At 70.7% G+C, this 54866-nt stretch carries 60 protein-coding genes and 1 pseudogene (2 of these 61 cut by a window edge); 22 read left to right on the forward strand and 39 right to left on the reverse strand.

What is annotated here, in order from left to right; genetic code table 11:
* The 21 genes and pseudogenes from RBJ65_RS18560 to RBJ65_RS42120 all read right to left on the reverse strand — a co-directional run.
* On the reverse strand, positions 1 to 957 hold the 5' portion of the coding sequence (locus tag RBJ65_RS18560; RefSeq protein ID WP_306317297.1) for a DNA cytosine methyltransferase. 849 nt of this gene lie to the left of the window's left edge; the window shows 957 of its 1806 coding nt (coding positions 1–957); its start codon is at positions 955 to 957; its stop codon lies beyond the left edge, outside the window.
* Positions 957 to 1760: a hypothetical protein gene (locus RBJ65_RS18565; RefSeq protein ID WP_306317298.1), complete on the reverse strand. Its 804-nt coding sequence runs from the start codon at positions 1758 to 1760 to the stop codon at positions 957 to 959. The genes RBJ65_RS18560 and RBJ65_RS18565 overlap by 1 nt, the downstream gene beginning before the upstream one ends.
* Positions 1757 to 2026, reverse strand: coding sequence for a hypothetical protein (locus RBJ65_RS18570; protein WP_306317299.1), 270 nt, complete (start codon positions 2024 to 2026; stop codon positions 1757 to 1759). Before RBJ65_RS18570 ends, RBJ65_RS18565 begins: the two co-directional genes overlap by 4 nt.
* Complete coding sequence (locus tag RBJ65_RS18575) at positions 2023 to 2370, reverse strand: hypothetical protein (RefSeq protein WP_306317300.1); 348 nt, start codon at positions 2368 to 2370, stop codon at positions 2023 to 2025. Before RBJ65_RS18575 ends, RBJ65_RS18570 begins: the two co-directional genes overlap by 4 nt.
* The gene (locus RBJ65_RS18580; protein WP_306317301.1) at positions 2367 to 3056 is read right to left on the reverse strand and encodes a Bro-N domain-containing protein; all 690 of its coding nucleotides are present in this window, start codon (positions 3054 to 3056) and stop codon (positions 2367 to 2369) included. Before RBJ65_RS18580 ends, RBJ65_RS18575 begins: the two co-directional genes overlap by 4 nt.
* Before the next feature lie 134 nt (positions 3057 to 3190).
* Positions 3191 to 3955 carry a hypothetical protein gene (locus RBJ65_RS18585; RefSeq protein ID WP_306317302.1) on the reverse strand — a complete coding sequence of 255 codons (765 nt, stop codon included), beginning with the start codon at positions 3953 to 3955 and terminating at the stop codon, positions 3191 to 3193.
* Complete coding sequence (locus RBJ65_RS18590) at positions 3948 to 4817, reverse strand: PD-(D/E)XK nuclease-like domain-containing protein (RefSeq protein ID WP_306317303.1); 870 nt, start codon at positions 4815 to 4817, stop codon at positions 3948 to 3950. Before RBJ65_RS18590 ends, RBJ65_RS18585 begins: the two co-directional genes overlap by 8 nt.
* Positions 4814 to 5227, reverse strand: coding sequence for a hypothetical protein (locus RBJ65_RS18595; protein ID WP_306317304.1), 414 nt, complete (start codon positions 5225 to 5227; stop codon positions 4814 to 4816). Before RBJ65_RS18595 ends, RBJ65_RS18590 begins: the two co-directional genes overlap by 4 nt.
* A gap of 198 nt (positions 5228 to 5425) precedes the next feature.
* Entirely contained in the window at positions 5426 to 6109 is a 684-nt protein-coding gene (locus RBJ65_RS18600) for a hypothetical protein (RefSeq protein WP_306317305.1), read from the reverse strand.
* Entirely contained in the window at positions 6106 to 6603 is a 498-nt protein-coding gene (locus tag RBJ65_RS18605; protein WP_306317306.1) for a hypothetical protein, read from the reverse strand. The genes RBJ65_RS18600 and RBJ65_RS18605 overlap by 4 nt, the downstream gene beginning before the upstream one ends.
* On the reverse strand, positions 6600 to 7175 hold the full coding sequence (locus RBJ65_RS18610; RefSeq protein WP_306317307.1) for a hypothetical protein: 576 nt from the start codon (positions 7173 to 7175) through the stop codon (positions 6600 to 6602). The genes RBJ65_RS18605 and RBJ65_RS18610 overlap by 4 nt, the downstream gene beginning before the upstream one ends.
* A complete protein-coding gene (locus RBJ65_RS18615) occupies positions 7176 to 7388 on the reverse strand; it encodes a hypothetical protein (protein ID WP_306317308.1) in 213 nt (70 codons plus the stop codon).
* Positions 7385 to 7921, reverse strand: coding sequence for a hypothetical protein (locus tag RBJ65_RS18620; RefSeq protein WP_306317309.1), 537 nt, complete (start codon positions 7919 to 7921; stop codon positions 7385 to 7387). The genes RBJ65_RS18615 and RBJ65_RS18620 overlap by 4 nt, the downstream gene beginning before the upstream one ends.
* The gene (locus RBJ65_RS18625; protein ID WP_306317310.1) at positions 7918 to 8256 is read right to left on the reverse strand and encodes a hypothetical protein; all 339 of its coding nucleotides are present in this window, start codon (positions 8254 to 8256) and stop codon (positions 7918 to 7920) included. Before RBJ65_RS18625 ends, RBJ65_RS18620 begins: the two co-directional genes overlap by 4 nt.
* Positions 8253 to 8453, reverse strand: coding sequence for a hypothetical protein (locus RBJ65_RS18630; RefSeq protein ID WP_306317311.1), 201 nt, complete (start codon positions 8451 to 8453; stop codon positions 8253 to 8255). Before RBJ65_RS18630 ends, RBJ65_RS18625 begins: the two co-directional genes overlap by 4 nt.
* Entirely contained in the window at positions 8450 to 9052 is a 603-nt protein-coding gene (locus RBJ65_RS18635) for a hypothetical protein (RefSeq protein WP_306317312.1), read from the reverse strand. The genes RBJ65_RS18630 and RBJ65_RS18635 overlap by 4 nt, the downstream gene beginning before the upstream one ends.
* Positions 9049 to 9240 (reverse strand): hypothetical protein, encoded by a 192-nt coding sequence (locus RBJ65_RS18640; RefSeq protein ID WP_306317313.1) that lies wholly within the window; start codon positions 9238 to 9240, stop codon positions 9049 to 9051. Before RBJ65_RS18640 ends, RBJ65_RS18635 begins: the two co-directional genes overlap by 4 nt.
* Complete coding sequence (locus RBJ65_RS18645) at positions 9237 to 9479, reverse strand: hypothetical protein (protein WP_306317314.1); 243 nt, start codon at positions 9477 to 9479, stop codon at positions 9237 to 9239. Before RBJ65_RS18645 ends, RBJ65_RS18640 begins: the two co-directional genes overlap by 4 nt.
* Positions 9476 to 10297: a BRO family protein gene (locus RBJ65_RS18650; RefSeq protein ID WP_306317315.1), complete on the reverse strand. Its 822-nt coding sequence runs from the start codon at positions 10295 to 10297 to the stop codon at positions 9476 to 9478. The genes RBJ65_RS18645 and RBJ65_RS18650 overlap by 4 nt, the downstream gene beginning before the upstream one ends.
* A gap of 90 nt (positions 10298 to 10387) precedes the next feature.
* Positions 10388 to 10720: a hypothetical protein gene (locus RBJ65_RS18655; protein WP_306317316.1), complete on the reverse strand. Its 333-nt coding sequence runs from the start codon at positions 10718 to 10720 to the stop codon at positions 10388 to 10390.
* Positions 10721 to 10757: 37 nt separating this feature from the next.
* Positions 10758 to 10904 (reverse strand): annotated as a pseudogene (locus tag RBJ65_RS42120) (helix-turn-helix domain-containing protein); the annotation flags it as partial.
* Between the two features lie 292 nt (positions 10905 to 11196).
* On the opposite strand from RBJ65_RS42120, the gene RBJ65_RS18660 reads away from it, so the two are divergent.
* The 4 genes from RBJ65_RS18660 (at position 11197) to RBJ65_RS18675 (ending at position 14364) form a co-directional block, all read left to right on the forward strand.
* Positions 11197 to 11748: a helix-turn-helix transcriptional regulator gene (locus RBJ65_RS18660; protein WP_306317317.1), complete on the forward strand. Its 552-nt coding sequence runs from the start codon at positions 11197 to 11199 to the stop codon at positions 11746 to 11748.
* A gap of 135 nt (positions 11749 to 11883) precedes the next feature.
* Entirely contained in the window at positions 11884 to 12072 is a 189-nt protein-coding gene (locus tag RBJ65_RS18665) for a hypothetical protein (protein ID WP_306317318.1), read from the forward strand.
* A 3-nt stretch (positions 12073 to 12075) separates the two neighbouring features.
* Positions 12076 to 13392 (forward strand): hypothetical protein, encoded by a 1317-nt coding sequence (locus RBJ65_RS18670; RefSeq protein WP_306317319.1) that lies wholly within the window; start codon positions 12076 to 12078, stop codon positions 13390 to 13392.
* A 246-nt stretch (positions 13393 to 13638) separates the two neighbouring features.
* Positions 13639 to 14364: a TetR/AcrR family transcriptional regulator gene (locus RBJ65_RS18675; protein WP_306317320.1), complete on the forward strand. Its 726-nt coding sequence runs from the start codon at positions 13639 to 13641 to the stop codon at positions 14362 to 14364.
* Here the strand turns inward: RBJ65_RS18675 and RBJ65_RS18680 are convergent.
* Positions 14352 to 15851 (reverse strand): LVIVD repeat-containing protein, encoded by a 1500-nt coding sequence (locus RBJ65_RS18680; RefSeq protein ID WP_306317321.1) that lies wholly within the window; start codon positions 15849 to 15851, stop codon positions 14352 to 14354. The genes RBJ65_RS18675 and RBJ65_RS18680 overlap by 13 nt on opposite strands.
* 117 nt (positions 15852 to 15968) lie before the next feature.
* Between RBJ65_RS18680 and RBJ65_RS18685 the strand changes: the two genes are divergently transcribed.
* The 3 genes from RBJ65_RS18685 to RBJ65_RS18695 all read left to right on the forward strand — a co-directional run bounded on the left by RBJ65_RS18685 (position 15969) and on the right by RBJ65_RS18695 (position 19506).
* Positions 15969 to 16595: a DUF305 domain-containing protein gene (locus RBJ65_RS18685; RefSeq protein ID WP_306317322.1), complete on the forward strand. Its 627-nt coding sequence runs from the start codon at positions 15969 to 15971 to the stop codon at positions 16593 to 16595.
* 102 nt (positions 16596 to 16697) lie between these two features.
* The gene (locus RBJ65_RS18690) at positions 16698 to 18041 is read left to right on the forward strand and encodes an NADP oxidoreductase (protein ID WP_306317323.1); all 1344 of its coding nucleotides are present in this window, start codon (positions 16698 to 16700) and stop codon (positions 18039 to 18041) included.
* Between the two features lie 88 nt (positions 18042 to 18129).
* Complete coding sequence (locus RBJ65_RS18695; RefSeq protein WP_306317324.1) at positions 18130 to 19506, forward strand: nucleobase:cation symporter-2 family protein; 1377 nt, start codon at positions 18130 to 18132, stop codon at positions 19504 to 19506.
* Here the strand turns inward: RBJ65_RS18695 and RBJ65_RS18700 are convergent.
* The gene (locus tag RBJ65_RS18700) at positions 19426 to 19800 is read right to left on the reverse strand and encodes a helix-turn-helix transcriptional regulator (protein WP_306317325.1); all 375 of its coding nucleotides are present in this window, start codon (positions 19798 to 19800) and stop codon (positions 19426 to 19428) included. The two genes, RBJ65_RS18695 and RBJ65_RS18700, sit on opposite strands and share 81 nt — an antisense overlap.
* A 196-nt stretch (positions 19801 to 19996) precedes the next feature.
* Here RBJ65_RS18700 and RBJ65_RS18705 point away from each other — a divergent pair, with 196 nt between their 5' ends.
* A complete protein-coding gene (locus tag RBJ65_RS18705; RefSeq protein ID WP_306317326.1) occupies positions 19997 to 21079 on the forward strand; it encodes an NADH:flavin oxidoreductase/NADH oxidase in 1083 nt (360 codons plus the stop codon).
* A gap of 148 nt (positions 21080 to 21227) precedes the next feature.
* Here the strand turns inward: RBJ65_RS18705 and RBJ65_RS18710 are convergent, their stop codons facing one another.
* Positions 21228 to 23114 carry a hypothetical protein gene (locus tag RBJ65_RS18710; RefSeq protein ID WP_306317327.1) on the reverse strand — a complete coding sequence of 629 codons (1887 nt, stop codon included), beginning with the start codon at positions 23112 to 23114 and terminating at the stop codon, positions 21228 to 21230.
* 191 nt (positions 23115 to 23305) lie between these two features.
* Here RBJ65_RS18710 and RBJ65_RS18715 point away from each other — a divergent pair, with 191 nt between their 5' ends.
* Complete coding sequence (locus tag RBJ65_RS18715) at positions 23306 to 24358, forward strand: Lrp/AsnC family transcriptional regulator (RefSeq protein ID WP_306317328.1); 1053 nt, start codon at positions 23306 to 23308, stop codon at positions 24356 to 24358.
* A gap of 4 nt (positions 24359 to 24362) precedes the next feature.
* On the opposite strand, the gene RBJ65_RS18720 is transcribed toward RBJ65_RS18715, so the two are convergent.
* From RBJ65_RS18720 to RBJ65_RS18730, 3 genes are all read right to left on the reverse strand, one after another.
* Complete coding sequence (locus RBJ65_RS18720; RefSeq protein WP_306317329.1) at positions 24363 to 25223, reverse strand: amino acid ABC transporter ATP-binding protein; 861 nt, start codon at positions 25221 to 25223, stop codon at positions 24363 to 24365.
* A gap of 7 nt (positions 25224 to 25230) precedes the next feature.
* Entirely contained in the window at positions 25231 to 26019 is a 789-nt protein-coding gene (locus RBJ65_RS18725; protein ID WP_306317624.1) for an amino acid ABC transporter permease, read from the reverse strand.
* Between the two features lie 65 nt (positions 26020 to 26084).
* On the reverse strand, positions 26085 to 26921 hold the full coding sequence (locus tag RBJ65_RS18730; RefSeq protein WP_372341200.1) for a transporter substrate-binding domain-containing protein: 837 nt from the start codon (positions 26919 to 26921) through the stop codon (positions 26085 to 26087).
* 184 nt (positions 26922 to 27105) lie between these two features.
* Between RBJ65_RS18730 and RBJ65_RS18735 the strand changes: the two genes are divergently transcribed.
* A complete protein-coding gene (locus RBJ65_RS18735; RefSeq protein WP_306317330.1) occupies positions 27106 to 27549 on the forward strand; it encodes an Rrf2 family transcriptional regulator in 444 nt (147 codons plus the stop codon).
* Positions 27550 to 27672: 123 nt separating this feature from the next.
* Positions 27673 to 28869, forward strand: coding sequence for a globin domain-containing protein (locus RBJ65_RS18740; RefSeq protein WP_306317331.1), 1197 nt, complete (start codon positions 27673 to 27675; stop codon positions 28867 to 28869).
* Here the strand turns inward: RBJ65_RS18740 and RBJ65_RS18745 are convergent.
* The gene (locus RBJ65_RS18745; protein WP_306317332.1) at positions 28866 to 29495 is read right to left on the reverse strand and encodes a nucleotidyltransferase domain-containing protein; all 630 of its coding nucleotides are present in this window, start codon (positions 29493 to 29495) and stop codon (positions 28866 to 28868) included. The two genes, RBJ65_RS18740 and RBJ65_RS18745, sit on opposite strands and share 4 nt — an antisense overlap.
* Before the next feature lie 119 nt (positions 29496 to 29614).
* Between RBJ65_RS18745 and RBJ65_RS18750 the strand changes: the two genes are divergently transcribed.
* On the forward strand, positions 29615 to 30445 hold the full coding sequence (locus tag RBJ65_RS18750; RefSeq protein ID WP_306317333.1) for a transporter substrate-binding domain-containing protein: 831 nt from the start codon (positions 29615 to 29617) through the stop codon (positions 30443 to 30445).
* Between the two features lie 16 nt (positions 30446 to 30461).
* On the opposite strand, the gene RBJ65_RS18755 is transcribed toward RBJ65_RS18750, so the two are convergent.
* Positions 30462 to 32078: a M81 family metallopeptidase gene (locus tag RBJ65_RS18755; RefSeq protein WP_306317334.1), complete on the reverse strand. Its 1617-nt coding sequence runs from the start codon at positions 32076 to 32078 to the stop codon at positions 30462 to 30464.
* Positions 32075 to 33361 carry an ROK family transcriptional regulator gene (locus tag RBJ65_RS18760; protein ID WP_306317335.1) on the reverse strand — a complete coding sequence of 429 codons (1287 nt, stop codon included), beginning with the start codon at positions 33359 to 33361 and terminating at the stop codon, positions 32075 to 32077. The genes RBJ65_RS18755 and RBJ65_RS18760 overlap by 4 nt, the downstream gene beginning before the upstream one ends.
* Positions 33362 to 33589: 228 nt before the next feature.
* Here RBJ65_RS18760 and RBJ65_RS18765 point away from each other — a divergent pair, with 228 nt between their 5' ends.
* The 9 genes from RBJ65_RS18765 to RBJ65_RS18805 all read left to right on the forward strand — a co-directional run bounded on the left by RBJ65_RS18765 (position 33590) and on the right by RBJ65_RS18805 (position 44286).
* Positions 33590 to 35434 carry a peptide ABC transporter substrate-binding protein gene (locus RBJ65_RS18765; RefSeq protein WP_306317336.1) on the forward strand — a complete coding sequence of 615 codons (1845 nt, stop codon included), beginning with the start codon at positions 33590 to 33592 and terminating at the stop codon, positions 35432 to 35434.
* Positions 35431 to 36381: an ABC transporter permease gene (locus RBJ65_RS18770; protein WP_306317337.1), complete on the forward strand. Its 951-nt coding sequence runs from the start codon at positions 35431 to 35433 to the stop codon at positions 36379 to 36381. Before RBJ65_RS18765 ends, RBJ65_RS18770 begins: the two co-directional genes overlap by 4 nt.
* A complete protein-coding gene (locus RBJ65_RS18775) occupies positions 36378 to 37283 on the forward strand; it encodes an ABC transporter permease (RefSeq protein ID WP_306317338.1) in 906 nt (301 codons plus the stop codon). The genes RBJ65_RS18770 and RBJ65_RS18775 overlap by 4 nt, the downstream gene beginning before the upstream one ends.
* A gap of 47 nt (positions 37284 to 37330) precedes the next feature.
* Positions 37331 to 39367 carry a dipeptide ABC transporter ATP-binding protein gene (locus RBJ65_RS18780; protein ID WP_372341208.1) on the forward strand — a complete coding sequence of 679 codons (2037 nt, stop codon included), beginning with the start codon at positions 37331 to 37333 and terminating at the stop codon, positions 39365 to 39367.
* A 92-nt stretch (positions 39368 to 39459) separates the two neighbouring features.
* On the forward strand, positions 39460 to 40560 hold the full coding sequence (locus RBJ65_RS18785) for an exo-alpha-sialidase (protein WP_306317340.1): 1101 nt from the start codon (positions 39460 to 39462) through the stop codon (positions 40558 to 40560).
* Between the two features lie 118 nt (positions 40561 to 40678).
* On the forward strand, positions 40679 to 41356 hold the full coding sequence (locus RBJ65_RS18790; RefSeq protein ID WP_306317341.1) for a uracil-DNA glycosylase: 678 nt from the start codon (positions 40679 to 40681) through the stop codon (positions 41354 to 41356).
* Positions 41353 to 42336 carry an N-acetylglucosamine kinase gene (locus RBJ65_RS18795; RefSeq protein ID WP_306317342.1) on the forward strand — a complete coding sequence of 328 codons (984 nt, stop codon included), beginning with the start codon at positions 41353 to 41355 and terminating at the stop codon, positions 42334 to 42336. The genes RBJ65_RS18790 and RBJ65_RS18795 overlap by 4 nt, the downstream gene beginning before the upstream one ends.
* Before the next feature lie 140 nt (positions 42337 to 42476).
* A complete protein-coding gene (locus RBJ65_RS18800) occupies positions 42477 to 43412 on the forward strand; it encodes a sirohydrochlorin chelatase (RefSeq protein WP_306317343.1) in 936 nt (311 codons plus the stop codon).
* 217 nt (positions 43413 to 43629) lie between these two features.
* Positions 43630 to 44286, forward strand: coding sequence for a trans-aconitate 2-methyltransferase (locus RBJ65_RS18805; protein WP_306317344.1), 657 nt, complete (start codon positions 43630 to 43632; stop codon positions 44284 to 44286).
* A 12-nt stretch (positions 44287 to 44298) separates the two neighbouring features.
* Here the strand turns inward: RBJ65_RS18805 and RBJ65_RS18810 are convergent, their stop codons facing one another.
* From RBJ65_RS18810 to RBJ65_RS18820, 3 genes are all read right to left on the reverse strand, one after another.
* Entirely contained in the window at positions 44299 to 45357 is a 1059-nt protein-coding gene (locus tag RBJ65_RS18810; protein WP_306317345.1) for a lactonase family protein, read from the reverse strand.
* Positions 45358 to 45427: 70 nt separating this feature from the next.
* Positions 45428 to 46669 (reverse strand): nitric oxide synthase oxygenase, encoded by a 1242-nt coding sequence (locus RBJ65_RS18815; protein ID WP_306317346.1) that lies wholly within the window; start codon positions 46667 to 46669, stop codon positions 45428 to 45430.
* 589 nt (positions 46670 to 47258) lie between these two features.
* Positions 47259 to 48749, reverse strand: coding sequence for an FUSC family protein (locus RBJ65_RS18820; RefSeq protein ID WP_306317347.1), 1491 nt, complete (start codon positions 48747 to 48749; stop codon positions 47259 to 47261).
* Positions 48750 to 49246: 497 nt separating this feature from the next.
* Here RBJ65_RS18820 and RBJ65_RS18825 point away from each other — a divergent pair, with 497 nt between their 5' ends.
* Positions 49247 to 49594 carry a hypothetical protein gene (locus tag RBJ65_RS18825; RefSeq protein WP_372341201.1) on the forward strand — a complete coding sequence of 116 codons (348 nt, stop codon included), beginning with the start codon at positions 49247 to 49249 and terminating at the stop codon, positions 49592 to 49594.
* Between the two features lie 24 nt (positions 49595 to 49618).
* Here the strand turns inward: RBJ65_RS18825 and RBJ65_RS18830 are convergent, their stop codons facing one another.
* The 6 genes from RBJ65_RS18830 to RBJ65_RS18855 all read right to left on the reverse strand — a co-directional run.
* Positions 49619 to 49840, reverse strand: coding sequence for a hypothetical protein (locus RBJ65_RS18830; protein ID WP_306317627.1), 222 nt, complete (start codon positions 49838 to 49840; stop codon positions 49619 to 49621).
* Positions 49841 to 49890: 50 nt separating this feature from the next.
* Positions 49891 to 50634, reverse strand: a complete 744-nt coding sequence (locus tag RBJ65_RS18835; protein WP_306317348.1) for an HNH endonuclease family protein — start codon at positions 50632 to 50634, stop codon at positions 49891 to 49893.
* Positions 50635 to 50734: 100 nt separating this feature from the next.
* Positions 50735 to 51331: a hydrolase gene (locus RBJ65_RS18840; RefSeq protein WP_306317349.1), complete on the reverse strand. Its 597-nt coding sequence runs from the start codon at positions 51329 to 51331 to the stop codon at positions 50735 to 50737.
* A 91-nt stretch (positions 51332 to 51422) separates the two neighbouring features.
* Positions 51423 to 52823, reverse strand: coding sequence for an MFS transporter (locus RBJ65_RS18845; RefSeq protein WP_306317350.1), 1401 nt, complete (start codon positions 52821 to 52823; stop codon positions 51423 to 51425).
* Positions 52820 to 53275: a MarR family winged helix-turn-helix transcriptional regulator gene (locus RBJ65_RS18850; protein WP_306317351.1), complete on the reverse strand. Its 456-nt coding sequence runs from the start codon at positions 53273 to 53275 to the stop codon at positions 52820 to 52822. The genes RBJ65_RS18845 and RBJ65_RS18850 overlap by 4 nt, the downstream gene beginning before the upstream one ends.
* 66 nt (positions 53276 to 53341) lie before the next feature.
* Positions 53342 to 54866: the 3' portion of a carbohydrate binding domain-containing protein gene (locus tag RBJ65_RS18855; RefSeq protein ID WP_306317628.1), read on the reverse strand. The gene runs 1406 nt beyond the window's last position; only the last 1525 of its 2931 coding nucleotides appear in the window; the start codon falls outside the window, past its right edge; its stop codon occupies positions 53342 to 53344.

A 54866-nucleotide genomic window follows, 5' to 3' on the forward strand; every position in this document is an offset into this window, starting at 1 on the left:
GCGCACGCCGGGGCGGCGCTCGAAGGTGTTGCCCGCGGCCTCCAGGGTGATGGGGCGGGCGAACTTGTCGAGGCCGGCCTGGATGCGGGCCAACGTCTTGTCGGCGAGGGGCTTGGCCCGGTCGCCGATGCGCTGGCCGGGGATCGTCCAGTCGATGGCGACGGCGGCGGGCAGGGTTTCGGGCTCGACGATCTGGCTGCGGCAGGTCGCGTTGGGGCAGCGGTAGACGTACTGCTGGCGGTAGCGGCCCATGTCGCGGCCGGGCTGCTTGAACCGCTGTACGGCCTGCACCCACTGGTCGCAGCCCGAGCACCAGGCGCGCGGGCGCAGCCACTTGTCCCAGTCGGGGGTGCGACCGAGGCTCTCGTGCCAGTAGGCGACGTACAGGCGGTCCCTGCTCTGCGGCGCCTTGTGGACTGTGCTCGGGTCGGCGTGCATCGAGTTGAGGGCGATGACGCGGGTCTTGTAGCCGAGCTTGCGGATCTCGCCGATCCAGCGGTCCCACTGGTCCCATGCTCGGACGTCGACGACGTTCTCGACGACCCCGGCCTTGACCAGGCCGCCTCGCTCCTGGACGCCGCGCAGGTACATGGGGACTTCCTCCATGAGCGCGCGGGACCGCTCGACTTCCTCTGACGGACCGAACCCGTCGAAGAGGTCGCCCTGCAAGGAGGCATCGAAGTCGCGCTTCTTGCCGCGGGCGTTGGACCACTGCGGGCACTCGGGGCTTGCCCAGAAGATGTCGGTCACCGGCCACTTGTCGACCGGGGCCTCGCGGATGTCGCCGCGGTAGTGGTCGACGGTCGGGAAGTTCGCGGCGTGCGACTCGATCGCCCGCTCCCAGTGGTTCGCAGCGCGTTCCATGCGGACACCGGGGATGGAGTGCATGCCCTGCGAGGAGCCGCCGGCGCCACAGAACCAGTCCATGACCGTGAGCGCGTCGTTGTCGTGGTTCATCAGGCGGCTTCCTTCAGGGTGTCGGGGTGGATGCGTCCGCGGGCGCGGGTGACGGTGCGTTCGTGGCAGCCGAGTTGGAGGGCGATCTCCTTGGCGGACTTGCCGAGGGTGGTGAGTTCGGCGACGCGCTCGGGGTCGACGGAGGCCTTCCTGCCGGGTCCGGGCTTGTGCCTGTTGCGGCTCTTCTCGGGCTGGGCTGTGGGGTCGTCGATGGCGTCCCAGGCGAGGGGGCCGTGCCAGCCTTTGTTCCGGGCATGCGCGCGGGTCCTGGCGCTGCGTCCTGGGGTCGCGATGAGGGTCCGGTAGGCGCGGGCGATGGTGCGTGCGTCCTGCTCGCTTACGCGGGGGAACCAGCCGGCGGCGATCCTCTGGAGTTTGTCGTCGCCGATCCGGGTGTGCGTCGAGATTGTTTGGGTGGTGTGGCCGAGGACCATGAGGGCTCGGATGCGGCGGACGGTGCCGGTGGAGTCGATGCCGAAGACTTCGACGGGTGGCGGGCCGATGCGGATCGCGAGTATGGCGATGGCGGTGGTGGCACGGACTTGGGCCTGGCCTCGGGCGACGTCGCGGACGGCGCTGCGGGAGACGTGTGCGGCTTCGGCGATCTGCCGGTCGATCCACTTGTTCGCGAGGAGTCGTTCGATGTGGGTGCGCGTCTGGGAGGCGTCGATGGTGCGGCGGCGTCCGTGCATGTGGTCGAGGCGGAGCTGGTTCTCGTAACGCCTGTTGAGTCGGGCGCAGTTGTCGTTGGAGCAGCCCCGTTGGAAGCAAGCGCGGCTGGCGATGTGGACGGCGGTGGTCACTGCGTCTCCTTCCGGGTGTCGTCGGCGTATTGCTGCCAGCAGTCGGTGAGGTGGGCGTCGAGTTCTTGGTGGGCGATGAGGTCGTCCCGGGCGGCGTCGACGATGTGGTTGGCGCGGCGGATGGCGGCGATGGCTCGGCGGGCGGTGGCGATGAGCAGCCAGGCGGCGAATCCGGTGAGGAACAGGACGGCGCCGATCCAGATCCAGGTGGCGACGTCGAGGACGGTCGCGACCGTCGCGTTGAGGTCGAGGAGCGCGTCCTTCATGCGGCGGCCCTCCTTGCGGCGGCGGTGCCCTTCCACGTGCGGACTCCGCTGTGGTGGGCGGTCGGCCGGTTGGTGCAGGCCCATCCGGCGGTGCGGATGTATCCCTCGTCCTTAAGGAGCGTCATCAGCCGGCCCCAATGGGCCTGCGGGTTCGGCGGGTTGGGGAGGTTGTGTGCGTCGGCGATCTCGTAGGTGGTGAAGGTCCGGCCGGTCGCGGCGGCGGCTATGAACTTGGGCCAGACCTCTTCGAGCCAGGTCTCGTAGTCCTCGGCCTGCCGCTGGGTGCGGGTCTTGGCCGGGGCGGGGACGCTGCCGTCGAGGGCGGGCTGCACGGTCGCGGTCATCGGGCGCCTCCCTCGGGGAGTGCGCGGCCGATGCCGTCCAACTCGATGAGGGTCTGCACGTTGCGTGCCTGCTCCTGCAGGCGCCGCGCGGTCACCAGCGCGGCGCCGACGAGGTACTGCAGAGCGTGGGCATGGATTTCCCAGCGCGTGTCTGTGGGCCAGAACAGATCCTCGTAGGCCGCCCGTGGGTCCTTGTTCGCCTTCAGGATTCCGCCGGCGACGAGCATGCGGCGGAAGTCGCGGACGTTCATGCCGAGACCGTGGTGGGCGCGTCCGATCGCCGCAGCTCGCTCCCAAGTGAGCGTGGTGGGCAACGAGTCGTGAACCTGGGAGACGCCGAGCTCGTACCGGCCGTGCTTGCGGAGCGCAGGCAGAACGTCGTGGAAGATCCACCGCTGGAAGCGCTCGACCTGTGCCCGGATGTCTGGGTTCTTCACGCGCCCGCCTTGCCGCTGGCCGATGCAGCGGTACAGGCCGGGCTCGGTCACGAAGCGAACCTGCTGGTCGCCGCCAGGGGTACTGACTAGACAGGTCCCTGTTTCGTCCTCGGGCATGGACGCGAGCATGTTGAAGGCGTCGCGATGGCCCAGCCCGCGGGCTAGTCCAGGGGCGGCAACTCGGAAGCTGTCACCTGCCGGGATGAGTTCGATGCCGAACTCTCCGTTGCTGAAGCGTTCAAGGTTCATGACGATTCCTGGTCTCTGGGACGGTGAAGAGGTCGTTCGAGGGCCGATCCCGTTCTTGCCGAGCTGGGCGGCCAGGTGGTGTGCTGGGTTCCGAGCCGCCCGCATTGCCCGCGGGCGGCTCAGGCGTGTGCGGGCTACTGCGGGGGCTGGGCGGTCTCGGGCCAGTCGGTGGATTCGTCGGCGGCCTCGGTGTCCCAGTCGCCGCCGCCGAGCTCGACGCTGTAGCCGTCGGCCGCTGCGGGCTCGGGCTGGGCGGGGGCCGCGGTGAGCGCGGCGACGGACAGCGGCGCCTTCGCGGGAACGACCTGGGCGTGTACGACTCCGCCGAGCTCTTCGGCGACGTAGGGCATGCCGTGTAGGGCGTCGGAGGCGATGAGGCGGCAGAGCTCGCCGGTCGCGCGGGCGACGAGCATGGTCTGCGGCTGCTTCTTCCACTCGGCCTTGCCGAGGAGACCGAGCTGGCTGGCGCGGGCTGTGGTCCACTCGACGGTCTGCCAGTTGTCGGAGTCCTTGCGTCGGCCTCGCATGACGCAGCGCTCGGGCGTCGACTCGACGAGCTCGATCTGGTGGCCCTGCTTCTGGACGACGGCTCGCATGGCGTGCGCCCGGAGTGCGGGAGTGCCCTGGATGACGTCGATGGACTTGAGCGTCGCCATCGGCTTCAGTCCGAGTTCGGCGCCGGCGAGGATCGCGGCGGTGATGTCGCCGGGCTTGCCGCGCAGTGTGGCGGGCACGAAGGACGTGTTGGCGAGCTTCTGCGCCATCTGGTAGGCGAGGTCGGCTTCTTGGGCCCACGCCATGAGGGCGGTGGTGTTCTCGGTCGGCGCCGGAAGCTGGTTGATCTGCGGCTGGGTGGCGACGGCGTTCTGCTCGTCGCGGGTGGCGATTTCGTTACTCACCGAGGTATTCCTCTGCTTGGCGGATGGTGTCCCAGGTCGGCATTCCGATCTGGGGGATTTCGGTGATGGGTCCGGTCCAGTCGGGCCAGTGGTCGTTGGCGACGCAGTCGGCGTAGATGCGCAGGGCTTTCTCGTTGCGTGCGCGGCCGATGTCGCGGTCCTGGTCGTGGAGTTCGCGGACCGTGATCAGGTAGGGGGCCTGCTTGGAGACGAAGACGAAGATGAAGCGGACCGTCTCCGGCTTGAGCGCGGCGTAGATCCCGTCGATGTAGAAGGGGTCTTGCTGGTGGTAGTTGTGATCGCGGATCGCGCGGGAGATCGTGTCCGGCGCGGCGTCCCGGATGGTCTTGAGGTCGACGCAGAGCGTGAGTTCGGGCAGCTGCTTCAGCCAGTCCGGGCGGACCCGGCAGCGGACTCCGGTCGCGGGATCGGTCCAGTAGATCGACCGCTCCGCGACACCCGTGCCGGGGGCGAACAACGGGCCGGCGACCGGGTGGCTGCGGATGGCCTCGGCCATCGCGTCGACCTGGGCCTTTTCCTTCGGCAGGAGCGGCACCTTGCCCGCGGCGTAGGCCTCGTCGCGCAGGGCGCGGGCGTCGGCCTTCTTGTAGTCGGAGAACTCGGTGATCTCGACGATGTCGTGGCCCTCCCCCAGCACTTCTGCGTGGACGGCGTTGCCGAGGTCGAACTCCCGCTTCGGGGCGACCGGGTGCTCGCGGTCGTACTTGAACTGGGCGGGGCAGCCCGGCTTGAGGAGCGCGCGCAGACCGGATGAGGAGATCGACGTGCGGTCCGCGTGGTACTCGTCGGCCGGTAGCCCGTCGACGATGGCGGGCGCTTCGACCTCGACGGCGGCGGTCACGCGGCACCTCGGCAGGTGCAGTTGGGGCCGATGCCCGCGGCGTAGGCGCACGGGTTCTTGTGGCCGCCGCGGGCCGGGAACTCTCCGCCGAGCGGCAGCGGCCTGTCGCAGGCTTCGCACAGCCCAGACGGGGTGTTGGGCCCGTCGTCCTTCTTGCAGCGGGTGCATCGTCCGGCGGCCAGGTCTTGGAGTCTTTCGGTGCCGTCGGGGTCGTACTGGATGGCGGTGACGGCGGCGACGTAGTCGGGGAAGCCGAGGGCGAGCCGGTCCAGGTTGGCCGGGTCTGCGGCGGCGATCGCGGTGAGCAGGAACGTGGTGAACGAGCCGGCCTGGTAGCCGCCGTCTTGCCCGTAGTGGAAGAGGACGTGGGCGGCGGTATCAGCCGGAATGGTGGGGCTTGTGGTGCTCATGAGGTCTCCAAAAGGGTGTGCGAGGTGAGGGCGCCCGCCCCGGAACGGGGGGGAGGCGGGACGGGCGCCCTACGGGCCGCGGAGCCCTGGGGGTGGGGTTCGCGGCGTATTCGGTTGGTCTTGTCGCCGCCCACGCCGGCCGGTGACATCCGGCGGGGCGGCTGGTCTATGCGGCGCCGACTATCGGAGGGCGGACGGTCATGCTGTCCTCACCCCCTCCGGCACCGGGTTCGCCGCGATGGCCTCCCGGATCTTCTTCACCGACGGGGTGTCGTGCGGGACGGGGCGGTCCGGAGTGCGGGACATACCGGACCGGTCCCGCCGGGCGACGCCGGGGGCGACGAACCAGTCCAGGTCGTACTGCCAGCTCAGCTCGTCGTCGGCCGGGCGGGACACCCGGAGCTTCAGGGTGAAACCGTCCTCGCCCGGAATCCACGCCTGCTGGGTGGCCCAGCCGTTGTCCTCGGCGAGGGCGAACAGGGACGCGACGATCTTCGGCAGGGCCCAGCCCTCGGGGGCGGTAAACACAACGCCCTGCTCCAGGCGGGCCCGCGTGACGTCACGCTGACGCTTCTCAGCCGGGGTCAATGCCTCGTCGCGGGCGAGCGCGGCTGCCAGGGTGACGGTCCGCCCGGAGTAGCGGCAGACGGTCGCGAAGCCCATCTTGCGGAACGCGTCCGTGATGACCGGGACGCGCTGCATATTCACGTTCCACGTGGACAGCGGGTCGTGGTCCCCCAAAGCACCGTCGCGGACCCCGGCCGTGCCGCCGCACGGGCACAGCGCCTCGATGCGGTGGAAGAAGTCGCTCCACACGTTCGGGACGAGGAGCGCCGGATCGTGCTTCGGCTCGGCGGCCAGACGCTCCAGGGTGGTCGTCATGACGCCTCCTTCAGGGTGCGGAGCGGCCGGGTGTCCGTGTCGTGGGCCCAACTCGGCACGTGCGCCGGGCTGGTGGCGAGCGCCTCCCACAGCGGCTTCACGTCGATGCCCGCGGGTGCGGTGGCCTGGTCCTCGACGGCGGTGGTGTCGCGTTCCATCGGGGGGACGGTGACGGCGTCGCGGTTGGCCTGCGCGGCGCGGTGCGGGGCGAGCTCGGCCTTCAGTGAGGCGATCTCCCGGTCGCGGGTGTGGACGTCTTCGAGGGCGCCGGAGTATTCGATGGCGGCCCGGTCGAAGTCCTCCTGCAGCTGGTTGCGCTCCCGCTTCAGGCCGTCGATCTCGGTGGCGAGCTGGACGAGCTGGCAGGCGAGGCCGTCGGCTTCCCGGTCCTTCGCGGCGAGCTCCCGTTCCAGTCGGCCGATCTTCTTGACCAGTTCCCACGGGCTCATGCCACGGTGCTTGGCGCGGGTGCGGAGATCCTGGGCGATGCTCACGGCTGGCCTCCGGTGCGCTTGCTGTAGTCGGCGAGGGTTTCGACGTATCCGGCGTCGGCGGTCTCCCGGAATGCGCGGGAGGCTTGCGGGCCCCACACGGTGAGGCGGCCTGTGTCCGCGTGCCAGGTCTGCGTCTCCCGCCAGTCGGCGGCCGGGAAGGCCCCCTGCAGGAGTGCGGCGAGGCGGCGGGAGCCGCCCTGCGGGAGCCGGATCATCTGGCCGTCTGCGGTGGTGGCGCGGACGACGAACGTCTGCGTCATCTCCCCCGACGTATCCGTCCACACCGGGGTCGCCAGGACGGTGACGGCGCCGGGTGCGATCTCCCGGATCCGGAACGGCAGTTGCTTGCAGTGGCGGCGCCGTCGGCCCGCCGAGGAGCGGCGGGGGTGCAGCGGGACTTCCTCGCTGCATTTCGTCCGCTGGGTGGTGCACTGCGAGAAGTACTCGCCGCGCACCCCACGCGACCAGGTCATCAAGTCCGGGCCGTACAGGGCCGTGTAGTCGGCGTCGAGGGCGATGAGGGACTCCTCGACACCGTTCGCGTCCAGCAGGGCGTTGATCGCGGTAGCCATCTACGCCACCGCCTTGAGTTGGCGGGTGCGGTTTTCGGCGGCTGCTGCGGCGGTGGCGACGGCGAGTTTGTCGAGGACGTCCTGCGGGGCCCCGTCGAGGCACAGGCTCAACGTCGAGCCGAAGCTGATCAGGTTCGCGCCGTTGCGGGTGTCGTGGACGATGTCCTCGACGTCGCCGTCGACGATCACGATGGACTGGGATACACGGGTCACGACTCGCCTCCGAAGATGTCGGGGTGGCTGGTTTTCCAGGTGGCCCAGTGCGGCATCGGCTGGTCGACGATGGTGTGGGTGCGGTCCATGACCTGCTCCAGCGTCAGCGGGCCGAGCTTTCGGGCCCGGTGGGTGGGCGGGTCGGGCACGAAGGTCGAGCCGCTGGTCCACATGCAGTTGCGGTAACCCCAGTCGTCGAGCCCGTATTTGATGAAGACGGTGGTGTCCGAGGCCGCGTCGATGTCGAGGGGACGCTGGTCCATGCGGCGCCCGACTCCGTAGCCGACCCAGTGGTTGCGGTGCTCCTGGATGTAGGAGGCGAGCATCTTGGCTTCGGTGTCGGTGGGCCGTTCGGCGCTTGCGAACGGCCACGGCGGGTCGAAGGTGTTGCCGGTGTCCGCGCTGGTGCCGAGGTAGGCGGCGATATACCGCCAGCGGGGGTTGAAGGTGGTGACGACCGGGATCCGCAGCTTGGTGAGCGGATCGGTTTCGATGGCGTCCGTACCGAACGGCCAGGTGGTGTACGTGGTCACGACGCTTCACCTGCCTCGCGGGGCTGGATCGTCATGTCGTTCTTGTCCGCCCAGGTCCGTGCCTGCTGCTCGCTGTGTTCGGCGATGTGGCGGTCCCAGTCGGCGTAGCCGTAGGCGTGGTACTCGATCGGGCCGAAGGACACGACAGCTTTGGCGTTTCCCTCGGTGCTGTAGCGGACCTCCAGCCCATGGGAAGCCGCGTACTCCTCGACCGCCTGGTTGGTGGTGAGCGGCAGCAGGATGTCGGCGACGTAGGGCGTGGGTGCGCCCTCGTTGCTCTCCAGCCAGTCGGCGAGCTGTCGGAGGCCGTCGATGTACTCGTTGCGGTCGGTCATCGCACGCCTCCAGGCGTCCAATTCGGGTAGTCGGCTTCGGTGGAGATGGGGGCATCGGGGTGGGTGACGAGCCAGCCGTCGAGCCGGTACGCGATCCGGTCGGACGGGGAGTTGGTGCGGGCGGCGGCCTCAAGGAGGATCGCGGCCGTCTCCACCCGTGCGAGCGGCACGTCCAGGGCGGCGATGCCGGCGGTCATGACTGCGCCTCCTCGTCGCGCGGGGTGCACCAGGGGGCGCCGGGGCACTGTCCGAAGCCGTTGTGCTTCGAGCAGAGGAGGCTCGACGGGTAGTACCCGCCGCCCTTGAGGGGGTCGATGTGGTCGGCCGCGAACTTCATGCCGTTCAGGTAGAGCTCGCTGGCCAGAGGTGTGTGGGACTCCATGCGGATGTCCTTCGCGGCCTCCTCGACCGCACGGTTGCCGATCGCCCGCTGGAAGTTGAGGACGACTTCCTCGGTGAGGTGGCGCCGCAAGTAGTCGTCGATCTCGGCAGGTGTCGCGGAGTAGCGCGACGGACGCTTCGCCACCTCGGCCTTCAAGCGCTGGACCTCGGCGAGGAGCGCGTGCTCGGTGTAGACCGGCAGCGCGCGGGAGCAGCGTGTCCCGCGCTTCTCCGGCTTCAGGTACCGCTGATCGGCAGCCATGTGGGCGCTGATCGTGTCGGGCTTGTGCGTGAACACGTGGCCCTCGCCCTCAACCCACTCCCAGTCGTGGTGCGTGCGCTGACCGTCGGGCTCGTCGGAGTGGTCGCAGTAGAAACCGACCGGAGTGAAGGGCTGCGGGATGCGGTCACTCATGACGCCTCCCCGCGCCGGGTGCCGTACAGGAAGCCCCACAGGGCCTGCCGGAGGTCGACCCAGTCGATGCCGGTCACCTTCGGATAGCCCTGCGTCTCAAGGACGCTGGCGACATCGAGGACCAGGCCTGTCGTGAACCGGGGGTCGTCGCCCGGGAGCGGGCGGATCGGGTACTCGCGGGCGTTCACAGGTCTGCCTCCTCGCCGTCGAGGGCGTCCTGGCAGTCCGGGCACAAGCCGGTGATCCGCCACTCCAGCTGGTAGGCGGCGGCCTGCGAGGCGTCGAGGAAGACACGCGTCTCGCCCTGCGCGGACACCAGCGGCTGACCGCAGCCGATCGGCGACTTCAGGCAACGCTCCTCACGCACCGCATCCGCAGGCAAGTCACCGCCCGAAATCGCGGCGAGGAAAGCGGGGATCGAGTTCATCGCGCACCGCCCTGCGTCGGCAGGCTGGGGAGTTGAAGCTGTGCGGAACCACCGAGCCGCTTGTGCAGCTCGTTCAGCCCCTTCACCGTGACCCGCAACTGCGGGGCATCCAGAACCAGTTCACCGGTCCGCGGGTGGTAGTGGGACTGGGGCAGCTCGGACAGCCAGCGCCGCTCGATCGCGTACTGGTTGGCGCGGTAGCGGTGGTCCGCGTTCTGCACGAACGCCCAGCCGAGCTCGTGGAGGATCCCGAAGAGCCTGTTGCGGCCCGTCTGGATACTCGGGTCCCGGGACAGGATCTTCGCCGCGTCGCCGTCGCCGACGGCGAAGTCGCCCTCGGCGGAGGCGAGCGTGTTCCAGGAGTGGGCGGCCGGCTCCAGCTCGGCGACCCGGGCCTCGGCAACGATGCGCGCCTGCTCCGACTCGATCGCGGCCTGGAGGGCTTCCAGCTTCGTCATCTCGCGGGGCTGCACCGAGTACGAACCCGTGCGGCGGATGGACGGGATGACCTCGTGGGTGATCCAGCGCTTGAAGGCTTTCGCCTGCGGCTTCCGCGAGCGGAGGATCAGGGAGTAGAGGCCGGGCTCGGAGATGATGGCGAGCTGCTGCGCGCCGCCAGGGGTCTCCAGACTGTGGACCCCCTTCTCGTCCTCGTCAAGGAGGGCGAGTGAGCTGTGCATGTTGCCGAGTTCGAGGACGTCGGCGACGTCGCGGGCGACCCACCAGGGTTCCGCGTCGATCATCACGGACCGCACGTGCTGTGCAATCTCGGGGAAGGTGAACACCAGCGGGGTGCTCGGGGATGGGACCATGGTCATCAGGTCCACTCCTGTTCTCTGAGTGTCTGGTGTGGATCGAGGCCCTGCTGCCGGTGTGTGGAAGCCCGGTAGTGGGGCCGATTTGCCGCTCTAGGCGGCGATGGGCTTGGCGTACTTGCCCGGCAGGACTTCGCCGTTGGCCTGCACCCAGCGGATGTGCGCCGCAGTCAGGCGCGGCGACTTGCCGACGTAGGTGAAGGGGATCCGGCGTCCGTGGATGGCCTCGACCACCCAGTTCTCGGTCTTGCCGAGGATTTCGCCGGCCTGCTTGGGGGTGAAGCAGCGCAGTTCCAGGTCATTCGCGGACTGCGTCGTGCTCAGCTGCTCGACGGCTGCCGTCAGGCGCAGGATCAAGGTCGTGTCGACCGAGGTCTCCGGATCCTGTCGGGCTTCGGTGGGGGGCGCCAGGTCGTTCCTGGTCACGGGGCGTCTCCTCGTGGGTGATGGCGGCGATGGGGATGTTCAGACGCTCGGCGTAGAGGCGGAGGGTTACGTCGCTGGCTCCCTGCTGGCCGCGTTCGACGCGGGAGAGGAAGCCAACGTTTCGGCCGATGTCTTTGGCGAGCCGCTGAAGGCTGATGCCGCGGGACTGACGTATGGCCTTCATTGCGTCTCCGTTGGGTCTCACGAGACACAACGTAGGCCCAACAAAGTTGAGGAGGCAAGGGTTCCGGTCGTTTTTGTTGGGTGTTTTTCGGGCTTCATTGGGTGTATCTCGGTAGTCCCACCCTTAAAGCCCTGGCCATAGATGTACGGAGCGCACAGGTGGTGCACACGCGACGCAACCGCAACGAGGAGTTAACGAAGCAACAAAAAGGGGCCCCTAAGACCGATCAATCCTGGTCAATTGGGGGATTCGATGGGTGCATGTTGCTTGCCAGTGGTGCATGATGGCCGTCATGACAGAGGACCGGACCAAACTGCAGTGGCCCGAACTCGCAACCGCCATTCGTGCGGCACGCGAGGCCCGCGGCCTCTCGCAGGTCGCCCTCGCTGAGCTCGCAGGCGTCAGCGAAGGCACCGTCCAGAACCTCGAAGATGACGGACAGCGGCGGAGCCGGATTCCACCGAGCCTCGCCAAGGTCGAGCCGCACCTCGGCTGGACCCCGGGAAGCGGGCACGACATCCTGCGCGGCGGCCAGCCCACCCCGGCAACACCCCCTGCGGATGCACCGCCCCAGTCGGGGAAGGCCCGGGACCGCCTCCGGGATCGCCTCCCTCTGCGCATCGTCGACGAACTGGAGAGCGATGACGACCTCATCGACTCTCAGGTCATTGAGCTGCCCGGCACCGACGGTGCGCGCATGACGGTGGTCGTCCACGGGCGCGCCGCCGCCACGCCAGAGCAGATCCAGGAAGCACTACTCGCCTGGCGCCGGGCCGAACGCAATCTCCGCCGGCCATCGGGCGAGGGCGACGCCGAGCCGCCCGAGTCCGTCAACGGGTCGTAACTGATCCCTCGCTGATTGCATCCGTTCACTCCCTTTACCACTCGTAAGTGTGGTGTCATATGCAGACGCCACACCGGGGGGCGCCCGCGTGGTCTTGGGGGACCTATGTCTGTGCGGGTTCTGTCCGTCTCGGGTATGCCGTTCCGCGTCAAAGTCTGGGTAGAAGACTGCGATGACGGCCGCGCCGCCGTGTACGTCGACAAGGCGCTATTGCACGAGTGCGGGCCCGAGGCCCTGGAGGATGCCCTCAACGACACGGCCCGCAGCGGGCAGAAAGTGGACAGTGCTCAGGTCCGCGCGACGCTGCGCGCCGTCAGCAGGTGAGTCATGGCGCACGCCGAGAAGCGGACCTACGACAAGGCCCAACGCAAGTGGCGCTACCGCGGCAAGTACAAGCTCCCCAACGGCAAGTGGGGGTCCGTCAGCCGCGACGACAACGACCAGCCGTTCTACACGGCACGCTCGGCGGTCGAGTACGCGCAGGGCCTGGAGTCCGACGTCCGCCGCAAGACCTTCGTCAACCCGCGCGACGGGCGGCTCACCGTTGAGGAGTGGTCCAAGCTCTGGCTCGAATCGGTGGAGCTCGGCAACCGCAGCGACAAGTCGTACCGACAGCGCCTGCGTTCCGTCATCCTCCCCCACTGGGGTGCCACCGCCATGGGTGACATCACCACCGTCGCCGTCACGACGTGGGAGAAGCAGCTCCGGGCGCGCTACAAGCCCAACTACGTCAAGTCGACGATGTCTGTGATGCGGGTGATGTTCGACGATGCGGTCGCCTCCAAGGTCCGAGGCGACAACCCCGTTCCCACGCTGCGGTCCAGGCGGCGCGGGAAGTACAAGGGCAAGGAGCAGCAGGACGAAGTCGTCACCGCGACTCCCCGCCAGATCCTCCTTCTTGCCCGCAACGCGCAGGAGATCCGCGGGCTGACCGGCTACGCCATGGTCGCAACGATCGCCTACGCCGGATTGCGAATCAGCGAGATGGCTGGCCTGCGCCGTGAACACCTGCTTCTCAAGGACACGGGCTCAGGCTGCCGTCTGCTCGTGCAGCAGCAGCATCAGTACGTCGACGGCAAGCCGGCTCAGGTCGATCCCAAGTACGGGTCAACTGGCAGCCTCATCCTCGCCCCGTTCCATGCGGAACTGCTCCGTGAGCTGATCGACTCCCACAGCTCCGAGTGGGTGTTCCCTGCGCCGCGCGGTGGCAAGTTGGATACCGGTCAGCAGTTCTACAAGAACACGTGGCGGCGCATCGTCGACGGCAATCCGGTCCCCCCAGCCGGTGCCGCCTCGCGGGACCGGCTGCCGTCCCTGCACGCCGTGGCCGGCGTCGAGGGGCTCGTGCCGCACGGTGCCCGGCATTCGATGAAGGTGTGGCTCGACGAGCGGAAGCATCCTCGGGCCGCGGTGGAGGCGCGGATGCGGCACGTGCTGCAGGGCATTGAGGGCGTGTACTCGCATGTGACGCTGGCGATGGAGCTGGCTATCGCGGCGGATCTGCAGCAGATGTGGGAGGCGGCACTGCGGATGGTCGAGGTCGACCGCCGGGAGTGGGAGCCTGCGCGCTGGCAGTGGGAACCTGCGCCGTCCGCCGTGCGGGCCCGTAAGTTGATCTCCCAAATGTCTCCCACGGAGACATGAGCGCCCTTTCGGGACTCCGCGCTGGAGTCTCACGGGCCGTTCGGATTCATGCAACTGTCCAGCGTGCTGCGGGAAGTTGCCGACTGGCTCACCTGACGCCTCCGCGCACGACACGGCCGTATTCGGACGATCCCCCGCGTCGCCCGAATACGGCCGGCCCTCCCCGGCACACCACACCCCAACAGGCGGGCGGCCAGGAAGCCCTGAGTATAGTTGGCTGCGAGCCAGTCAACGCAGGAGTCAAGAATGTCCCCCCGCAGCGCATCGGTCAATGAGGAGTTGCGCCGACGTTCCCGCGAACGGCTCCTGCAGGCGACGCTGGAACTCGTCGGGGAGCGCGGGTACGAGGCGACGACGCTCGGCGACATCGCGGACCGCGCCAGATCGGCGCGCGGCCTCGTCTCGTACTACTTCCCGGGCAAGCGGCAGTTGCTGCAGTCCGCCGTGCACCGGCTGATGCACCGCACGCTGGAGGAGGCGCTCGAACGGGAGCCGCGGCCCGGGCTCGACGACGGGGACGAGCGGCTCGCCCGCGCCATCGACGCGATCCTCGGCCTCGCCCGCGACCAACCCGTCCTCATGCGCACGCACATGGCGGGGATTCTGCAGGCCGAGGGCTTTGTGCAGTGCCCGGAGCAGCAGCGCCTCGCGGAGCTGCTGCGCGAGACCGTCGTCCGGCACGGGACGCTCGACGTCGACACCGACTATCCGCTGCTGCGCGCCCTGTTGATGGGCGCCGTGTTCTCGATCCTGGTGCCCGGCGTGCCGATGCCGATGGCGACGCTGCGCGCCGAGCTGTTCCGCCGCTACGAACTGGAGTGGAAGCGGGGCCACCCGCCGGACGACGAGGATGACGCGTCGTCCGACGGGAGCCCGGCGCACGGCAGACCGGCCGATTTCTCACGGTACTTCGAGCCGCTGGCACCGGCCGCCAATGGCGGCGATCGTGATGGCGCCGCTCAGCCGAAGTAGTCCGGCTGCGTCTGGACGTTCAGCTCGCCCAGGCGGATCTTCTGGGCCGGATCGGTCCTGGCGTCGTCGACCTTCAGGACGTCGAAGCCCTTCGCGATGTCGTTCGAGTAGATGTAGCCGTTGTAGTAGTACGCGGACCAGGAACCGCCCGTCTGGATCTTGTCGGTGCTGAGCGGGCCGCGCTCGAAGTAGCCGATCTCCTCGGGTTTCGTGGAGTCCGTGAAGTCCCAGACGGAGACGCCGCCCTGGTACCAGGCCTGCACCATGAGGTCCTTGCCCTTGACCGGGATCAGCGAGCCGTTGTGCGCGACACAGTTCTCGGTGTCGGCCTGGTGGCGCGGGATCTTGAAGTAGCTCTTGAAGACGAGCTTGCGCTTGTCGCCCTTGCCGGTGATGTCGTAGATGCCGTCGGCGCCGCGGTTCGGACCGATCTCGGCGTTGCAGGTGGCCGCGCCGCCGCCGCCCAACTCGTCGGTGAAGACGACCTTGTTGGCTGTTTGGTTGAAGGTCGCCGAGTGCCAGAACGCGAAGTTCACATTGTCCTGGACCTGGTCGATGACCTTGGGGTGCTCCGGGTCGGCGATGGAGAACAGGATGCCGTCACCCATGCAGGCGCCCGCCGCGAGGTCCTTGGAGGGCAGGACGGTGATGTCGTGGCAGCCGGTGGTCTTGGAGACGCCCGGGTTGGTGGGCGCGCCCGGGTTGCCGCCGCCGTCCTCGCCGTCACCGGGGAAGAGGACCGGGAAGCTCACGACGGCTGCCTTCTGCGGCGCGTTGCGCGGCACCTTGATGACCGAGATGCCGTCGTGCGGCGGCTTGCAGTCGGGGAACGTCGCGCTCGGCGAGTACGAGGAGACGTAGATGTAGACGTTCTTCTTCTGCGGCACCAGGCTGTGCGTGTGCGAGCCGCAGGCGGTCTCGACGGCGGCGACGTACTTGGGGTTCGCCTTGTCGGTGATGTCGAAGACCTTCATGCCCTCCCAGGACGACTTCTCGGTCGCGGGCTGGGTGGTGGAGGCGCAGGAGTCGTCGCTGCGGGAGCTGTCCGTGGACAGGAACAGCAGGTTCCCGGAGACGGAGACGTCGTTCTGGGAGCCGGGGCACAGCACCTGCGCGACCGTCTTCGGCGCCTTCGGGTCGCTGATGTCGAAGACGCGGAAGCCGTCGTAGTTCCCGGCGAAGGCGTACTTGCCCTGGAACGCCAGGTCGGAATTGGTGCCGGGCAGCGCGTCCTTCGGGATGTTGGTGACGTGCTGGATGTTGTCCGAGTGCACGACCTCGTCCTGGCCGGGGATGTCACCGGCGGATATCGCCTTCTCGACCTCGGCCTCTGTGCTCTTCGACACGCTCTTGGGCGCCGCGTCCTTGTCGCCCGGGTCGGGCGTCGCCGAGACCGGCCCCGCGGCGAGCAGCGCCGCGAGCAGCCCGGCCGCGGCCGTGGCAACTCCCAGGCGTCTGCGGCGCGTTCGGGTGGAGGACAGGATCACTGTTGTCTCCTTTGTCTCCTTGAATGACGGTGACTTCGTTCGTACGTGAACGATTCACAGATCCCCCCGAGTATCGTCTTCCTCATGCACAGATCAATAGATGGCAACGCAATCGTCATGAAAGTTGCCGTCGCCGCGCTGGTGGCGGTGTCGGCGCTGGCACTGACCGCGTGCGACTCGGGATCGGACAACTCCCGTGCGTCCGACGGGCCTTCGGTCATCGCGCCGGGCAAGCCGGGCGAGGGGGCCGAGACACTGTCGGCCAAGGACGCGCGGCGGCGCGGCTCCGACGACGCCCCGAACTCCGCGGACGTCCGTTACGCGCGGATGATGATCCCGCACCACGAGCAGGCCATCGAGATGACCGAACTCGCCCCGAAGCGGGCCGAGTCGGCGAAGGTCAAGGCGCTCGCCGAGCGGATCGCCGCCGCGCAGGGGCCCGAGATCGAGATGATGCGCGGGTGGCTGAAGAAGCACGGGCGAGGCGCCTCCCCCGAAGGCCACGACGCGCACGACACGATGCCCGGAATGGCCACGGACGCGCAGCTGAAGAAGCTGAAGGCCGCCCAGGGCACGGCATTTGACGCACTGTTCCTGAAACTGATGGTCACCCATCACCAGGGCGCGGTGACCATGGCCACCGACGTCAAGAGTGAAGGGAACAACGTGCAGGTGGAGGAGATGGCGGACGACGTGATCGCCCAGCAGACGAGCGAGATCGCGCGGATGCGTGACATGTCCTGACGCCCGTGCTCCCCGCGGGGACACACCGCCGCGCCCTCTCCCCCACCGCGCTCCCCGGTGTCATGCTGAGACACATCAGCACCCCGGCGGAGGGAGCCTCCCGTGCCGCACATCGCCGTCGTCGGTTCGGGTCCGAGCGGGGTGTACACCGCGCAGGGCCTCCTGCGGCAGGACCGGGTCCCGGACGTCCGCGTCGATGTCGTCGACCGGCTGCCCTGCCCGTACGGTCTGGTGCGCTACGGCGTCGCGCCCGACCACGAGAAGATCAAGTCGCTGCAGAACAACCTGCGTTCGATCCTTGAGGACGAGCGGGTGCGCTTCCTCGGCGGCGTGGAGATCGGCCCCGCGCTGCCGCCCGCGAAGCTCCTTGAGCTGTACGACGCGGTGGTGTACTGCGTGGGCGCGGCGGCCGACCGGCGGCTCGGGGTGCCGGGCGAGGACCTGCCGGGCAGCTGGTCCGCGACGGACTTCGTGGCATGGTACAGCGCCCACCCGGACGCCTTCGACGGCGGTTTCGTACGGGGTGTGCGCACAGCCGTCGCGATCGGCGTCGGCAATGTGGCGGTGGACGTGACCCGGATGCTGGCGCGCGGCGCCCCGGAGCTCCTCCCCACGGACATGCCGCGCGCCGCGCTCGACACGCTCGCGGCGAGCGAGGTGCGGGACGTGCACATGGTGGGCCGGCGCGGCCCCTCGCAGGCCCGCTTCACCACGAAGGAGCTGCGCGAGCTGGGCGGCCTCCCGGACACCGAAGTGGTCGTGGACGCGCGGGAGTTGGCGCTCGACCCGGCGTACGAGGACCCGTCCGGACTGCCGGGCGCGCAGCGGCGGAACGTGGAGGTGCTGCGGGGGTGGGCCACTTCTTCGCCCGGGCCCGCCACGCGGCGCCGGATCCATCTGCGGTTCTACCTGCGGCCCGTCGAGGTGCTCGCGGAGGGCGGCCGGGTCGGCGGGGTGCGCTTCGAACGGACGCGGCCCGACGGGCACGGGGGCGTGGTCGGGACGGGGGAGTTCGAGGAGATCGGGGCGGAGTTGCTGCTGAGGTCGGTGGGGTATCGCGGAGTGCCGTTGGAGGGGCTGCCGTTCGACGAGCGCAGTGGCACCGTGCCGCACACGGCGGGGCGGGTGCTGCGGGGTGCGCGGGTGGCGCCGGGCGAGTACGTCGCCGGGTGGATCAAGCGCGGTCCCACCGGGGTGATCGGCACCAACAGGCCGTGCGCCAAGGAGACCGTCGGCTCGCTCCTCGACGACGCCCACATCTTCGTAGCGGACGAACCCGCGCGGGATCCGCTGGGCGGGCTCGTCGCCGCCGGGGCGCGGCCCGTGGAGTGGGACGGGTGGCGGGCGATCGAGCGGGCGGAGGCGGAGTTGGGGCGCGGGCTCGGGCGTGGCCCGGTGAAGATCCCGGACTGGGAGGGGCTGTTGAGCGCGGCCCGCGGTTCGTAGACAACCCAATGCGCGTTCCGGGGCGCGGACACGTGGCGGCAACACGACGGAAATCAGCCGATCGTTCGAGGTCATTACGTTCTCGTCCATGACAACGCACCCCGTGGACCAGGTCCCGCCCGCGCGCCAGTTGGTGGCGTTTGGGCTGCAGCACGTGCTCGCCATGTACGCGGGCGCGGTCGCCGTGCCGCTGATCGTGGGCGGCGCGATGAAGCTGCCGCCCGCCGATCTCGCGTATCTGATCACCGCCGATCTGCTGGTGTGCGGGATCGCGACGCTCATCCAGTGTGTGGGGGTGTGGCGGTTCGGGATCCGGCTGCCGATCGTGCAGGGCTGTACGTTCGCGGCCGTGTCGCCGATGGTGCTGATCGGGACGGAGGGCGGCGGGCTGCCCGCGATCTACGGGGCGGTGATCGTGGCGGGGCTCGCCATGATGCTGCTCGCGCCGGTCTTCGGGCGGCTGCTGCGCTTCTTCCCGCCGCTCGTCACGGGCACGGTGATCCTGATCATCGGGCTTTCGCTGCTGCCGACGGCGGGGACGTGGGCGGCGGGCGGCGAGGGCGCGGAGGACTTCGGTGACCCGAAGAACATCGGGCTCGCGGCGCTCGTCCTGGTGCTCGTGCTGGGTGTGCAGCGGTTCGCGCCGCCCGCCCTGAGCCGGGTCGCGGTGCTCGTCGGCATCGTGGCCGGCACGGCGGTGGCGATACCCACCGGGTTCACGGACTTCTCCGCCGTCGGGGACGCGAACTGGGTCGGGATCAGCACGCCGTTCCACTTCGGCGCCCCGGAGTTCCACGTGGCGGCCATCGTGTCGATGCTGGTGGTGGCGCTTGTGACGATGACGGAGACGACCGGCGACTTCATCGCGGTCGGCGAGATGACGGGCCGCCCTGTGGACCGGCGGGCGCTCGGCGACGGGCTGCGCGCCGACGGCTTCTCGACCGTGCTCGGCGGCGTCTTCAACACCTTCCCGTACACGGCGTTCGCGCAGAACGTGGGCCTGGTCGGCATGACGAAGGTGCGCAGCCGCTGGGTCGTCGCCGTGTCCGGCGGCATCCTGATCCTGCTCGGGCTGCTGCCGAAGCTGGGCGCGGTGGTCGCCGCGATCCCGTCGCCGGTGCTCGGCGGGGCGGGGCTCGTGATGTTCGGGACGGTCGCGGCGAGCGGCCTGAAGACCCTGTCGAAGGTGGACTTCGAGGGCAACGCCAATCTGACCGTGGTGGCGGTCTCAGTGGCCGTCGGGCTGCTCCCGGTGGGCGTGCCGACGATCTACGAGCACTTCCCCCACTGGTTCCAGACGGTGATGGACAGCGGCATCAGCGCGGGCTGCCTGACGGCGATCGCGCTGAACCTGCTGTTCAACCACCTTCCGGGGACCGGGAGTTCAGTTCCCGCCGAGCCGGTCGCCCTGCCGGGCGGCCGCGTCGAGGATGTGGTCGAGAAGGCCGGGGAAGAGCGCGTCTAGGTCGGCCCTGCGAAGACCGTTGAGCTTGGCGGTCCCCCGGTAGACCTGCACGATCACTCCGGCCTCGCGCAGCACCCGGAAGTGGTGCGTGGTCGTCGACTTGGTGACGGGCAGCTCGAACGCCGAACAGGACAGCTCGGCCTCCTCCGAGGCCGCCATCTCGCGGACGACGGCGAGGCGCATCGGATCGGACAGCGCGTGCAGCACCGCTTCGAGGCGGATCTCCTCGCGGGAGGGGTGCGCGAGCGTGCGGCCGCCGGTGGCTGCCTCGGTGTGCGGTGCTGCGGCCGTCATGGACGACTCCCCTTCACGGTGCGGCTGGCGCGACGCCTGCGGTGCGGCGCGCTCATCGTTCGCCGTCATTGTACGAGAACCATCGTAGTTTGACATCCGCCGTAGTACGGTGGCTATCGTACAAGGGAAGTCCTCGTCGTGACCGCGAAGCGTTTTCGCGACCCGTCCCGACGACCCGTACCGAATGGAGTCCGCCGTGAGCGCACTGTTCGAGCCCTACACCCTCCGGTCCCTGACCATCCCCAACCGGGTGTGGATGCCGCCGATGTGCCAGTACAGCGCGGCTCCCGAGGGCCCGCTCGTGGGGGCGCCGAACGACTGGCACTTCCAGCACTACGGGGCGCGCGCCGCGGGCGGCACCGGCCTGATCATCGTCGAGGCGACGGCCGTCTCCCCCGAGGGCCGCATCTCGCCGCAGGACCTCGGCATCTGGAACGACACGCAGGTCGAGGCGTTCCGCCGGATCACGTCCTTCCTGAAGTCGCAGAACACGGTGCCGGGCATCCAGCTCGGACACGCGGGCCGCAAGGCCTCCACCGACCAGCCCTGGAAGGGCGGCGCGCCGCTCGGCCCGGACGCGTACGGCTGGGAGGCCGTCGCGCCGAGCGCGGTGCCGTTCGACGAGAAGCACCCGGTGCCGGCGGAGCTGTCGGTCGACGCCATCAAGGAGGTCGTCCAGCAGTTCGTCGACGCCACCCGCCGCACCCTGGACGCCGGCTTCGAGGTCATCGAGCTGCACGGCGCGCACGGCTACCTCATCGGCGAGTTCCTGTCCCCGCACTCCAACAAGCGCACGGACGAGTACGGCGGCTCCTACGAGAACCGCACCCGGTTCGCCCTGGAGGTCGTCGACGCGGTGCGCGCCGAGTGGCCCGATGAGCTGCCGCTGCTCTTCCGTATCTCCGCCACGGACTGGCTGGAGGACGGCGAGGGCTGGACCGCCGACGACACGGTCCGCTTCGCGGCCGAGCTTCAGGCCCACGGCGTGGACCTCATCGACGTCTCGACGGGCGGCAACGCGGCCGGCGTCCGCATCCCGCTCGGCCCCGGCTACCAGGTGCCCTTCGCGGCCCGCGTCCGGGGCGAGGCCGGGGTCCCGGCCGCCGCGGTCGGCCTCATCACCGAGCCCGAGCAGGCCGAGAAGATCCTCGCCAACGGTGAGGCGGACGCGATCCTCGTCGGCCGCGAGCTGCTCCGCGACCCGTCCTTCGCACGGCACGCGGCGCGCGAACTGGGCGCGGAGAGCCATGTGCCGGACCAGTACCACCGGTCCGTGTAACAGCCGGTCAGTGGTGTGCCCCCGTGGTCGTCCGTGGACCACGGGGGCACATGTGGTGATGGGGCGGCGCGTGTTCATGGGGCCTACGTGTTCATGGGTAGCCGCGTTCTGCGTCGGCGGCTCCGCCGCCCTTCGCCGGGGCCGACGATCAGCCGGCCGTGGCCCAGGCCCTCGACACCCGTTTACGCAGCCGTAGCGCCGCCTCCGCGCGGCGGCGGACCGGGGCGCAGTAGGCGGTCGCGATGGGCTGCGTCCCGCGCAGTTCGTCGGCGCTGCGCAGCAGTTCGGCGGCCAGGGCGGGGCGGCCGCGGGCCGCCGCGATGTCCGCGGCGAGTTCGGCGGTGCAGGCGGCGCCCACCGTGTCGTCGTGGGAGAGGTGGCTGTGCAGCGCGCGGCCCGCCTCCTGGGCGGCGACCTCCAGCGGCCCCTGGTCCCAGCGCAGCAGTTCTGCCTGGGCGTGTCCGAGCCAGGCCTCGGCCCACGGGTCGTGCACCCCGACCGCTCCCGACGGGGGCCGCACCAGTTCCTGCGCGGCCTCCGGGTCCCTGCGGACGAGGGCGAGCGCGAGGGCCGCCCGGCACAGGGCGCCGCCGGGACCGAACCCGGGCGCCTCGCCGAGGATCCTCAGCGCCGCCTCGAACGCGTCGGCGGCCTCGCGCACCCGCCCCTGCCGCAGTTCCTCGACGCCCCGCGCGTGCTCCACGAGGCCGAGACAGCGCTCGTCCTCGTCCCGCCGCGCCGCCAACTGCCCGTTCAGCAGCTTGGATTCGGCCTCCGCGCCGTCCCCGCACAGCGAGTCCAGGTATCCGGCGAGCCACCACGCGCGGCCGGGCACCGGGTCCTGGTGCAGGCGCAGCACCCGCCGCAGCGCCGTCCGCCCCTCCTCGGCCCGGCCGCACGCCACCCACAGGAACCACAGGTGCACCACGGTGTCGAGCGCGACGCCCGGTTCGGCCGTCCGCGAGAACGGCCCGGTGCGCGGGTCCATCGCCACCTGGAGGTCGGGCAGTTGGCGCAGCACGAGGGCGCGGGCCTCCCGCTGCCGCCCGCGGCTCCACTGCTCGGCGGCCCGCCGGGCGAGTCGCGCACACCACTCGCGGTGGCGCGGGACGAGGTCCCCGCGCTCCCCTGCCGCCTCCAGGGCGCGCAGACACACCACGCGCATCGGCCCGGTGAGCCGGGTCCGCGGCCGGCCCGCCGGGTCGACGTCGCCGCCCGGGTCGCCCGGTACGAGGGCGAAGGGCGCGATCCCCTCCATCAGGACCGGGATGCGTTCGGCCGGCAACTCCGCGGTGGCGCACACCTCGCGCACCGCGTCCAGGTCGAAGTCGGCCTCGAACACGGCGAGGCGGCTCAGCAGCCGGCGTTCGCCGCGGGTGCTGCGCGCGTAGGCCCGCTCGGCGGCGGCGAGCGCCTGCGACGGGTACGGGTGGCGCTCCACGTCCGCGAGGTCGGCGGGGCCGCGCAGCCGTCGACCGGCGTCCAGGAGCGCGCCGGGCAGCCCGTCCAGGCGGTGCGCGAGCGTGCCCGCGCGGGTGGAGGTCTCCGGGTCGGCCAGGAGCCAGCGGCCCGCCGCACCGGCGAGCAGGTCCATGGCCGCGCTGCCGCGCAGTGGGAGCAGCCGGTGCACGGATTCGCCGCGCAGCCAACTGGGCCGGTCCGAGATGCGCAGAACGGTGAGCCCCGGCACATCCTCCAGGAGCGCGGCCATCACGTCGGTGCCCGCCCCGCCGAGGTGCTCCCAGTCGTCGAGGACGAGCAACGGGCGCGCCCGCAGCCGCCGTCCGGGCCTGACGCCGAGCCGGTGGCGCAGCCGGACCATGACGCCGCCGAGCACGCTCGGGTCGAGCCCGGCCCCCGACTCCCACACCACTTCGCGCCGGCCACGCGCGCGTACCTGCTCGACCGCCTCCCGCGCGAGCCGGGTCCTGCCCGATCCCGAGGGCCCCACCAGGGACACCAGGCGCCAGGACGCCAATCTCGTGAGCAGCGCCGCCAGTTCGCGCTCACGCCCTTTCAACTGTCCTTCACTCACGCCGATCCACACCTTCGCAGCAATCGCGTTTCCGATGGACGATGACTGCGGCGTGTACTTCGATGAGTACTGTGCCACCTGTTTCGCACGTTTCACGTGCGGCTGATGACACATCCGGCGCGCCGCACTACCCATGGTGACGCCGTGGCGAGAACATTCCGGGCGCCTGCGCGGATTCGACAGGGAGACACATGAGAACCGGGGAATCCGCCGTTTCGGAGGCGGATTTGACGCTGATCCACACACTGCAGCTGGCGCCGCGCGCCAGTTGGGCGCAGTTGTCGGAGGAGATAGGCCCGTCCGCGGGCACCCTCGCCAGGCGCTGGGCACGGCTGACGGAGGCGGGCATCGCGTGGAGCGGTGTGTTGCCGGGGGCGGTGCTCGGCGGCGGGCGGACCCTGTGCTCCGCGTGGATCCAGGTGCGCTGCGCGGCCGGCAGCGTCGCGGACACGGCCGCCGAACTGGCCCGCGATCCGGGCACCCTGTGCGTGGTGCATCTCGCGGGCGCCGCCGACCTGTTGGTCTACTACGCCTGCTACGACACCATGGCCCTCGACCGCTTCCTGGGCGAGCGCCTGCACCTGCTGCCCGGCGTCCGGGCCACCCGCGCACACCTCGTGACGCGGATGCACGGCCCGGTCTCCCCGCTCCGCCTCGACCAGCTCGGCCCGGAGAGCCGCCGACGCGTCGCCGCGCTGACCCCGCAGCCCACCCCCGGAGTCCCCAAGCAGGACGGGGTGCCGGACGACACGGACCGCGTGCTGCTGCACGCCCTCGCCGGTGACGCCCGGCTCGGCGCGACGGCACTCGCCAAGTCCTGCGGGCTGAGCGAGACGACGGTGCGCCGCCGCATCGAGCGCCTGGAGACCCGCTCGGGCCTCTACTACACGGTCAAGCTCGCGCCCCGGTACACACCACGCCCGCTGCTCGGCTTCCTCTGCCTCGACGTACCCCCGCAGCAGGTCGCCGAGGCCGCGGCCACCGCGCTGCGTCAGCGCGGCACCCGCAACGTCGCCTCGGTGACGGGCCCGCACAACCTCCTGGTGTGCGCGTGGCTCAGCTCCCCGGCGGGGCTCGCCGAGTACGCGGAGCGCCTGACCCGGGCGCTCCCCTCGATCCGCGTCACCGAGACGACACTGGCCCTGCGCATCCACAAACTGGGCGCCGCCCTCCTGTCCCCGGACGGGACGCGGGACCGGTTCGTGGCGCCCGACCTGTGGCGCACGGGCCCGCACGCCGAGTGAGTCACTACGACTCCGTGTCGCCCGGTTTCCCGTCCGTGTCGCCCGGGTCCACGACCCCTTCGCCCGGGTTCACGACCCCGTCCGACCGGTTCACGTCCGCGTCCGACGGGTTCACGACCCGTGCCAGGAACGAACGGGTGCGCTCGTGGCGGGGGTTGGTCAGTACCTCGTCCGGGCTGCCCTCCTCGACGACCACTCCGCCGTCCATGAACACCACCCGGTCCGCGACCTCACGGGCGAAGCCCATCTCGTGGGTGACGACCATCATCGTCATGCCCTCGTCGGCCAGCGAGCGCATCACGCCGAGCACATCGCCCACCAGCTCCGGGTCGAGCGCGCTGGTCGGCTCGTCGAACAGCATCAGCTCGGGGCCCATCGACAGGGCGCGGGCGATGGCGACGCGCTGCTGCTGCCCGCCCGACAACTGGGCGGGGTAGCTGGTCTCCTTGTCGGCGAGGCCGACGCGTTCGAGGTTGGCGCGCCCCGTCCGCTCCGCCTCCGCGCGGGCGCGCCCCAGGACGCGGCGCTGCGCGATGGTGAGGTTCTCCAGGACGTTCAGGTGCGGGAAGAGGTTGAACTGCTGGAAGACCATGCCGATCCGGCGGCGTACCCGGTCGATGTCGAGGTCCGGGTCGGTGAGGTCGGCGCCCGCCACCACCACCCGCCCCGACGTGGGCTGTTCCAGCAGGTTGGTGCAGCGCAGCAGGGTGGACTTGCCCGACCCGGAGGGGCCGATGACACACACCACCTCGCCCTGCGAGACGGTGAAGTCCACGCCGCGCAGCACCTCCAGGTCGCCGAACGACTTGTGCAGTCCCTGGATCTCGATGGCCGCGCTCATAGGTGTGTCCGTTTCGTGGGTCATGCCGTGCTCACCTGGCCTTCGCGTGCCGCGCTTCGAGGCGGCGTACGAGATAGCCGAGCGGGACGGTGACGAGGAGGTAGCACAGGCCCGCGACGAAGATGGGTGTGCTGTTGGCGCTCTCGCCCGCCAGGTCCCGGCCGAACTTGGTGAGGTCGCGGGTCTCCAGGGAGACACCGAGGAAGAGGACGAGCGAGGAGTCCTTGAACAGCAGGACCAGTTCGTTGGTGAGCGGCGGCACGATCACGCGGAAGGCCTGCGGGATGACGATGGAGCGCATGGCCAGGGCCCGGGACATGCCCAGGGTGCGGGCCGCCTCCATCTGGCCGCGCGGCACGGCCTGGATGCCGGCCCTGATGGTCTCCGCCATGTACGCGGCCGCGACCAGGCCGAGCGCGACGGCCACCTGCCCGTACACACCGCCGGGCAGCGCGGTGCCGGGGAAGGCGAGCGGCACGCCGACGCCGATGAAGATGAAGATCAGCAGGGCGGGCAGGCCGCGGAAGAACTCGATGTAGATCGCGGCGAGCCACCGGTAGGGGCCCACAGAGGAGAGCCGCATCAGGGCGATGACCAGGCCGAGTACGAGCCCGACCACGAACCCGGAGAGGGTGTAGATCACCGTGTTGACCAGCGCGGTGACGATCAGGTCAGGGAACATCTGGCGCGCCACGGACGGGTCGAGGAACTGGTGCTGGAGCTGCCCCCAGTCGGCGAGCGTCGCGACCAGCAGCACGGCGACGACGAGGACCGCGTACTGGACGGCGCGTGTCACCTGCTGCCTGCGTCGCGGCGACATGCGGGGCCGGCTGCCGGGGGCCGCGCCGCCCGAACTTCCGTCCACGGGCGGTGTCTTCACGGTTCTCACTTCGAGGTCACGTCCTTCGGCATCGGGCCGATCCACTTCTCGTACAGCTTCTTGTACGTGCCGTCCCGCTTGGCCTGCGAGAGCGTCTTGTTGATCGCGTCGAGCAGCTTCGGGTTGCCATCCTTCTTCACGGCGAATCCGTACTGCTCGCCGGTGGGAATGGTGGCGACGAGGTCGAACTTGGCGGCGTCGCTCGCGTCCGTCTTGAGCCAGTTCTGGGCCACCGGGTAGTCCTGGATCAGAAGGTCGACCTGGCCGGTGCGCAGCCCGTTCAGCTCGGCGTCCGAGCTCTCGAAGGACACCGAGTCGATGCCCTTGTCGTGCGCCAGGGACTCGCCGGTGGTCGCCGCCTGCGAGCCGAGGGTCAGCCCGTGGCGCTTCACGTCGGCGAGCGTCCTCGCCTCGACCCCCTTGCGGGCGAGAAGCCCCTGGGCAGCGTCGAAGTAGGGGTCGGCGAAGTCGAGGTTCTGCTTGCGCTCGTCGGTGATCGTCATGCCCGCGGCGGCGACGTCGCACAGCCCCGCGTTGAGGTCGGCGCCCGTCTTGATGGTCTCGAAGGACTTGTCGACGATGTCCTGCTTCACCCCGAGCCGCTTCGCCACGAGGTCCATCAGCGAGACGTCGAAGCCGACGACCTTGCCGTCCCGCTCCGACTGGAAGGGCGCGTACGGCAGGTGCGTGCAGGTGGTGAGGCTGCCCCTGTGGACGAGGTGCACGCCGTCCTTGGTCGTGATGGCCTCTGCGCCGTTGCCGCACGAGGTCGTCAGGGCCACGAGGCAGACGGCGGCCGCGAGCGGCACGCGGCGGCGGACAAGGTGTGCGGTTGGTGTCACGGGGCTCCCCGGGGACTCGGAGCGGCGGGCGGTGCGCGGGACGGAACACCCGAGCGCGCCGACTCCGGCGTAGTGGACCCTGCACTGACCTCGGGAAACCTTGGAGATCATGACACCCTGACGCACTCGCGCGACAGGGCCCGCTTAATTTGCCTTTCAAATGCAACATTTATAACCTGCGGCCATGCGGTTGACGCGATTCACGGATCTCTCGCTGCGCGTTCTGATGCGCCTCGCGGTCGAGGAGGGCGAGCTGCCCACCACCCGCGAGGTCGCCGGCGCCATGGAGGTGCCGTACACGCACACCGCGAAGGCCGTCGCCAAGCTCCAGCGGATGGGGTTCGTCGAGGCGCGGCGCGGCCGGGGCGGCGGGCTCGCGCTCACCGCGGCCGGGCGCTCGGCGTCCATCGGCGGTCTCGTACGGGAGCTGGAAGGCCCGGGGGACGTCGTGGACTGCGAGGGGACGACGCCGTGCCCGCTGGCCTCGGCCTGCCGCCTGCGGGGAGCGCTGCGCCAGGCACAGGAGGCGTTCTTCGCCACGCTCGACCCACTCACCCTCGACGACCTCGTCAAGGCCCCCACCGGCCCTTTGTTGGTGACCCTTTCACCCTCCCCGAACACGGGCTGACCCCGGCACCATGAGCACCACGAGCGCCGGGCGCCGCCCACGCCGTTAAATATGAATCTGAGATTCAGATTAAGTTCCCCCTTCGCCCTTCGCCCTTCGCCCTTCGCCAAAGGAGTCCTGCCGATGCTCACCGACCAGTCGGCCGCCGTCGTCCGTGCCACCCTCCCCGCCGTGGGCGCCGCCATCGAGGACATCACCGGCCTCTTCTACGAGAAGCTGTTCGCGGCCCACCCCGAGCTGCTGCGCGACCTGTTCAACCGCGGCAACCAGGCCGCCGGCACACAGCGCCAGGCCCTCGCCGGGTCGATCGCCGCGTTCGCCGGGTACCTCGTGAACCATCCGGACGACCGCCCCGACGTGATGCTGGGCCGCATCGCGCACAAGCACGCGTCGCTCGGTGTGCGCGCCGACCAGTACCCGGTGGTGCGCCGGCACCTCTTCGAGGCGATCGCCGAGGTGCTCGGCGACGCGGTGACACCGGATGTGGCCGCGGCCTGGGACGAGGTGTACTGGCTGATGGCGAACGCCCTCATCACGCTGGAGAAGCGGCTGTACGAGGAGCAGGGCGCGGTCGACGGCGACGTCTGGCGGGAGTGGGAGGTGGTGTCCCGCGCCGACGAGACACCCGACGTCGCCTCCTTCCTGCTGCGCCCGGCCGACGGCGCCCCCGCGCCCGCCTTCAAGGCGGGCCAGTACGTGTCCGTGCAGGTCCAACTCCCGGACGGGGCACGGCAGATACGCCAGTACAGCCTCACCGGAGCCCCTGCGGGGACGACCCGCTCGATCGCGGTGAAGCGGGTCGACGGGGCCGGGGCGACGCCCGACGGCGAGGTGTCGAACCACCTGCACACCCACGTCCGCGCGGGCGACCGGCTGCGGGTCTCGGCGCCGTACGGTGACCTCGTCCTGACGGCGGCCGACGAGACACCTCTGCTGCTCGCCTCCGCCGGCATCGGCTGCACCCCGATCCTCGCCATGCTGGAGGACCTGGTCGCCGCCCGGCACACGGGACCCGTCACCGTCGTGCACGCCGACCGCTCCCCCGCCGCGCACGCGCTGCGCACCGAGCACGCGGCCCTCACCGCCAAACTCTCCGAGGGTGTCCCGTACTTCTGGTACGAGGAGGGGGCTGGGGCCGGTGGGCGCACGGGCCGCGCCGACCTCACGGACGTGCCCGTGGCCCCCGGCACGCGCGCGTACCTGTGCGGACCGCTGCCCTTCATGCGGTCGATGCGCGAGCAGTTGCTGGCCAAGGGTGTGGCCGCGGCCGACATCCACTACGAGGTGTTCGGTCCTGACCTGTGGCTGGCGGCCGCCTAGGGAGTGAGCCGCACGGCCCAGGGGTGGTCCGGTCCGTACGTCGTCGTCAACGCGTCGGCGAGCCACGTCCGTTGCGGGGCGGTGAGGTGCGGCAGTGCCGCGTCGAAGTCCGCCTCGTCCTTGGGCCGCAACCCCTTCGCCTTGTAGTGGAGCTGCACTTCGGGGGCGACCACGGGTGTGCCGTCCTCCGTGGTGAAGCCGAGGGTGTCCAGTGGTCTGCGCAGGCGCGGATCTCGGCGTGAGATCCATGTGTCACCCTCGGTGTCCTCCAGGTCCTCCAGGTCCTCCAGCATGAGCTGGATACGCCAGGGCGCGTCGGCGGTGGGGCGGCACCAGATGTCGTGCACGCCCGCAGGAAGCGTCTCCCCCGGCCGCCACGGGCGCAGGCTGCCGGGCGGGTCCGCCGCCCACAACTCCCAGCCGTCCAGGACCAGATGGGCCACGTGCTGGTCGCGGCGGAGCAGCATGACGTCGATGTCCCCGTGGTCGCGGAACGGCCGTCCCACGGCGAGTTCGATCGCGTACCCGCCGGCCACCCACCAGGGTGCGCCCGCCGTCGCGAACCGGTGGGCGACCTCTCCCACCGACGCGGGCTCCCAGGGCCCGAACGGAGCCTCCAACCGCATGACCTGTGCCTTCCTTCCCGAGACGTGGACACTGCCTTCACCGGCACGAACTCTTCTGACATGGTGACCCACCGGACGATCCGTTCACCCTGCAACCACCCTGCCGAGGAGTAGCCGCGATGAGCCGCCGCACGTCCAGACAACGTATCGCCACCCTGTCCGCCCTGGTCTGCCTCCTGGGCCTGACCGCCGCCGCGCCCGCCGCCCCTTCGGCAGCGGACAGGCCCGCCAAGAAGCAGCCGGTGAGCCTGCTCGACTCGGTGCCCAAGTCCGGGGTGCTGCGCGTGTGCACGACCGGCGACTACAAGCCGTTCACGTACAAGGACCCGAAGGACGGTTCGTACAGCGGCATCGACATCGACATGGCGAAGGACCTGGCCAAGAGCCTGGACGCCAAGGCCCAATGGGTGGACACCACGTGGGCGAACCTGTCGAAGGACCTGTCGGCCGGGAAGTGCGACGTCGCCGTCGGCGGTGTCTCGATCACGCTGCCGCGCGCCCGCCAGGTGTACTTCAGCGAGCCGACCCGCGAGGACGGCAAGACGCCGATCGTGCGGTGCGCGGACAAGGACAAGTACCAGACGCTCAAGGACATCGACCAGGCCGGGACGACGGTCGTCGTCAACCCCGGTGGCACCAATGAGCAGTTCGCCCGCGCGAACATCAAGCAGGCCACCATCAAGGTCCACCCGGACAACCGCACGATCTTCGACGAGATCGTGGCGGGCCGGGCGGACGTGATGATGACCGACGCGAGCGAGACGCTCTACCAGTCCAAGCTCCACCCCGAGCTGTGCTCGGTCCACCCCGACAAGCCGTTCAGCTTCGCCGAGAAGGCGTACGCGACGCCGCGCGGCGACCTCGACTTCAAGAGTTACGTCGACCAGTTCGTGCACCTGGCGACGCACGACGGCACGTACAAGAAGTACGAGGCGGAGTGGCTGAGTTGAGCCCTCGTCAGAGGAGTTAGAGGAGTTGGAGGAGGGTGGGCGTGAGGTCGGGACCCGCTTCGGAACCGGCCTCGTCCGCGCCCTCGTCCGCGCCCTCGTACGCATCCTCGTCGAAGGGGTACAGCGGGCGCTCCACCCGGTGGTGTCCCAGGCGCACCAGGTCCTGGTCGACGCCGCCGGGGGTGAGCGCGAGCAACCAGTCCGCGGCCATGTCGTACAGCTCCGGCTCCAGGTACCCGATCTTGACGACGACCAGGTCGTACGTCCGCGGGTCGATGCCGAGCCCGCCCTTGGCCGGACCGGTGAAGTCGGCGAGCGTGTGGAACGGCTTGCGGCGCTCGACGAGGATCACGGTGAGGCCACCGACGCGTACGGCCGCCATGTCGACACCCCGGTCGTACGCCCCGCCCGCGGCCCCGTCCGGCTGCGCGTCGGCGCGCTGCAACGCCTCGACGGTGCCGGTGAGTTCGTACGGCCCGCCGTGGTTCGCGTCGACCTTGCCGCCGACGGAGAGGGTGACCTCGGCGCCGACGCCGGCCTCGAAGCAGCGGGCCACGGCGGCCGGGTCGGTGATGCCGGGGTGCACGGCGGTGACCCGGCCCTCCCGGATCTCGTCGTTCTCCAGCAGCTTGCCCAGCATGTACGCGAGGTCGCCCGCGCCGCCCGCCGTCGGGTTGTCACCGGAGTCGCTGATGAGGAACGGCCGCTTGTCGGACGCGACCGCCTTCGCGACGCACTCCTCGGCGCCGCCGGTCGGGCCGACGAAGACGAAGTCCTTGCGGGCGTCCCAGTAGCGGCGGGCCAGCGACTCGGCTTCCTGGGCGGCCAGTTCGGCGTCCTCGCCCGTCACCACGATGGCCGCCTTGCAGCGCGGCTCGTCGGCCCACGCGTAGCCGACCCACATGGCGGCGTCGAGGATGCCGTCCTTCTGCTCGATGTCGGCGAGCGAGGCGTAGAGGGACTTGGCGGGTTCCAGGCGGGTGCTGGTCTTCTCGCCGGGGAGGAGGACCGGGACCTGGACCCAGGCGCGGTGCGGGCGGGTGCCTTCGCGCAGGCAGGTCACGAGGTTGCGGGCGGCGCGCTCGCGGGTGTCCCAGGCGTCCTCGTGCGGGGCGAGGCGGTGGGCGGTGAGCAGGTCGACGGGCTCCGCGAAGCGGCGGGACACATTGCCGTGCAGGTCCATGGCCGTGGACATCATGGGTCGCGTGCCGTCGGGAGTTCCTACGTGGTCGAGCGCGGCGCGCACCGCCTCCGTGAGGTCGCCCTCGGCGTCGGTGAGGCCGATGACGCTCATCGCGCCGTGGATGTCGTAGACGAGGCCGTCGAGCGGGCCCGACTCCCGTATGCGCGCGACGAGTTCGTTCTTGAGGATCAGATACGACTCGGCTTCCACGGGGCCGCCGGGCAGCGACGTCGCATGCAGCAGCGGCACCCACTCCACGTGCTCGGCGAGGTCCGAGTCGGCCCGCGTCCACGTGTAGCGGTCGAGGAGGTCCTGGCCGCGCGTCTGCCGGAAGTCTTCGGTGGTGGAGCGGTGCGGGCAGAACGTGGACGACTCGATGCCGATGCCGCCGATGCCGATGCGCAGGCGGCGGCCGGTGATCGGCGGGGTGTTGGCGGTGCTGCTGGTCATGCGTGGGAGCTCTCTTCCTTCGAGTCCTTCGAGTCCTTCGGGTCCCTGGAGTCCTTCGAGTCCTTCGAGTCCCTGGAGTCCTTCGGGTCCTTCGGGTCCTTCGGGTCCTTCGGGTTCTTCTGCGTAGGGACCGTGGTGGACAGGCTGTGGTGCAGCGCCGTGAGGCCCGCGCCGAGCAGGCCCGCGTCGCGGCCCGCCGCCGTCGTCGTGATCTCCAGGTCCGCCGTGGCGAGCGGCAGGCAGCGCTCGTAGAGCACGCCGCGTACGGCGGCGACCAACGGCTCGGCGGTGGCGAGGACGCCTCCGATGGCGACGGCGCGCGGGTTGAAGAAGTTCACGACGACCGAGAGCACGGTGCCGATGTGCCGTCCCGCGGCGCGTACGAGGGTGGTGGCGACGGGGTCGCCGTCGGCGACGAGTTGCAGCAGCTCGGTGGTGTTCGCCACGTCGACGCCCTGCGCGGCGAGTTCGCGGATGAGGGCGGCGCCGCTCGCGACGGTCTCCAGGCAGCCGATGTTCCCGCAGGAGCACGGCCGGTCCCCCGCCGCCTCCACGCGTACGTGGCTGATGTCCCCGGCGCTTCCGTTGGCGCCGTCGTGCGGGCGGCCCGCGACGATGACGCCGCTGCCGATGCCGCGCCCCGCCTTCACGACGACCATGTGGTCCGTGTCGGGGCGGGTGGTGCGGTGTTCGCCGACCGCCATCATCGTGGCGTCGTTGGCGACGGTGACCGGCATGCCGAGCCGCTCGGCGAGGACGTCGCGCAGCGGGTAGCGGTGCCAGCCCGGCATCCGTGAGGGGCTCAGGACGCGGCCGTCCGCCGGGTCGACGGGGCCGGGGAAGGCGACGCCGAGCGCGCGCACGGTCCGCCCCGACTCCCGCTGCCGCTCGGCGAGTTGGGCCACCTGACCGCACAGCCAGTCGACGGCGGACTCGGGTCCCGCGGTGATGTCGTGCGGCAGGTCGACGGCGCCCCGCACCTCCGCGCCGAGGTCGACGGCGCCGAGCCGGGCGTGCCTGCTGCCGAGGTCGGCGGCGAGCGCGACGCCGCCGTGCGCCTTGACGCGGAGCAGCCGGGGCCGGCGCCCGCCGCGCGAGGCACCCTCGCCGGACTCCGTGAGCACGCCCTGCGCCACCAGCTCCTGCACGCGCAGCGAGACGGTGGACGGGGCGAGGCCCAGCTCCCGGACGAGGTCGGCGCGGGAGGAGGCGGCGCCGGACGACACGAGCCGGAGTATGTGCTGGGCCGAACCCGGCTCGCCTTCGTTCGCGGTGTCCGCCATCACGTCCCCCTGGCCACTGGCCTACTGGTCACTTACTTCGGAATGTTCGTTCGATCGCAAGCCGAACACTAACCACGCCCGAACCAAGTCCGCCAGGCCCTCCCGGATTTTGAAGTACTTTCCGAATGAACCTATTGACTTGCTTCGAACGGCCGACTTAGCGTTCGGGCGCCGCCTCGTCGAACCGTCACACGCGGCTGACCCCTGTCCCCTTGGAGGCCCTTCGGCATGCGTTCTCATCGGTCAAAGGCGCCCGCGGCGCTCGCCATCGCGGCGGCGCTCGTGGCGCTCACCGGCTGCACGCACGAGGGCGGCGCCATCGCCATGGGCCCCACCGGCGGCACCCCCGTGAAGGGCGGCACGGCCACCATGGCGCTGCCGCCCGCCGCGACCCCGAACTGGATCTTCCCGATCGGCGCCCCCGGCTACGGCGGCTCCTACAACTACGCGATCCAGTCGCAGCTCTACATGCCCGTGTACGACGCCGTGCAGAAGAAGGGCGAACTGGACACGCAGGGCCCCAGCACGCTGGGCCTGAAGCCGAAGTACAGCGACGGCAACAGGACGGTGACCGTGCCGCTGCGCCAGGGCGTCAAGTGGTCCGACGGCACCGCCGTGACCTCCCGTGACCTGGAGTTCTGGTTCAACCTCGTCAAGGCGAACAAAGCCGACTGGGGCAGCTACTCGGTCGGCACCATGCCAGACAACGTCAAGAAGTTCGAGGCCGTCGACGACCACACCGTACGGCTGCGCCTGAACCGCGCGTACAACCCGGACTGGTTCACCGCGAACCAGCTCTCCTTGATGCGCGCGATGCCCCAGCACGCCTGGGACGCGAAGACCGACGGCGGGAAGATCGGCGACTTCGACCGGACGACGAAGGGCGCCAAGGCGGTCTTCGCGCGGCTCACGCGGCACGCCAAGAAGCTCGGCTCGTACGGCAGCGACCCACTGTGGAAGACGGTCAACGGACCCTGGAAGCTGGCCGGTTGGCGGGACAGCGGGCAGGTGACGCTGGTCCCGAACGAGAAGTACACCGGCCCGAAGTCGGAGCGCCCGCACCTCGACAAGGTCGTCTTCAAGCCGTTCACCACCGCCGACTCCGAGTACAACGTGCTGCGGGCCGGCGGCGTCGACTACGGCTACATCCCGCCGTCGGTGACGGCGCAGAAGAAGAAGTTCGAGGACAAGGGGTACCGCGTCGACCCGTGGGAGGGCTGGGCGGTCACGTACATCGTCTACAACTTCAACTCCACGCACGCGGGCCCGGAGATGAACCAGCTCTACATCCGGCAGGCGATGCAGCACCTCGTCGACCAGAAGGCCATGAGCAAGGTCATCTGGCACGGCAGCGCCACCCCGACGCTCGGCCCGGTGCCGGTCACCCCGAAGAGCCAGTACCTGTCGAAGGACATGGCGCACAACCAGTACCCGTTCTCCGTCTCCAAGGCCAAGTCGCTGCTGTCCGCGCACGGTTGGAAGACGGACGGCGACGGCACGGCGCGCTGCGTGCGGCCCGGCACCGGTGACGACGCGTGCGGAAAGGGCATCGGGAAGAACGACCCGCTGGAACTCACCCTGCTCACCCAGTCCGGTTCCACCGAGACGACGAACATGATGCAGGAGCTCAAGTCCTCGCTGAGCAAGGCCGGCATCGACCTCACGGTGCGTCAGCAGCCGTTGAACTCCGTACTCGGCAACTCCGTTCCGTGCAAGGCGAAGGACTCCGGCTGCGACTGGGACATGTCGTTCTTCGGCACGGCAGGCAGCTGGTACTACCCGCTCAACCCGAGCGGTGAGCAGCTCTTCTCCACCGGCGCCTCATCCAACTTCGGCAACTACAGCGACAAGAAGGCCGACCGCCTCATCCGCGCCGTGCAGCATGCGCCGGACATGAAGCCGATGCACAAGTACGGCGCGTACCTGGCGCAGCAGCTACCGGTGATGTGGATGCCGAACCCCGCGTACCAGGTGTCGGTCATCCGCAACGACCTGCGCGGCATCGAGCAGAACCCGACGGTCACCTTCCAGCCCTCGCACTGGTACTTCGTCAAGAAGGGAGCCGCGAAGTGACCGGCTTTCTGGTCAAGCGTTTCCTTCAGGCGCTCGTCGTCCTGTTCCTCGTCTCGATCATCGTCTTCACTCTCCTGCACCTGCTGCCGGGCGGCCCCGCCCGCGCGATCCTCGGCCCGAAGGGCACCCCGCAGCAGATCGAGCACTTCAACCACCAGCAGGGCTACGACCGTTCGCTGCCGACGCAGTACCTGATGTACCTGAAGCGCCTCGTGTCGGGCGACCTCGGCGAGTCGTACAAGCTCAACTCGCCGGTCATCGACCTGCTCACGCAGCGCCTGCCGAAGACGCTGCTCCTCACCCTCATGTCCACGGTGCTCGCGGTCGTGATCGCAGTGCCGCTGGGCCTGCTCCAGGCGGTGCGGCGCGGCAAGGCGTCGGACTACGCGCTGACGGGGCTCGCGTTCCTGATGTACGCGACGCCCGTGTTCTTCCTCGGCCTCGTCATGATCATCCTGTTCGCGCAGGTGCTGCCGATCTTCCCGGCGGAGGCTCCACAGGGCGAGACGATCGGCCAACTCCTGGGCGACATACCCGGGTTGATCCTTCCCGTCGTCACCATGGCCTTCGGCATCGTCGCCATGTTCAGCCGCTACATGCGCTCGGCGGTCCTCGACAACCTCACCGAGGAATACGTGCGCACGGCCATGGCGAAGGGCCAGTCGAGCCGCCGGATCATGGTGAAGCACGTGCTGCGCAACGCGCTGATCCCGCTCGCCACCCTCCTCGGCCTGTACCTCCCGACCCTGTTCAGCGGCGCCCTCGTCGTCGAGTCGATGTTCAACTACCCCGGTATGGGGCTGCTGTTCTGGAACGCCGCGCAGGGCTCGGACTTCCCCGTACTCCTCGGCGTGACCCTCGTCGTCGGCATCGCGACCGTCCTCGGCTCGCTGCTCACCGACATCCTGTACGCCGTCCTCGACCCGCGGATCCGGAGCGTGTCATGACCACCGCTGCGACGACCTCAGTCATACCCGGGCACGAGGAGGCGGCCCAGGCCACGCCCTCGCTGGCCCGCCGCACCCTGCGCGTGTTCACGGGCAACAAGCTCGCCCTGAGCGGCGTACTCCTCCTCGTCCTGCTCCTGGCCTTCTGCTATCTGGGCCCGCTGATCCACCCGACCGAGCAGGTTCACACCAACCTGTCGCAGGCGAATCTCGCGCCGGGTACGTCGGGACACCTCCTCGGCACCACCGACCTCGGCTACGACATGGTGGGCCGGCTCATGGTCGCCGGGCAGACCTCGCTCGAAATCGGCCTGGCCGCCGGGCTGTTGGCTACGCTGTTCGGCACCGTGTACGGCGCCGTCGCCGGGTACTTCGGCGGCTGGGTCGACGCGGCGATGATGCGGGTCACCGACGCGGCGCTCGCCATCCCGGCGATGTTCCTGCTCGTCGTGGTGGCCGCGATCATCACGCCCAGCAAGGGCATCCTGATCCTCATCATCGCGGGCGTCGCCTGGCTCTCCCCGGCCCGCCTGGTGCGCGGCGAGGCACTGTCGCTGCGCAACCGCGAGTACGTACAGGCGATGCGGATGATGGGCGGTGGCGGCGCCCGCGCGGTCTTCAAGCACATCGTGCCGAACGCGATCGGCACGGTCATCGTCAACTGTACGTTCCAGATCGCCGACGCCATCCTCTACGTCAGCTACCTGGCCTTCCTCGGCCTGTCCATCCCGCCGCCGTCCGCCGACTGGGGCTCGATGCTGTCCGCCGGCATCACCTACACGCAGAACGGCTACTGGTGGCTGATCTTCCCGCCGGGCATCGCGATCGTCCTGGTCGTCGCCGCGTTCAACTTCATCGGCGACGGGCTGCGCGACGCGTTCGAAGTACGGCTGCGCAAGTGACGTACGGATCAATGGACCTGAACGGCGAGAAGGGCCGCACCACGACCATGACGACTCCCCTGCTCCGCGTCGAGGACCTCCGGGTCGACATCGCGACGCGCGACCGCACCGTGCACGCCCTCGACGGTGTCTCCCTCGACCTGGCGGCCGGCGAAGCGCTCGGCATCGTCGGCGAGTCCGGCTGCGGAAAGACCATGACCGCCCTGTCGGTCCTCGGCCTGCTGCCGGCCGGCGGCGAGGTGACCGGCGGCCGGATCCTCTTCGACGGCCAGGACCTGGCGGCGGCGCCCGCCCCCGTCCTCCAGGACGTGCGCGGGAACACCATCGGCATGGTCTTCCAGGACCCGCTGACCTCCCTCAACCCGACGATGACGATCGGCGCGCAGGTGGCGGAGCCGCTGCTGCTGCACCGTGATGTGTCGAAGAAGGAGGCGTGGGCGCGCGCCGAGGAGACACTGCGCCTGGTCGGCATGCCGCAGCCCGCCGAGCGCATGAAGGCGTATCCGCACCAGCTGTCCGGCGGCATGCGCCAGCGCGTCGCCATCGCGATGGCGCTGGTCTGCGAGCCGAAGCTGCTGATCGCTGACGAGCCGACGACGGCGCTCGACGTGACGACACAGCACCAGATCCTGGAGCTCATCGACGATCTGCGCGAGCGGCTCGGCATGGCGATGATCCTGGTCACGCACGACCTCGGTGTCATCGCCAACCGGGTCGACCGGGTGGCCGTCATGTACGCGGGTCAGGTGGCCGAACAGTCCGATGTACGGGGCCTGTTCGCGCGCCCGAGGCACCGTTACACGGAGGCGCTGTTCGCGGCGCTGCCCGAGCGCGCGGCGGACAACGAGACGCAGCTGCACACGATCCCCGGCCTGCCGCCGAGCCTGACGGTGCGGCCCACGGGCTGCCGGTTCGCGCCGCGCTGCACGTTCGCGACGGAGGACTGCCGGACACTCGAACCCTTCCTGGAGGAGGACGAGACGCAGGGCGCGGAGCACCGGTTCGCGTGCTTCCACCCGGTGCCGCACGAGGCGGACGCGGTGGCCGCCGACGAGGTGATCGCGCCGCCCGTGATCCCGGAGCAGTCGCCCCCGGGCGAAGACGTGCTCGTCGAACTCGACGCGCTGGTCAAGGAGTTCCCGCTCAAGGGCGGCCCGTTCTCGCGCAGTCGCGGCACGGTGAGCGCGGTCGGCGGGGTGTCGCTGAGCATCCGCAAGGGCGAGACGTTCGGCATGGTCGGCGAGTCCGGCTGCGGGAAGACGACGCTGGGCCGGATCGTCGCGGGCCTGGAGGAGCCGACGGCGGGTTCCGTACGTTTCGGGGGCCGGGACCGCGCTTCGCTGTCGCGCGCGGAGCGGCGCGCGCACCGCCGCGACGTCCAACTCATGTTCCAGGACTCGACGGCGGCGATGGACCCGCGGATGCGGGTCGGCGAGATCCTGCGCGAACCGCTCGTCATCCAGGGCGTCGGCGACAAGGCCGAGCAGGAGAAGCTGATCGGCGAACTCCTCGACGCGGTGGGTCTGCCGCGCGGCGCGGTGCACCGCTACCCGCACGAGTTCTCCGGCGGCCAGCGCCAACGCCTCGGCCTGGCAAGGGCGTTGACGCTCTCGCCCGACCTGGTGGTGGCGGACGAGCCGGTGTCGGCGCTCGACGTCTCGGTGCAGGCGCAGATCCTGAACCTGATGCGGGAACTGCAACGCGAGCGCGGCCTCACGTACTTGTTCATCTCGCACGACCTGGCGGTGGTCCGCTACCTCGCGGACACGGTCGGCGTGATGTACCTGGGCAAGCTGGTGGAGGTGGGCCCGGCGGAGCAGGTCTACAACCATCCGCTGCACCCGTACACGCGCGGCCTGCTCGACACGGTGAACACCCCGGACCCCGAGGCGGCGGCCGTCGGAACCCCGCTCTCCGGGGAGACCCCTTCGGCGGCGAAGCCCCCGTCGGGCTGCCGGTTCCGTACGCGGTGCCCGATCGCGCGGGACGTGTGCGCGACGACGGAGCCGCCCGTGTCGACGCCGGACTCGGCGGGTCACCGGGTGGCGTGCCACTTCCCGCTGGCCGTGCCGACACCGGCCTGACCTGGGGCGACGGCCGGTGCGAGGGCCATTGTCAGTGGTGGGGTGCAGACTGACGGATACCTGGAGACAACGACGTTTCGGAAGGTATCGGCATGACTGACGTATTGCTGGCAGTGGGCACCCGCAAAGGGCTCTTCCTGGGCCGCAAGCGCGGCGGCGGCTCGGGCTCCGGCGGGTTCGAGTTCGACGAGAGTCCGTACTTCAACGCGCAGGCGGTGTACTCGGTCGCCATCGACACCCGCGGGGAGCGACCACGGCTCCTCGCGGGCGGCGACAGCGCGCACTACGGTCCGTCCGTCTTCCACTCGGACGACCTGGGCCGCTCGTGGACCGAGCCGTCCAAACCCGCCGTCAAGTTCCCTGAATTCACCGGGACTTCACTGGAGCGGGTGTGGCAGCTGCACCCCGCGGCCGCCGAACCCGACGTGGTGTACGCGGGCACGGAACCGGCGGCGCTGTACCGCTCGGAGGACCGCGGCGAGACGTTCGAACTGTGCCGCCCCCTGTGGGAGCACCCGACGCGCTCGCAGTGGGTACCGGGCGGCGGCGGAGAGGGCCTGCACACGATCCTGACGGACGAGCGGGACCCACGCGCGGTGACGGTGGCCGTGTCCACGGCCGGGGTGTTCCGCACGGCGGACGGCGGGGAGAGCTGGGACCCTGCGAACAACGGAGTGGCGGCCGTGTTCCTGCCCGACCCGAACCCCGAGTTCGGCCAGTGCGTGCACAAGGTGACGCGGGACGCGGCCGACCCGGACCGCCTGTACCTGCAGAACCACTGGGGCGTGTACCGCAGCGACGACGGCGGCGGGAAGTGGCAGGACATCGGCGAGGGCCTCCCGTCCACGTTCGGCTTCGCCGCCGCCGCGCACCCGCACCGCGGTGACACGGCGTACATCTTCCCGATCACGGCGGACATCGACCGCGTCCCCGCCGACCACCGCTGTCGCGTCTACCGCACCCAGGACGCCGGCGGCACGTGGGAGCCGCTGACCCGGGGGCTCCCGGAGGAGGACCACTACGGCACGGTGCTGCGTGACGCCCTGTGCACGGACGACAACGACCCGGCGGGCGTCTACTTCGGCAACCGGAACGGCGAGGTGTACGGCTCCGCCGACGACGGAGACACATGGGAGCAGTTGGCGGAGCATCTGCCGGACGTGCTGTGCGTGCGGGCGGCGGTGGTGGGATGACACGAGCTCACGCGGCCGGGACGGTCCGGAAGGGGCGCCGTGCACCGCCCTTACCACGACAGGAGGTTGCCGGCAGCCGGTTGAGGCGGGAGGCAGGTGCGGCAGTAGGGTGACGCCCGTGGCACCACGACCTCTGCACGAAATCGTCGAAGCGGGCTGGGCGAAGGCCCTTGAGCCCGTGGCCGGACAGATCTCCGCGATGGGGGAATTCCTCCGCGCGGAGATCAACGCCGGACGCACCTACCTCCCGGCGGGCGCCAACGTGCTGCGCGCCTTTCAGCAACCGTTCGACGACGTGCGGGTGTTGATCGTCGGGCAGGATCCGTATCCGACCCCCGGGCACGCCGTGGGACTGTCGTTCTCCGTCGCTCCCGACGTACGCCCGCTGCCGCCCAGCCTCATCAACATCTACCGGGAGCTGAACACCGACCTGGGCCTCCCGCAGCCCTCGAACGGCGACCTCACTCCGTGGACCGAGCAGGGCGTGCTGCTGCTCAACAGGTCGCTCACGGTGGCCCCGCGCCGCCCGGCCTCGCATCGCGACAAGGGCTGGGAGCAGGTCACCGAGCAGGCGATCCGCGCCCTCGCCGCGCGCGGCACGCCGCTGGTGTCGATCCTGTGGGGCCGCGACGCGAGGAACCTGCGGCCGCTGCTCAGCGCCTACCCCGCGGTCGAGTCGCCGCACCCCTCCCCCATGTCGGCGGACCGCGGCTTCTTCGGCTCGCGCCCGTTCAGCCGCGCCAACGAACTCCTCGACCGCCAAGGCGCGCGGCCCATCGACTGGCGGCTGCCGTGACGCTCGCCGCCACCGAGTGGGTACTCGGGGTGGACTCGGGCGGCTCGGGGTTGCGGGTCGCGCTGGCACCGGACGACGGATTCGAGCGCGCCCTGACGACGGCGTCGACGATTCCCGTACGCACATCGGCGACCGGTATCGACCCGGCCCACATGATGGAGCAACTCCTGCCGATGGCGCGGGAGTTGCTGGCCAAGGCGGGGGAACCCGCGGTCTCCGCCCTCGCGTTGGGGGCTGCCGGGATGGCCACGCTCGGCGACGGACTGCGGGCCGAGCTGCCGGGGGCGCTCGCGCGTGAACTGGGCGTGGGGCGGCTCGCGTTGGCGGCCGACGGTGTCACCGCGTACGCCGGTGCGCTCGGGCAGCGGCCCGGTGCGGTGGTCGCCGCGGGCACCGGGATGATCGCCCTCGGCACCGACCTCGCGGGCTGGCGGCGGGCCGACGGGTGGGGGCACCTGCTCGGCGACTGCGGAGGCGGCGCGTGGATCGGGCGGGCCGGGCTCGACGCCGCGATGCGCGCCTTCGACGGGCGGCGCGGCGGAAGCACGACGCTGCTCGCGCTCGCCGAGGAACGGTTCGGCCCCGCGGTCGAACTGCCGGGCCACATCTACCCGCGCACCGACCGCCCGGCGGCGCTCGCCGCGTTCGCGCCCGACGTGGCGCGCTGCTCGGGGGACGACCCGGTGGCGGCGGGCATCCTGCGAGCGGCGGCGGCGCACATCGCGGAGGCCGCCGCGGCGGTCTGCCCGACGGACGGCGGTGACGTCGCGCTGACCGGCGGCCTGTTCAAGATGGGTGAGCCGCTGCTCGGGCCGCTGCGCGAGGAACTGGCCGGGCTGCTCCCGTCCGCCGAAGCCGTGCCCGCCACCGGCGACCCCCTGCACGGCTCCCTCGTGATCGCCGCCGCCCTCGCCGCTGACGGGCTCCGGCTGCCGCACGATCCGCGCCTCCTGCACGTGCCGTTTCCACGTGTGCCGTAATTCACTTTCATTGTCGTGCACACCCCTCCGGACCAGGACACTCGCAGAATTTGTCACTGAAAGGACAATCACGGACGGATACCGCTCACCTGCACCCTGACCGAGCAACGAAGCCGGTCGAGCCAGTAGCATGCGGCGCCATGAGCACCCCCACTGGGCCCGCATCCGGCCTGCCCGTACGAATGCCGCGACCCCGACAGCCCGGACGCCACCGTCGTCCGGAACCCGTGGCCGCCCCCGAGGGCGCGCCGTCCCTTGTGCTCGCGGTGCCCGGCACGCCCAGCGCCGCCACGCGCATGCTCGCCGACGAGGTCGTGAGCATCGCCCGTTCCGAGCTGCCCGGCCTGGACGCGCGGGTCGGGTTCGTGGAGGGCGAGCTCACCGACTTCCCGATCTCGGCGGAGTTCCCCTCCCTCGCGTCCGTCCTCGCGCACGCCGCGAAGGAGCGCACCGCCCGCTACGAGCAGGCGCTCGCCGCCGGCGTCGAGGCCCAGGAGCCCGCCGGGCCCGTCGGCGTCGTCGTGCCGCTGCTCGCGGGCCCCGACAACGCCCAGCTGCGGCAGATCCGGCAGGCCATCGCCGACAGCCGGGTCGCCGCCGAACTGACCGACGTACTCGGCCCGCACCCGCTGCTCGCGGAGGCGCTGCACGTGCGGCTCTCGGAGGCCGGGCTCGCCCGCGCCGACCGCGCCCGCCTGTTCGCCGTGACCACGGCAGCGGACGGCATCATCCTCGCCTCGATAGGCGGCGAGGAGGCGGTACAGGCCGCCGGGATCACCGGGATGCTGCTCGCCGCGCGGCTCGCCGTGCCGGTGATGGCCGCGGCGCTCGACCAGGAAGGGGCGGTGGCCGCCACCGCCGAGCAGCTGCGCGGCTCCGGTTCGCAGCAGTTGGCGCTCGCGCCGTACCTGGTCGGGCCCGAGCTCGATCCGACCGTGCTCGAGGCTGCCGCCAAGGATGCGGGGTGTGCGATCGCGGAGCCGCTCGGGGCGTATCCGGCGATGGGGAAGCTGGCGCTCGCCAAGTACACGGCGGCGTTGGGGATTACGCCCCAGCCGGTTGCCTCCGGCGGTTGAGCGGTGGGGGGTCGGGGCTCGGGGCGGTGTCCCGGGCCCCTTTGTGTTTTACGGCTCGCCCTGCGGGCTCGATCGTCGCCCTTCGGGCTCGTCCTCAATCGCCGGACGGGCTTGATAGTGCGTGGCTGGCTTGAGAGGGCGTGGATCGCCGGAGGCCTGGTGCGTTGGGGTGGTTGAAAGGGTGACGAGGGTGGGGTGGGGCCATTAGCGTCGGTGTATGAGTCTGAGTCTCGATGACGCGTTGGTGACGGAACAGCTGGCTTACTACCGGGCGCGGGCGCCCGAGTACGACCGGTCGTACGTGGAGCGGGCGGATTTGCGGGAGTTGTTGCGGGTCAGTGCGGAGTGGCCCGTGGGTGGGGACGTGTTGGAGCTGGCTTGCGGGACCGGGCAGTGGACCGCGCTGCTGGCGGAGCGGGCGGCGTCCGTGACGGCCGTCGACGCGTCGGACGAGGTGCTGGCGCTCGCGCGGGAGCGGGCCGCGGGGCCCAACGTCGAGTTCGTGCGGGCCGATGTGTTCGAGTGGCGGCCGGAGCGGCGCTACGACACCGTCTTCTTCGGGTTCTGGCTTTCGCACGTGCCGCCGGCCCGGATGCCGGGGTTCTGGAACACCGTCGCCGCCGCGCTCGCGCCCGGCGGCAAGGTGGTCTTCGTCGACGACGGCCCGACCGAGGTCGTGAACGAGGTCGTGCTGGCGGACGAGTCCGCCCCCGCAGCGCTGCGGGAGTTGGCGGACGGCAGCCGGTACCGCATCGTGAAGGTGTTCCACGAAGCCGAGGCGTTGACCGCGGACCTCGCCGCGCTGGGGTGGGCCGTGGACGTGCGGACCGCGGCGGAGAGCTTCATCGTGGGTGTGGCCGAACCGGCCGTGTAGAGGCCTTGTCGGTCAGCCGAAGACCACGCAGGACGGGGCCGGGAGCGGGGCGCTGCCGCCGCGTACGGGGACGCCCGACTCGCGGTCGACGGTGAACCATGTCACGTCGCCCGAGCGCTCGTTGGCGGCGTACAGGAAGCGGCCCGAAGGGTCGAGGGCCAGGTCACGGGGCCAGGCGCCACCGCAGGGCACGGTGCCGTGGAGGGTGGGTTCCTCGCCGGTCGGGTCGAGGGTGAACAGGGAGATCAGGTCGGCGCCGCGCGTCGCCGTCCACAGGAAGCGGCCGTCGGGGGCGACGACGAGCGCGGAGGGGTACGCGTCGCCGGTCGACGTCGTGTCGGCCGTCAGGACGGGGATCTCCAGGAGCGGCTTCAGGGTGCCGATGGTGGCGTCCCAGGCGCAGACCGTGAGGGTCGGGGCGAGTTCGTTGAGTACGTACGCGACCGAGCCCGACGGGTGGAAGGCCAGGTGGCGGGGGCCCGAGCCGGGGCGCAGGGCCGTCTCGTGGTGCGGGAGGAGGCCGCTGTCGGCGCCGGGGGCCTTCGCGTACGTGCGGACGGAGTCGGTGCCCAGGTCGACGGCGAGCGCCCAGTTCCCGCTCGGGTCCGGCAGGACCTGGTGGGCGTGCGGGGACTGCTGGCGCTGCGGGTGCGGTCCCCCGCCGGTGTGCTGGTGGACCTCGGTCGCGGCGGCGTCCGGGATGCCGTCGGCGCGCAGCCGGACCGAACTGACGCTGCCCGAGCCGTAGTTGGCGGTGAGGACGCGGTCGCCCCAGACGGACAGGTGGGTGGGGCTCGCGCCGTCCACCGGGGCGGGCGGCGCGGCGAGCGCGAGCGGGGCCGAGGGTTCGGTGCGGAACGCGGCCACCGCCCCGTCCTCCGTCTCGCTCACCGCGTACAACAGGCCGTCGGCGAGCGTCAGATACGAGGGGTCGGGCAGCTCGTCCGTGGCGTCGAGGAGGGTGAGCGAGCCGTCCTTCGGGTCGAGTGCCGCGGTCACGATGCCGCGGCCGCCCGCCGCCGTGAACGATCCGATGTACGCGCGCCCTGCCTCTGCCCGGCTCCCGGCCACTGCTTCCCCTTTCGGCGTGCGGGGCCAGTGACCCTGGCTCCCGTGCCGCCGACGGTAGCAGCGGGTCGCGTCAGAGCAGGTTCCGCCAGGGCCTGGTGGGCGGCGTCGGGGCGGCTTCCTCGCCGCGGGCGCGGGCGTGGGCGTCGGGGTGGTGGACGTACGTGGGGGTGCTCGGCCCGTCCTCGTACGTGCGGTGGAAGACGGGGGTGGTGGAGCCGGAGAGCGGGGGCACGATCCACGACCAGTCGGCGCCGACGGCGCGGCCGCGGGACTCCTCGCGGGCGAGGTGGGTGAGGAAGCGCCGCGACTCGGTGTGGTGGTCGGTCATGGTGACGCCGGCGCTGTCGAAGGAGTGCAGGACGGAGCGGTTCAGCTCGACGAGGGCGCGGTCCTTCCAGAGCGAGCGGTCGGTGGAGGTGTCGAGGCCGAGGCGGTCGGCGAGGTAGGGCAGGAGGTTGTAGCGGTCGCTGTCGGCGAGGTTGCGGGCGCCGATCTCGGTGCCCATGTACCAGCCGTTGAAGGGGGCGGCGCCGTAGCAGACGCCGCCGATCTCCAGGCACATGTTGGCGAGCGCGGGCACCGCGTGCCAGCGCAGGCCGAGCCCGGACCACCAGTCGAACTCCGGGTGGTGGAGGTCGACTTCGAGGACGGCGTCGGCCGGCAGCTCGAAGGGGCGGGGTGGCCGGTGCTGGTCCTGTTGGATCAGCAGCGGCAGTACGTCGAAGGGGCTGCCGGCGCCGCCGCGCCAGCCCAGGCGGCGGGCGTACGCGGTGAGTCCGGCGCCGCGCGGGTCGCCGATGATGTGGCCGTCGCGCTGTACGTAACCGGCGTAGCGGATGAGCTGTTCGTTCCAGATCCGGGGCCCGGGGCGGCCGGGGTGGTCGGGGGCGAAGACGGTGATGAGCGGTCGGATCCGGCCGCCGGGCGCCGCCTCCCGCAGGTGCTCGGCGCAGGCGTCGGCGAGTGCCTCGGCGGTGGTGAGGTGGCGCAGGTCGCGTACGTGCAGGGACTGCCAGTAGAGGCGTCCTATGCAACGGTTGGCGTTGCGCCAGGCGACGCGGGCGCCGAAGACGAGTTCCTGCGGGGTGTGGGTGTACGTCCCCGTGGCCGCGAGCTCGGCGTCCACCTCGGCGAGGCGGGGGGCCGGGTCGCCGAGGTCCTGCTCCGCGTGGTGCTGGCGGATGAACGCGGCGGCGGTGTGGGCGACTTCGGCGGAGTGGTGGGGTGGGGCGGGGGCGTGGACCGTGGCCCGGTCCGGGGCGAGCGCGAGCCAACCGGCCGCTTCCTCGCGCAGGTTGCGGTTGCCTCGCATGGTGCGCCCCCAGCGGTTCGGTGTCCACACCGCTGCGAGACAACCACATGTCCGTCCCGGTGGGTGGCGGGTTACGGGGGCGCGGCGAACTGTTCAAGGGCGCGCGGCGCGTCGCCGCGCGCCCCGCTGCGGCGGGGCGTGTGCCGCGCAGGGGGTGCGCTGTGCCGTGACCGACACCCGTCGTCGTTCCTATTGCGCGGCACCGTGCGCCGCCTTGCCCACCCTGCCGCCCAAGGCGGCAGATGGCCCAAGGCGGGTGCGGCCCACCGCCACGGGTGGGGAGCCGGGGGTGGCACCCCGTCGGGCCGACGCCCCCGGAGGGGGCGGGTGGGTGGGAGATGGGGCCGGGCGACCATCCGGGCGCGCGACGGCCGTTCAAGCCCCTGCGGCGATTGAGCAGCGGGGTCCGGGGCAGCGCCCCGAGACCGCAACCCCGGTCCAGCACACCCAGCCCCGCCGACGATCGAGGCGCGGGGCCCGGGGCAGCGTCCCGAGACCGCAACCCCGGTCCGGCACACCCAGCCTCGCCGGCGTTTGAGGCGCGGGGTCCGGGGCAGCGCCCCGAGGCGTGGGGGCGGTCGGCCGCCGGTTACGCCTCCCGCGCCCCGCGGAGCGGTACCGCCAACTCGGCCAGGGCCCGCTCCAACGCGTGGAGGTGGGCCAGCACCGGGTGTTCCACGTCGGCGGCGTGCGGCACCGCGACAGCCGCACGCGCGAAGGGCACATCCGCCGTGAGCACCCCCACCGCAACCTCCACCCGCTGACACGCGGCAGCGAGCCGCGCGTCGTGCGAGGCCTCCGGATCCGCGGCGACCGACGCCAACCCCCGTACCTCACGCGCACACTCGTCGAGCAACGCCAGCACCCGCCGCGCCCGCCCCTTGCGCGCCTTCATCGGGCTCAGCGGATGCACCAACGGCGCGAGCGAAAGCCGTACGCGCCCCAGGATGTGCTCCAGCTCGGCGACCCGCGGCCCCGGATCGGCCCCCGCGTCCCCGGCAAGCCGCGCCGCCGCCTCGGCGGTGCACGCGTGCACGCACCGCAACGCCCGCTCGACCCACGCCTCGGTCACCGCGTGCGTCGTCACCGGCATCAGCACCAGCACCGCGAGCACCGCGCCCAGCGACCCCACCGCCGTCTCCCCCACCCGCAGCGCCAGCAGCGCCGGGTCGAGCACGCCCAACAGCCCGTACAGCATGCTCGCCATGACGGTGACGGCGAGCATCATCCACGTGTACGAGACGTGCGCGGTGTAGAAGATCCCGAAGACGCTCACCGCGACGATCACGGCCGCCGCCACCGCGTGGTCGTGCAGCGGAACGGCGACAACGAACCCGAGCACGATCCCCAGCACCGTCCCCAGGAACCGCCGAAACCCCCGCACCACCGTCTCGCCTCGCGACGTCGTCGCCACGAACACCCACCACGTGGCGCCCACCGCCCAGTACCACCGCTGGTCCGAGAGCAACTGGCCGACGCCGAGCGCGAAGGCCGCCCCCACGGTCGCCTGCACGGCCTGCCGCGTCGTGATCCGCGCGAGCCCCGTCCCCCCGGTCGGCGCGGGCACGCCCACCGGCGCCGGGAGCCGCCGCTCGTAGCACCACACCCCGAACCGGACGACGGCCGCCGCGCCGAGCGACAGCAGCACGGCGACGTACAGCTCGGGCAGTTGGCGCGGCACCGTGTGCAGGAATTGCGCGGTGAAGAAGGTCATGAAGGCGAAGACGCCGAGCGAGTGCCCGCGCGGCCCCCACCGCCGCGCGTACACCCCGGCCCCCACGACGGCGAGGAAGGCGAGGTCGCGGGCGACGGGCGCGTCGTGGAGCAGCGCCGCCACGGCGAGCACCGGCAGCCCGACGACCGGCAGCAGCGCCGTCGTGACGGCCTGCCCGCGCACGGTCGGGTCGGTGACGGTGAACAGGGCGAGCAGCGCGGCGAGCCCGCCGGTGATCGCCCCGGTCAGCGAGTGTCCGACCGCCCCGCACAGGGCGACCGCGAGCCCGATCCCCAGCACGCCCCGCGCAGCGAACCGCAACCGGATCCGCCCCGGGTCCGCCGCCACGAACGCCCTCTTCAGCAAAGTGCCCCTCCCGCTCCACGCGCTGACATGAGAAAGGCGCCGCGGAGACCCTTCCGGGTCCGCAGCGCCATCGACTGCTCATATCTCAGCACCTGGGGGCCTCTGGTTCAACAGAGGCCGCTGGCGCTGAGCCATTGGCTCAGCACCCCGCCGCCACCCCACCGTCTCGCCGGGCCATCTGCCCACCCGGTCAAGAGGCCGCCGCCGCACGGCACATTTCCCGGCGACTGAGCCCGCAGTGCGGGGTGTTGGTGAAGTGACGGTGAAGCGGGTTTCGACCGCCCCGGACCGGCAACATCCCGCCCGTGACTCACCCCAGCGACGGCATTCCAAGAAATGCCCCATACGGTCCCGACGGGGCATATCCCCCGCCTCCGCCCCCGCAACCGCACCCTCATCAGCAGCGCCCCCATCCCCACGGGTACGACGGGTACGACGGCTACGACGGAAATCCGCCCCCGGCGTACCGCTCCGAGCCCGAGCGCCCGTACGAGCCCGTGCCGCACACCGGTTACGGCCAGAACGCCGGGTTCACCGCGTCCGGGCGTCCGCTGCGCAACCGCCGCGGCGGCGGTGCCGATCGGCTCGCGCTGATCATTCACACGCTGGCCGATATCGCCGCCATTTTCCTCGGACTGTGGATTCTGCTGTATTTGCTCGACGCGAATCAGTCGAATGTGTTCGTCGATTTCGTGCACGGTGTCGCCGATTGGCTGGCCGGCTGGTCGCAGGACATCTTCACGATGGACACCGAGGGGCTGCGGGTCTTCTTCAACCACGCGCTGCCCGCGGTGATCTACCTCGCGGTCGGCCACGGTGTCGCCGCCTGGATCCGCCGCCTTTGAGTCACTCCCCCGGAAGTCCGGGGGCTACGGACGCCCGACGCCCGCGCCTCCCCCGCGTTCCACGCCGCTCAGCACCTCCGCGTGCAGCGCGGCGAGGCCGTCGGGCGGCACGGGCACCGGGCTGCCGGTGAGGGTGTACCACTCGTCGGCGCCGGTGTACTGGACGGCGATCCGGGCGCGGCCTCCGGTCTCCCGGCTCGTGGTGACGGTGAGGTCCCCGGTGATGACACCCACCTCGTCGGTCATGGCGCCGCCGGGCCCCGCGTGCACCTCGCCGGTGAGGGACTCGTCGCCCGTCACGCGGAGCACGTCCCCAGCATCGTCGTCAGCTCCGCCTTCTCGGCCTCGGTGACCGTCAGCTCGTACGTCGACTTCACCGACACCCACGACCTGCCGTACGTGCACCAGTAGCCCTTGTCCTCGGGCTGCCACTCGTCGGGTCCCTGGTCGCCCTTGGAGCGGTTGGAGTGGGCGGACACGGACAGGAGTTGGGGGTGCTTCAGGTCGTTGGCGAACGCCTTCCGCTCTTCCTGGGTCCACTTGTCGGCGCCGGAGCGCCAGGCGTTGGCGAGCGGCACGGTGTGGTCGATGTCGAGGTCGCCCGAGTCGGTGAACTTCTGGCCGTCGTAGACGCTGACCCAGTTCCCGGAGACGGCCCGGCACTCGTCGTCCTGCTTCACGTCCTTGCCGTCGCGCTTCAGGACGGCTTCGCGGGTGGTGCAGCCCTCGCCCTGCTCCTCCCAGTGCGGGAACTTCTCGCGGCTGTAGCCGGACATGGAGCCGTGCGGCGCCACCTTCAGTTCGGCGAGTTCGTCGCGGGCCCGGTCCGCGCTCGGCACTCCGGGCAGGGTGCCTTCCTGCGCGGGGGCGCCGCCGGACGCGGTCGCGCTCGCCGACGCCGAGGGGCTCGCGTCCCGCGCCGAGTCGTCGGAGGAGTCACCGCCCACCCCCTGGCATCCCGTGAGCAGCAGCGCCGCGAGCGCGGCCGGCACCACCGTCCGGCTCAACTGCCCGACCCTCGTACGTCCCTGAACCCGCATGCCCCGCTACTCGCCTTCCCTCGACCGCTTCGAACATACGCAGCGTACGCGGCGGTCGACGGGGCGTCAGGAACCGGGGCGCGGCTCAGTGGGTCGCGGCTCAGTGGGTCGCGGCTCGGTGGGTCGAGGCGAGCAGCTTCAGCACGTCGTCCGTCGTTCCGGTCTCGCCGAGGCGCGGGAAGATCCGCTCGACGCTGCCCCGGTGTCCTTCGGCGTCGAGGTCGGTCATGGCGTCGGTGGCGAGGGTGACGTGGTAGCCGTGCTCGTGGGCGGCGCGGGCCGTGGACTCGACGCCGATGCTGGTGGCGACGCCGGTCAGGACGATCTGCGTGACACCTCGACGGCGCAGGTGGAGGTCGAGGTCGGTGCCGTAGAACGCCGACCAGTTCCGCTTGGTGACGACGATGTCCTGCGGGTGTCCGGCGAGCGCGTCGGTGATCTGGTCCCAGCCCTCGGGCATGGCACGGCCGCTGCCCGGGGTCTCGGTGCGGCCGGGCGTGGCGTCGGAGCCGTCGGCGGCGAGGGTGACCCGGACCAGGACGACCGGGAGTCCGGCGGCCCTGAAGGCGTCGGCGAGGCGGGCGTTGCGGTCGACGACGTCGGGCAGGGTGTGTGGGGCGCCGGAGACACCCATGAGGCCCTTCTGGAGGTCGATGACGACGAGGGCGGTCTTGGGGTCGAGGGTGCTGAGAGACACGTGAACTTCCTTGTGGTTGTGCTGTGTTGAGAGACAAGGGGAGGTAGAAGGGGAAGTAGAAGGGGAGGTAGAAGGGGAAGTAGTACGGGGGTCAGTCCTGGCCCACCCTGCGCACCGCCCGGTCGGCCACGGTCACCAGGAGCAGCAGCACCGACACCACGACGAGCATCCAGGCCAGTTCGTGCAGTCCGGCCGTGTCGGCGCCGGCCTTGAAGAACGCGGCGTTCGCGGCGGAAGCGAGCAGGGCGCCGAGGTAACTGAAGGTGCGCAGCAGTCCGGCGGAGGCGCCGGTGCGCTCCGGGTCGGCCTGGGCGTAGAGGGCGTTCTGGTTGGCGAGGCCGACGAGGCCCTGCGGGATGCCGAAGACGGCGCCGATGACGACGAGCAGCCAGATCGGGCTGGCGGAGCCGAGGCCCAACAGGGCGGACACGCCGACCAGTTGGGCGATGCCGCCGACGATCAGTTTGCCGCGCACCTGCGGGTGGCGGCCGGTGAGGACGGTGACGCCGATGGCCACCAGGGACATCGGCAGGAGCAGCAGTCCGGCCTGTTCGGGGCCGAGGCCGCGGCCGTCCTGGAGCCACTGGCTGTAGCCGTAGAGGAACGCGTACGACGTGGTGTAGGCGAGGAGTTGGCGCGCGTACGTGGCGAGCAGCGGGGTGTTTCCGCTGAGGACGCGGAGGTCGATGAACGGGTCGGCGGAGGCCAGCTCGCGGCGGGCGAAGACGGCGCCCGCGACGGCGCCGATCACCAGCAGGTACCAGTGGCCGGTCCCCGGCGACGTAAGGAACAGCATGAACGCGGTGAGCGATCCGGCGAAGAGCAGCATGCCGGGCACGTCCGCCGAGCGGACGGTGTCGGTGTCCGCACCCGCCTTGACGTGCTTCGGCAGTCGCAGCGCGCCCAGGACGAGGCAGGCGAGCGACAGCGGCACGTTGATCGCGAAGATGAGGTGCCAGCCGCCGAGGCCGATGAGCACGCCGCCGAGGGTCGGGCCGATGACGGCGATGACCTGGTTGGAGACCGAGAGCGCGGCGAGGATGCCGCTGGGGCTCTTCATGCCGGTGCGCTCGGACTCGGTGCGCAGCAGGTACATGGAGGCCGGGTACGCGGCGGAGGTGCCGAAGCCGAGGAGGACCCGGGAGACGATCAGCACCCAGAAGCTCGGCGCGAGTACGCCGAGCAGGCCCGCGAGGCCGACGAGCGCCGTGCCGAGCAGGTAGAGCTTGCGCGGCCCGAACGCGTCGACGAGCCGGCCGATGACCGGCTGCCCGACGGCGGTGGCGAGATAGAGCGCGGAGACGAGCCACGCGGTCTGGGACGGCGGGACGCCGAAGGCGTGGCCGATGGGGACGAGCGCGACCGCGAGCATCGACGAGTTGATCGGGTTGAGGATCGACCCGAGGATCATCGGCGCGACGAGCCGCCGGTCGAAGCCTTCGGCCGAATCCCGGTGGCGCAGGCTCCGGACGCGCTCGGCTATGCCACTCACGCCTGGACCACCTCGTCGAGCAGCGCCATGGCCGTGATCACGGCCCGCAGCTGCTCCTCGTCGCCGTGTTCGGCGAGCCGCCCGGCGAGCCACGCCTGCCGGGCCTTGCGCACACCTTGCCTGCGCTCGCGCCCCGCGTCGGTGAGCGCGACCACGCGGCGCCGCCCGTCCTCGGGGTCGGGGTGCCGCTCGACGAGGCCGCGCTCCTCCAGGGCGATGACGTGCTTGGCCATGGACTGCGGCCGCACGTTCTCGATGGCGGCGAGGTCGCTGGCGGTGGACGGCCCGTACTTGTCGAGCCGGGAGAGCACGGACGCCTGCGCGGGCGAGAGCTCGCCCTCGGGGTCCACGTCGAGCGCCATCAGCTTGCGGCGGAGCCGGCTGATGATCACCCACACCTCGTCGGTGGCCCGCGCTGCGAGCTCCTCGACCGATGCGTTGTCGTCGTTCATGCCTCCACGGTAAATCGACAGCCCAGACTGTGCAACTTGGGCTGCACAGTCTGGACTGAAGAACATCTACTTCAGATACGGCCCAGCGGTACCCACCTTCCCCGGCGCCGCGTTCTTGCCGCCCAGGTCGAGGACGTACACCCGCAGGTTCCCCTTGCCGGGCGCGGCCGCGGTGAGTGTGCCGTCGGTGACGGTCCTGGTGTCTCCGGTGACGGCGTCCTTGTACGTGCCGTTCGGGATGTTCCGGAAGGTGGCTCCGTCGGTGACGTTGACCAGCGCGAAGCTGTCGACGCCGGTCGCCGCGTCCGTGTAGCGCCGCTTGTACGCCATGTTCCCGGAGATGTCGGCCGTCGAGTACTGGCCCATTTGCAGGGCCGGCACGGCTCGGCGGATCTGGTTGAGCCGCTGGACGTGTTTGACCAGGGGCTGCTGGAGGGTGGTGGCGACGGCGCCGGACGCGCTGGAGACCGTACCGAAGTCGGAGGCGGTGACACTGCCCTCGACCTTGTCGCCGTAGTAGGCGCGGCCGGTCGTCGCGAGGGCGCACGTCGTACCGCAGTCGATCTTCTGACCCTTCTGGAACTCGGTCTCCGAGCCGTAGTACAGCGTCGGGATGCCGCGGAACGTCCACATCAGCGACATGTTCTCGGCCCACGCGTCCGTTCCGCCCGCGTAGCGTTCGCTGCTCTTGTTGGGGCCGTAGTCGTGGCTGTCGACATAGACGACGTTGTAGGTGGCGTCGTTCGTGGAGTCGTCTGAGTCCTTGCCGTTGTTGTACGCGTTGGAGGCGTCGCCGAAGTTCATGTGCATGCGCATGTCGATGATGTTCATGCCGGAGAACTTGCTGTGGTCGGGCGCGTGGTACGTGTTTCCGTCGAGGAAGGCGTTGGTGGACGTCGGCTGGTTGCCGGTGCCCAACTGCTCCTCGTAGTCGTACTGTTCGAGGGCGGCCAACGCGTCGTCGGCGGCGTACTCCTTGCGTTCCTTCCAGGTGTAGAACTGCGCCGAGTGGTTCACGGAGCCGCGGTTCCACTTGTCGTTGACGAAGGCGGCGACCTCGCCGAAGACGAAGAAGTCCTTGGCCTTGGCGGCGCCGAAGCGCTGCGTGACACGTTCCTCGATGGCGGGCAGGAAGCGGCGGTTCCAGGTGACGCGCGGAATGTGTACGGCGGTATCGACGCGGAAGCCGTCGACGCCCATGTCGATGTACTTGTTGTAGGCGCCGATCAGGTAGTTCTGCACCTGCGTGTTCTCGGTGTTGAAGTCGGCGAGGTCCTCGTGCAGCCAGCAGGAGCGGGAGTCCTCGCCCTCCCAGTTGCCGATCCAGCAGTTGTGGTAGAGCGCCTTCGGGAACATGCCCGAAGTGGGGTTCGGCCATTGGCAGTTGTAGATGGTGTAGCCCTCGGGGCTCTTGGCGCCGGTGGGCCTGCCCCAGTTGAGACACGTGTTTCCGGTCGGCTCGGCCGTCGACCACATGTCTCCGTTGTAGTACGACTTCCCGGAGACCGGTTCCACGGTCAGGCCGTCGTACTCGAAGCCGTCCTGCTTCTGGTCGTAGTACCAGCTCCACTGCGAGTCACGGACGCCGTAC

It is taken from the genome of Streptomyces sp. KL109B (assembly GCF_030766935.1).
Lineage (GTDB): Bacteria > Actinomycetota > Actinomycetes > Streptomycetales > Streptomycetaceae > Streptomyces.

What these genes read in the sequence shown, in the direction of transcription:
- RBJ65_RS18660 (WP_306317317.1), top strand. Translation starts at nt 11,197, where the DNA reads ATGACAGAGGACCGGACCAAACTGCAGTGGCCCGAACTCGCAACCGCC.
- RBJ65_RS18720 (WP_306317329.1), bottom strand. Translation starts at nt 25,223, where the DNA reads ATGACCCACGAAACGGACACACCTATGAGCGCGGCCATCGAGATCCAG.
- RBJ65_RS18755 (WP_306317334.1), bottom strand. Translation starts at nt 32,078, where the DNA reads ATGACCAGCAGCACCGCCAACACCCCGCCGATCACCGGCCGCCGCCTG.
- RBJ65_RS18575 (WP_306317300.1), bottom strand. Translation starts at nt 2,370, where the DNA reads ATGACCGCGACCGTGCAGCCCGCCCTCGACGGCAGCGTCCCCGCCCCG.
- RBJ65_RS18750 (WP_306317333.1), top strand. Translation starts at nt 29,615, where the DNA reads ATGAGCCGCCGCACGTCCAGACAACGTATCGCCACCCTGTCCGCCCTG.
- RBJ65_RS18665 (WP_306317318.1), top strand. Translation starts at nt 11,884, where the DNA reads ATGCCGTTCCGCGTCAAAGTCTGGGTAGAAGACTGCGATGACGGCCGC.
- RBJ65_RS18725 (WP_306317624.1), bottom strand. Translation starts at nt 26,019, where the DNA reads ATGTCGCCGCGACGCAGGCAGCAGGTGACACGCGCCGTCCAGTACGCG.
- RBJ65_RS18570 (WP_306317299.1), bottom strand. Translation starts at nt 2,026, where the DNA reads ATGAAGGACGCGCTCCTCGACCTCAACGCGACGGTCGCGACCGTCCTC.
- RBJ65_RS18775 (WP_306317338.1), top strand. Translation starts at nt 36,378, where the DNA reads ATGACCACCGCTGCGACGACCTCAGTCATACCCGGGCACGAGGAGGCG.
- RBJ65_RS18610 (WP_306317307.1), bottom strand. Translation starts at nt 7,175, where the DNA reads ATGGCTACCGCGATCAACGCCCTGCTGGACGCGAACGGTGTCGAGGAG.
- RBJ65_RS18740 (WP_306317331.1), top strand. Translation starts at nt 27,673, where the DNA reads ATGCTCACCGACCAGTCGGCCGCCGTCGTCCGTGCCACCCTCCCCGCC.
- RBJ65_RS18780 (WP_372341208.1), top strand. Translation starts at nt 37,331, where the DNA reads ATGACGACTCCCCTGCTCCGCGTCGAGGACCTCCGGGTCGACATCGCG.
- RBJ65_RS18800 (WP_306317343.1), top strand. Translation starts at nt 42,477, where the DNA reads ATGAGCACCCCCACTGGGCCCGCATCCGGCCTGCCCGTACGAATGCCG.
- RBJ65_RS18685 (WP_306317322.1), top strand. Translation starts at nt 15,969, where the DNA reads ATGAAAGTTGCCGTCGCCGCGCTGGTGGCGGTGTCGGCGCTGGCACTG.
- RBJ65_RS18735 (WP_306317330.1), top strand. Translation starts at nt 27,106, where the DNA reads ATGCGGTTGACGCGATTCACGGATCTCTCGCTGCGCGTTCTGATGCGC.
- RBJ65_RS18765 (WP_306317336.1), top strand. Translation starts at nt 33,590, where the DNA reads ATGCGTTCTCATCGGTCAAAGGCGCCCGCGGCGCTCGCCATCGCGGCG.
- RBJ65_RS18595 (WP_306317304.1), bottom strand. Translation starts at nt 5,227, where the DNA reads ATGAGCACCACAAGCCCCACCATTCCGGCTGATACCGCCGCCCACGTC.
- RBJ65_RS18630 (WP_306317311.1), bottom strand. Translation starts at nt 8,453, where the DNA reads ATGACCGCCGGCATCGCCGCCCTGGACGTGCCGCTCGCACGGGTGGAG.
- RBJ65_RS18600 (WP_306317305.1), bottom strand. Translation starts at nt 6,109, where the DNA reads ATGACGACCACCCTGGAGCGTCTGGCCGCCGAGCCGAAGCACGATCCG.
- RBJ65_RS18805 (WP_306317344.1), top strand. Translation starts at nt 43,630, where the DNA reads ATGAGTCTGAGTCTCGATGACGCGTTGGTGACGGAACAGCTGGCTTAC.
- RBJ65_RS18580 (WP_306317301.1), bottom strand. Translation starts at nt 3,056, where the DNA reads ATGAACCTTGAACGCTTCAGCAACGGAGAGTTCGGCATCGAACTCATC.
- RBJ65_RS18850 (WP_306317351.1), bottom strand. Translation starts at nt 53,275, where the DNA reads ATGAACGACGACAACGCATCGGTCGAGGAGCTCGCAGCGCGGGCCACC.
- RBJ65_RS18700 (WP_306317325.1), bottom strand. Translation starts at nt 19,800, where the DNA reads ATGACGGCCGCAGCACCGCACACCGAGGCAGCCACCGGCGGCCGCACG.
- RBJ65_RS18815 (WP_306317346.1), bottom strand. Translation starts at nt 46,669, where the DNA reads ATGCGAGGCAACCGCAACCTGCGCGAGGAAGCGGCCGGTTGGCTCGCG.
- RBJ65_RS18715 (WP_306317328.1), top strand. Translation starts at nt 23,306, where the DNA reads ATGAGAACCGGGGAATCCGCCGTTTCGGAGGCGGATTTGACGCTGATC.
- RBJ65_RS18650 (WP_306317315.1), bottom strand. Translation starts at nt 10,297, where the DNA reads ATGACCATGGTCCCATCCCCGAGCACCCCGCTGGTGTTCACCTTCCCC.
- RBJ65_RS18745 (WP_306317332.1), bottom strand. Translation starts at nt 29,495, where the DNA reads ATGCGGTTGGAGGCTCCGTTCGGGCCCTGGGAGCCCGCGTCGGTGGGA.
- RBJ65_RS18645 (WP_306317314.1), bottom strand. Translation starts at nt 9,479, where the DNA reads ATGAACTCGATCCCCGCTTTCCTCGCCGCGATTTCGGGCGGTGACTTG.
- RBJ65_RS18675 (WP_306317320.1), top strand. Translation starts at nt 13,639, where the DNA reads ATGTCCCCCCGCAGCGCATCGGTCAATGAGGAGTTGCGCCGACGTTCC.
- RBJ65_RS18830 (WP_306317627.1), bottom strand. Translation starts at nt 49,840, where the DNA reads ATGACCGACGAGGTGGGTGTCATCACCGGGGACCTCACCGTCACCACG.
- RBJ65_RS18695 (WP_306317324.1), top strand. Translation starts at nt 18,130, where the DNA reads ATGACAACGCACCCCGTGGACCAGGTCCCGCCCGCGCGCCAGTTGGTG.
- RBJ65_RS18835 (WP_306317348.1), bottom strand. Translation starts at nt 50,634, where the DNA reads ATGCGGGTTCAGGGACGTACGAGGGTCGGGCAGTTGAGCCGGACGGTG.
- RBJ65_RS18785 (WP_306317340.1), top strand. Translation starts at nt 39,460, where the DNA reads ATGACTGACGTATTGCTGGCAGTGGGCACCCGCAAAGGGCTCTTCCTG.
- RBJ65_RS18760 (WP_306317335.1), bottom strand. Translation starts at nt 33,361, where the DNA reads ATGGCGGACACCGCGAACGAAGGCGAGCCGGGTTCGGCCCAGCACATA.
- RBJ65_RS18625 (WP_306317310.1), bottom strand. Translation starts at nt 8,256, where the DNA reads ATGACCGACCGCAACGAGTACATCGACGGCCTCCGACAGCTCGCCGAC.
- RBJ65_RS18635 (WP_306317312.1), bottom strand. Translation starts at nt 9,052, where the DNA reads ATGAGTGACCGCATCCCGCAGCCCTTCACTCCGGTCGGTTTCTACTGC.
- RBJ65_RS18670 (WP_306317319.1), top strand. Translation starts at nt 12,076, where the DNA reads ATGGCGCACGCCGAGAAGCGGACCTACGACAAGGCCCAACGCAAGTGG.